Source organism: Bradyrhizobium sp. (assembly GCF_035652035.1).
Classification (GTDB): Bacteria; Pseudomonadota; Alphaproteobacteria; order Rhizobiales; family Xanthobacteraceae; genus Bradyrhizobium.
Map to the genome: position 1 here is coordinate 1 of NZ_DASREO010000057.1, position 42690 is coordinate 42690.

Genomic DNA, 42690 nt, shown 5'->3' on the forward strand with positions numbered 1-42690 from the left:
CACGGTGCGGCCGGCATTATGGGTCAGCGTGACGCTGTCGCGCCTGGCGCGCGGCGAAAAGCCGCCGGCGATCGCGACCGCGCTCTCGACGCTCATGTTCGGCACGTAAGGATATTGGCCGGGCGCTGCGACCTCGCCGAGGATGAAGAACGGCCGGTAGGTTTCGACTTCGACAGCCACGGAAGGCTCGCGGATATAGCCATTGCGAAGCCGGGCGGCGATGTCGGCGGCAAGGCCCGCCGGCGTCTTGCCGCGCGCGGCGACGGCGCCAATCAAAGGCATGGTGATCGCGCCCCCTGCATCGATCGCATACGTATTGGTGAGACCTTCCTGACCGTAGACGACGACGCGCAGCTTGTCGCCGGCGTCGAGGTGATAGGGTGCATCATGCGCGGGTGCGGCCGGTGCGGCCGCATAGGCGGCGTAAGTGGCAGGCGGTGCCTCGGCATAGGTGGTGTGCGGCGAGTTCGCGAGGCTCGTGCGAAGCGCCGCGATGGCGCCGCCGCCGGAATCGGCCGACGCTGTTTGATAAGACGACGCCGGATAGGACGAATAAGCCGGCGAGGGCTGGCCGTAGGCCATGGCGTCGAGGTCGCTGCGCGGCGCTGACGCCACCGGATAGGAGGTCGTCTGGCACCCCGCGAGGGCAAGCGCGGCCATGGCAGCCGTGACCGGCAATAAAAGCGCGCGCGTGACCCGCAACTGAGCCGTCCTACATAAGAGACAGTCTCAGTCTTGCACCAGTTATGGTTAACAAATCGTTTTTTCTTCTGATCAGGCGGTGACGCCGGTCGGAAGCGGGCACGACACGCCGGTCCCACCCAGTCCGCAATAGCCGGCCGGATTCTTGGCGAGATATTGCTGGTGATAGTCCTCGGCAAAATAAAACGGACCTGCGGGAGCGACCTCGGTCGTGATGGTACCGAGGCCTTTGGCGGCCAGCGCCTTCTGGTAGTTGGCTTTCGAAGCGGCCGCCGCCGCGGCTTGCGCATCGTTCGACGTGTAGATCGCCGAGCGATATTGCGTGCCGACGTCGTTGCCCTGACGCATGCCCTGTGTCGGGTTGTGGCTTTCCCAGAACGTCTTGAGCAGCCGCTCATAGGAGATCTTCGCCGGATCAAACACGACAAGCACCACTTCGGTGTGACCGGTGCGACCCGAGCAGACCTCTTCATAGGTCGGGTTTTCAGTGTGGCCCCCGGCATAGCCCGCGGCGGTGACATAGATGCCATCGCCGAGTTCCCAGAACTTGCGCTCTGCGCCCCAGAAACAGCCGAGCCCGAACACGGCCTGCTCGAGGCCTGCGGGATAAGGCGGCTTCAGCGGATTGCCGTTGACGAAGTGCCGCGTCGCGGTCGGGATTGGCTCGGCCCGGCCGGGCAGCGCCTCGGTGGCGTTCGGCAATGTGGTGGTCTTGCGCATGAAGAGCATGGGTCAGCCTCCTCGACCGTGGTGACAGTCCGTCACTCTATATAGGGCGTTACGCAAAATCCGGCAGCCCTGTTACGCCGCCGCCGCTGCGCCCGTCTTTAATCCCGGGAGTAGCCGATCAGCGGCTTCCTCGGCCGGAACAGCAGCATCAGCAGGATGCCGAGCACGGCCATCACGGCAAAAACCGGCTGGTCGAGAATGACGCGCACCACGTTGTTCCATAGCCAGGGTGAGAGTTTTTCGACCCAGGCGTGGAAGGCCTGCTGGCTCGATTGATTGACGTCGTTCCAGAACTGGCCGAACCGGGTGAAGCGCAGGGTATTGTCGGCGACATACCTCGCTCCGTCATAGACCATGAAGACAAATCCGCCGGCGAGCAGCAGTAATCCTATCAGACGGAAAAAGCCGCGGATCATGCTTCACCCACTCTCTTCTCTGGACCCGATCCTCGTCAGGGATTAACGGCGGGGCGCAGGAAATTCAACCACTTCAGCGCCTTATAAGGCGATCCGGCCCACTTTGGGCAGGGATCGGTCCCCCCTAAGGCGTTGACGCTGCACCGGGCGGCCTCTATAAGACGCCTCAATTGGCGGCGGGCGCAATCCTGCCGCCGCTGTTCTTTTGAGCGTTGCTGCCGGAGCCAGGGTTTCCGGTGTGGCACTCTCGATGGGGCACCCGAAACCAATCAGCGTTCGATCAGGCAAACCGTGGGCAATTGTTCGCCCAGGTCGCGATCGGTCACTGCCGAAGGACATTTGAGAACATGGCCAATACGACTTCCGCCAAGAAGGCGACGCGTAAGATTGCCCGCCGCACCGTCATCAACAAATCGCGCCGGACCGAGATGCGCACGTCGGTGCGCTCGGTCGAAGAGGCGATCAAGCGCGGCGACCGCGCCGCGGCGCTCAAGGCAATGGCGACCGCCGAGCCGGAACTGATGCGGGCAGCGCAGCGCAACATCATTCACAAGAACAACGCGAGCCGGAAAGTCTCGCGGCTTGCGCACCAGATCGCCAAGCTGGCCAAGTAAGGCCTAGTGGTCCAATTCTAACATTCGCATCCCTTCTCAGCGGCGGCTCTTGCGAATGTTAGAATTAGAAGGACCACTAGCAAATATCAGTTTCTAGTGGAGTTTTGGATTTGACATTCGCTTGACGAACTCGCGGCTAGGTGGGGAGCGAATGTCAAATCCACTCCACTGCCGACAGCACGACCAAAGAAAGCCCGGCACTGCCGGGCTTTTGTTTTTTGCGCGACACTTTCTTCCGGGCGAAAATTCTGCCGGACGAAAACGCCGTTCGTGCATTTTCAGATTGTGACAGTTGCGAAGCCAGTGAATTTACGGAGAATGAAAGCGCCGCTTGCAGGTTGCAGATGCACTTTCAAAAAGATTGCGGCGTCATCACCGCGGAGCGGCCTCGAAGGTTACCCTTCTCGGACGAGCACAAAAAAACGCGTTTGCGTAGTCACTTATCGGCATAGTGACAGCGGGTTGTTTGAAAATTCGTTTCCGCTCCGATCAAAGATGACCAACTTATGAATTAATTTTGCGGTGTGGCCGGAATTGTGACAGCGCCAGAGCATTTCGAATCTGTGCACAGATTCAAAATCTTGCGGCTTTGCACGAAATCGCGTGCGGTTTGAGCGAACGGCCAAGTGGTTTTTGTGCGCCATCGAGCTGAATCATTTTCGTTGCGGGAAACGAAGCTTGATGTACAAAAAAGAACGTTCGCAGCGCCCATGACCTTGAGACCAGCGCGGATTAAGGATTAGGGGCGGACGTGCAAATCGGCGGCGGTGTGCGCGTTAGCGACGCTCTCCAAGCGATCGTTAGGTTCAAACCCATAGCAATATGGGGACGGGAGATCTGTGTCGAAACTTCTCAAGGCGCTCTTTTCGCCATCTGAAAAAAGAGAGAAGTACGGGACAATCGACCACTTGACGGCAACGGAAAGTGGAGTGCGCGAGCGGGGGTTAGAGGCGGGCGGAACGAGCGGCGTAGCTGGACAGTTTGAGTTTCAGGTTCGCCGGTCGGTTTGAAATGATTTGGAGTGCACTTGCTGCGCCTGTTTGCGGCGAGAGGGGGAGGTAGCATGACCTACAAATTCATTGGAATTCTTGATCTCAATTTGGATTTGAACGACAGCGTCACGGCCGCATCGAGCAATGACGCAAAGCGGGCCTCTACACGGCCCCTCGCGCGAGCTCCGGACACCCCGTCGAGTACGCGCTAGCCTCGCGAAGCTTTCCTTAGAGCCAAAACGTGCCGAACGGCATTTCGCCGAACGGCGAAGCTTTGGCCGAAACAGGCTTCGTGCGAGGCGGCCCCGTGCGGCGCACGGCGGACCAACCATCGAAAGAATTCCACCAAGGCTAAGAGAAGTTATTCGGCAATGACAAATATCCAACCAGCTACGACAAATATCGAACAGGATCGTTGGTCACGTGTGAAGGGAAGGTTGCGTACGAGTGTAGGCGAAGACGTCTATACGAGCTGGTTTGCGCGCATGGATCTGGAGAGCGTGCACGACGAAGCCGTCCATCTCTCGGTGCCGACGCGCTTCCTCAAGAGCTGGATCCAGGCGCATTACGCCGAGCGGGTTCTGTCCTGCTGGCAGGCCGAGTTGCCCCAGGTGCATCGGATCGATCTTTCGGTGCGCACGGCGATGCGTAACGCTGCGCCGGTGAAGGATGCGTCAGTCCCGCAGATCGACACGCGGCGTCTCGAGCGCACCGATAGCCGCCCAGTGGCCGAGTTGCGTGCGGTCGCAACCGCGCCGGTCTCGGCCAGTCACGATGCACTCGGCGGTTCTCCGCTCGATCCGCGCCTGACCTTTGCGAGCTTTGTCATTGGCCGTTCGAATACGCTGGCGCACGCGGCTGCGCGTCAGGTGGCCGAAGGCCGCCGCGGCGATCCCGTGATGTTCAACCCGCTCTATATCCATGCCGGCGTTGGCCTCGGCAAAACCCATCTGTTGCAGGCCGTGACCTGGGCAGGCAATTCCGGCAGCGAACGCAAGGTGCTGTATCTGACGGCGGAAAAATTCATGTACGGCTTCGTCGCGGCGCTGAAGACGCAGACGGCGCTTGCCTTCAAGGAAGCCTTGCGCGGCATCGATGTGCTTGTGATCGACGACCTGCAATTCCTGCAAGGCAAGTCCACCCAGGCCGAGTTCTGCCACACGCTGAATGCGCTGATCGATGCCGGCCGTCAGGTCGTGATCGCGGCCGACCGTCCGCCGTCCGACCTGGAAAGCCTCGACGATCGCGTGCGCTCGCGGCTTGCCGGCGGCCTCGTCGTCGAAATGGGATCGCTCGGCGAAGAGTTGCGGCTTGGCATTCTCAAGTCGCGCGTGGCGGCGGCGCGGGCGCATCATGCGAGCTTCGACGTGCCCGAGCAGGTGCTGGAATATCTCTCCCGCACCATCACGCATAACGGCCGGGATCTCGAAGGCGCCGTCAATCGGTTGCTCGCGCACTCCAAGCTGAACAACCAGCCGGTGACGCTGGAGATGGCCGAGCGCGAGGTGCGCGATTTGATCCGTCCGCAGGAACCGAAGCGGATCAAGATCGAGGACATCCAGCGCGTGGTGGCGCGGCAATACAATGTGAGCCGGTCCGACCTGCTGTCGTCGCGGCGCACCGCCAACGTGGTTCGTCCGCGGCAGGTGGCGATGTATCTGGCCAAGACGCTTACTTTGCGGTCTTTGCCTGAAATTGGCCGCCGGTTCGGCGGGCGCGATCACACGACCGTGCTGCATGCCGTGCGCAAGATCGAGGCACTGGTGGCCAAGGATGTGTCGCTGTCGGAAGAGGTCGAGTCCCTCAAGCGGCAATTGCAGAGCGAGCCTTAAGAAGATGCCCTGAAGCCCTCCCCGAGCGGGGAGGGTTTCACCCCCTGTGCAATCACCGCGGCGGGCCGAAAAAACCCCAAAAGTGGTGGGGAACGGCGGCGCGCCTCCCTTGCGCTAGAGCGCCATCCGCGCCACTTTACGGCCCCCCGAGCGGGCCGGTCGAATCCAGCTTTGATCGCGCTCCTTTGATCGCTCCTCGGGTTCAAGCGCCGCGGCGCGCGCATCGCGTGTCGTCTGGCTTTCATCTTCGATCAGGCGGGTTAAGGCAATGAAGGTTACCGTCGAACGCGCGCAACTCCTGAAATCGCTGGGCCACGTCCATCGCGTGGTCGAGCGCCGCAACACCATTCCCATTCTCGGCAACGTGCTGGTCCGGGCCGAGAACGCGCAATTGTCGCTGAAGGCCACCGACCTCGATCTCGAAGTCACCGAAACGTTGCCGGCCGAAACGGCGACCTCCGGTTCCACCACCGTTCCGGCGCATATGTTCTACGATATCGTGCGCAAGCTGCCCGACGGCGCGCAGATCGTGCTGGAAGGCGACGGCGATCGCTCGGTGCTGGCGATCCGAGCCGGCCGTTCGCGCTTCACGCTGCAAACGCTGCCCGAGAACGATTTCCCGGATCTCGCCGCCGGCGAGATGACCCATTCGTTCACGCTTGCCGCCTCCGACGTCAAGCGGCTGATCGATCGCACGCAGTTTGCGATCTCGACCGAAGAGACTCGCTATTATCTCAACGGCATCTATCTGCACTCGGCAGGCACGCCCAAGGCCGCGACGTTGCGCGCGGTCGCAACCGACGGCCATCGTCTGGCGCAGATCGATCTGGTGCAGCCGAAGGGCGCTGCCGGCATGCCGGGCGTGATCGTGCCGCGCAAGACGGTCGGAGAAGTCCAGCGCCTGATCGAGGACAACGAGGCCGAAGTCAAGATCGAGCTGTCGCAGGGCAAGATCCGCTTCACCATCAACAACGTAGTTCTCACCTCGAAGCTGATCGACGGAACTTTTCCGGACTACGGCCGCGTCATTCCGCAGAACAACGACAAGGAACTCGTCGTCGACAAGAAGGATTTCGAGGCCGCGGTCGATCGCGTCTCGACGATCTCGAGCGAACGTGGCCGCGCCGTGAAGCTGGCATTGTCGGCAGGACGGCTGGTGCTGTCAGTCACCAATCCCGACTCCGGCAGTGCGACGGAAGAACTCGAGGTCGAATACGCTTCCGACCCGCTCGATATCGGCTTCAACTCGCGCTACCTGCTCGATATCGCCGCCCAGATCGAGGGCGAAGTCGCAGTGCTCAGACTGGCCGATCCCGGTTCGCCGACGCTGGTGCAGGACAAGGATTCCAAGGGCGCGCTCTATGTGCTGATGCCGATGCGGGTGTAGCTCGGTGTAGTCCGACATGGACCGCGGCTGCCTTCTTCCTTCTCCCCTTGTGGGAGAGGGTGGCGCCGCAGGCGCCGGGTGAGGGGTTTGATGCCGCAAACGCCGCACCATCGACCAACTGCAAAGCGCGTGCGCAATTTTGCGAGGAGAATGCGGCCTTTTCAAAGTTTTATTCTCGATCTTGTGTGTTTCGATAAGCGTTTGGTGATCGAAATCGATGGCAGCCAGCATCTATCGTCAGAGCGCGACGCAGCCGGAGATGCTGCTCTAAAGGCCGAAGAATTCCGTGTCGCTCGCTACTGGAACAACGACGTCTTGCGACGACCTGCTGCGGTGCTGGAGGATATCGTCGCCAAGCTTGCGGAGCCGTGACAACCCCTCACCCGTCGCCTCACTTCGTGAGGCGCCACCCTCTCCCACAAGGGGAGAGGGTAAAGAAGATGCGCTCAGTTTTGCATGACCCCATCCCGCATTCATCGCCTCACGCTGACGCATTTCCGCAACTACCGCGCGGCGAGCCTCAGGACACAGCGCGACATGGTCGTGCTGGCGGGGCCGAATGGCGCCGGCAAGACCAATTGCATCGAGGCGATTTCGTTTCTGTCGCCAGGTCGCGGTCTGCGCCGTGCCAATCTTGAAGACGTTGCCGACAATCAGGGCGATGGCTCGTGGGCGGTCTCCGCCGAAGTCGAGGGCGCGCTGGGGCTCGCGACGCTCGGCACCGGCATCGATCCGCCGATGCCGGATGCCTCTGTCAGCCGGCGCGCCCGCATCGACCGTGAGCCGGTGGCCTCAGCCACCGCGTTCGGCGATCACCTGCGCATGGTGTGGCTGACGCCAACGATGGATGGACTGTTTCTCGGGCCGGCGTCGGAGCGGCGACGCTTCTTCGACCGCCTCGTGCTTGCGATCGACAGCGAGCATTCGGCGCGGGTCTCCGCGCTTGATCGTTCGCTACGTTCGCGCAACCGCCTGCTCGAGGTGCGCAACTACGACGACCATTGGTGCGACGCGATCGAGCGCGAAACGGCGGAGCTTGCCGTCGCGGTTGCCGCGATGCGCGGACAGACCGCCGCGAGGCTGGCTGCGATGTTGCGCGTACGCGGTCAAGCCTCGGCTTTTCCATCTGCCGAGATCGCGCTCGATGGCTGGATGGAAAATGCGCTGATGTCGGAATCGGCCACTGCCGTGGAGGACCGCTACCGGCAGATCCTGCGCGACAATCGCCCGCGCGATGCCATCGCCGGTCGCACGCTGGATGGTCCTCACCTCACGGACCTCGGGGTGGTCTACGCGCCGAAGAACATGCCGGCGCGCGATGCTTCGACCGGAGAGCAGAAGGCGCTGTTGATCGGCCTCGTGCTGGCGCATGCAGAGCTCGTCGCGGAAATGACCGGCATCACGCCGCTGCTTCTGCTCGATGAGGTGGTGGCGCATCTCGATCCGGCTCGTCGTGTCGCGCTATTTGATGAACTTTCAAAACTCGGCGCACAGGTCTGGATGACCGGCGCCGATCCTGCCGCGTTCGCCGACATCGGCGCGTCCGGCGAAATTTTTGGCGTCGATTCCGGCGAGATTTCGCGCCGCGGTTGACGTCCGCGCCGCCGGCCGGCATGCGATCGACCGGCCCGAAAAGCGGGGTAAAACCCTTAGCTTTTGACTTGCGGAACAGGCCTTCGAATCGCGCTTTTTCAGGGTCCCGGAAGGGGCCCCTGGCGGACTTGAAAAATCCTTAAAAATTCCTATCTTTTCAGCACGTTGCAACCCAAGACTTTGGGCTAGGCGCAGCCCCCCTTTCATGGCAGAAATAGCGTCAAATCAGCGCCCCTTGCACAGCTGATTCGTGGAGTAGATCTGACCTTCGCTACGCCTCTGTCCGCGAGTCCGTAAGGCGCCACCTAAAGACATTCCAAAGGCCCCACATGACAGAACCTGCGCGGCAGCCGATTGCCGACAATGAGCCCCCCGTGACTGCTGAATACGATGCGGAGTCGATCCGGGTTCTCAAAGGACTAGACGCCGTTCGCAAGCGGCCGGGCATGTATATCGGCGACACTGACGATGGCAGCGGCCTGCACCACATGGTGTACGAGGTCGTCGACAATGCGATCGACGAGGCACTGGCTGGCCACGCGACCGTGGTCCAGGTCACGCTTAATGCCGATGGCTCTGTGACCGTGTATGACGACGGCCGCGGCATTCCCGTCGACATCCACAAGGGCGAAGGCATTTCTGCTGCTGAAGTCATCATGACGCAGCTGCATGCGGGCGGAAAATTCGACCAGAATTCCTACAAGGTGTCGGGCGGCCTGCACGGTGTCGGCGTGTCGGTCGTCAACGCGCTGTCGAGCAAGCTGCAACTCAGAATCTGGCGCGACGACAAGGAACACTACATCGAGTTCGCCAATGGCGATGCCGTTGCGCCCTTGAAAGTGGTGGGCGACGCGCCGGGCAAGCGCGGCACCGAGGTGACGTTCTTTGCCTCGACCGAAACCTTCAAGAACATCGACTACGATTTTGCGACGCTCGAGCATCGCCTGCGCGAGCTCGCCTTCCTCAATTCCGGCGTCAACATTGTGCTGTCGGATGCGCGCCACGCCGTCGAGAAGCGCGAGGAGATGCACTACCAGGGCGGTGTCGAGGCTTTCGTCAAGTTTCTCGACCGCAACAAGAAGGCGATGGTACCCACCCCGATCATGGTCAATTCGGAGGCGAACGGCATCACCGTCGAGGCCGCGTTGTGGTGGAACGACAGCTACCATGAGAACGTGCTCTGCTTCACCAACAACATACCGCAGCGTGACGGCGGCACGCACTTGGCCGGTTTCCGCGGCGCGCTGACGCGCCAGGTCAATGGCTATGCGGAAGCCAACGCCAAAAAGGAAAAGATCCAGCTCACCGGTGACGATTGCCGCGAGGGCCTCACCGCCGTGCTGTCTGTGAAGGTGCCGGATCCGAAGTTTTCGTCGCAAACCAAGGACAAGCTGGTGTCCTCGGAAGTGCGTCCTGTTGTCGAGAACGTCATCAACGAGGCCTTGCAGGCCTGGTTCGAGGAGCACCCGTCCGAGGCCAAGGCCATCGTCGGCAAGGTGATCCAGGCGGCGGCGGCGCGCGAGGCCGCGCGCAAGGCACGCGAGCTGACGCGGAAAAATCCCTTGAGCGTTTCCTCGCTGCCGGGAAAACTCGCCGACTGCCAGGAGAAAGATCCCGCCAAGTCCGAACTCTTCATCGTCGAGGGCGACTCGGCCGGCGGCAGCGCCAAGCAGGGCCGCAATCGCGAATTTCAGGCCGTGCTGCCGCTTCGCGGCAAGATTCTCAATGTCGAGCGCGTCCGCACCGACAAGATGCTGTCCAGCGAGCAGATCGGCACGCTGATCACGGCGCTCGGCACCGGCATCAGCGATGACTTCTCCATCGAGAAGCTGCGCTATCACAAGATCATCGTGATGACCGACGCCGACGTCGACGGCGCCCATATCCGCACGCTGCTGCTCACCTTCTTCTACCGGCAGATGCGCGACATCATCGACAACGGCTATCTCTATATCGCGCAGCCGCCGCTCTACAAGGTCACGCGCGGCAAGTCCGAGCAATACCTGAAGGACGAGCGGGCGCTGGAAGATTACCTGATCGAGGCCGGTCTCGACGAATGCGTGTACAAGCCGGCGTCCGGCGAAGACCGCTCGGGCCGCGACCTGCGCAGCCTCGTCGAGGAAGCTCGCGTCATTCGCTCGACGCTCAATCACCTGCACAGCCGCTACAATCGCAAGGTGGTCGAGCAGGCGGCAATCGCCGGCGTGCTGCGCCATCAGGTTTTCGGCGATCTGCCGAAGGCGATGGCGGCCGCGGAATACATCGCAAAGCGTCTCGATGCGCTTGCTGACGAGGTCGAGCGCGGCTGGGTCGGCCGCTTTGCCGAAGGTGAAGGCTTCACCTTCGAGCGCACCGTGCGCGGCGTCAAGGATGTCGCAATCATCGACGACGCGTTGCTCCGCTCGGCGGATGCGCGCAAGCTCGACGAGTATGCCGCGAGATTGCAGGATGCCTATCCGCGGACCGGAACGTTGCGGCGAAAGGACAGCGAGACGGCGATCCACGGCCCCGTCAGCCTGTTCGAGGCGGTGACCGACGCCGGCCGCAAGGGCCTCAACCTGCAGCGCTACAAAGGTCTCGGCGAGATGAATCCCGGACAGCTCTGGGAAACCACACTGGACACCGAGGCGCGTTCGCTGTTGCAGGTGAAGGTCAAGGAGGTCGACGAGGCCGACGACATCTTCACCAAGCTGATGGGCGATCTGGTCGAGCCGCGCCGCGAGTTCATCCAGGATAACTCACTTAGCGCGAACGTCGACGTGTGATGCCCCCCTCATCGAGCGAATCGTCGTTCGAGTCGCTCGATGACATAGCTCGCCACGAAGGTAACGACAGCGCAGCCGCAAGCGCCCCATCATTCAAGGCAGGCGCCCGCGAACGCAATGGCGGCATCGACGCGCTTCGCGCGGCCGTCACCTTGCTTGTCGTCTTTCACCACACTGCGCTCACCTACGGCGCGATCGGCGGCTGGTACTACCGCGAGATTGCACCGTCGAATTCGCCATCCAGCCTGCTGCTGATCCTTTTCACCGCTTTCAACCAGGCCTGGTTCATGGGCCTGTTCTTCCTGCTTGCCGGTTATTACACGCCGCCGGCGCATCGCCGCCACGGCACGGCGGGCTTTGTCAAAGAGAGGCTGCTGCGGCTCGGCGTTCCACTTCTCTTCTATGTCCTGATCCTCAGCCCTCTCACCATTGCGTTGGCGCAGACGGCCAAGGGCCATCCATTCCTCGGCGTCTTCACTTACGTTTGGATCCACGGCAGGCTCGAGCCGGGCCCGCTGTGGTTTGCCGAGGCGCTATTGATCTTCACGGCGGTCTGGTTGCTGTGGCGCGCAATGCGCAAGGGCGATGCGACGGTCAAGGCGCCGTTTCCGTCCAACATGGTTCTGTTCGCCGCCGCTGTTGTCACCGGCATCGCCGCCTTTCTTCTGCGGCTTGTCTGGCCGGTCGGGGTGAACGTCGCGTTCCTGCAACTCGGCTATTTCGCGTCCTACATCGTGTTGTTCGCGGCAGGCTGTGCTGCCGCCGAGCAAAAATGGCTTGAGCGGATTCCCGAAAGCCAAAAAAAGCGATGGCTGCGGATCGCGTGGCTGGCTTTCGCCGTCCTTCCCATTGCTGTCGTGCTCGCGCGCCGGGTGCCATGGCTTCACGGCCGGGCCGAGGGCGGCCTCAATCTTCAGGCGCTCACTTACGCGTTCTGGGAGCCCTTCGTCGCCTGGGGCGTCATTCTCGGACTGCTGACGCTTTTTCAGCGAAGATTCGCCAGCCTGACCGGCGTCTGGGCGAGACTCGCCCGCCGCGCTTATCCGATCTACATCATCCACCCGCCGGTTCTTGTCGGCGTGGCGCTGGTCTGGCGTGACGTGGCCGCGCCCGCGCTTCTCAAATTTCTGGTCACGGGATCGCTCGCCTGCGCGCTGTGTTATGTCATCGCAGGACTTGCCTTGCGCATTCCGGTCGTGGCGCGGATCGTTTGACGGCTGGATTGATTGCCGCAAATTGTCCGTGAACGGCCCTTAACACGCGTCCAACTGACTGGGGGATGCCCGATGCAGCAAATGCATATCAATCTTTTCATCCAGAGCCGCGGGCATCATGAGGCGGCCTGGCGGCATCCGAAATCCTCGCCCCTGCCGCTGACCGATATCCGCTACACGGTCGAGCTGGCGCAAAAGGCGGAAGCGGGATGTTTCGACTCGATCTTCCTCGCCGACGTCCTTGGGCTCTGGAACGACGTCGAGAGCACGCCCTTCAACTGGCTGGAGCCGATCACCTCGCTTGCTGCGGTCGCGATGGCGACGAAGCGCATCGGATTGATCGCGACCTGCTCGACCACCTATACCGAGGCCTACAATCTCGCCCGCCAGTTTGCCTCGCTCGACCACATCAGCCGCGGCCGCGCGGCCTGGAACATCGTCACGACCTGGTCGCCGCAGGCCGGTGCCAATTTCGGTCACATCGGACAAATCGGTCACGCCGATCGCTACGAGCGCGCCGAGGAGTTCATGTCCGTCGTCAAAGGTCTCTGGGACAGCTGGGCCGATGACGCCGTGCTCGACGATCGCGCCGGCGGGCGATATGCCGACCGAACACGCGTCAGGACGATCGATCACAAGGGGCCGCATTATCCGGTGGTCGGTCCCCTGAACATGCCGCGCTCCCCGCAGGGCCGTCCGGTCTTCGTCCAGGCGGGCTCGTCGGATACCGGCAAGAAATTTGCCGCGCGCCATGCGGAGGCGGTGTTCACTGCGCATCTCGAGAAGGGAGCCGCGCAGGCGTTCTACGCCGACCTCAAGCAACTCGTTGCAGCCGAGGGCCGCGATCCCAGCCATGTTGTGATCCTGCCGGGAATCAACCCGGTCATCGGCGCGACGGAAGCCGAGGCCGAACGCTACGCGGCCGAGCTCGATGCGCTGTCCGATCCAGAGGTCGGACGCCATCGCCTGTCGCAGCGCTTTGGCGGCCATGATTTTTCGCATCTCGCGCTGGATGAACCTCTGTCGGTGGAAGATTTTCCCGACCCCAGCAAAAACGAGGCATCCCGCAGCCGGATGGAAGGCGTCGTGGCGCTGGTCAGGAAAGAGCGGCCGACGCTGCGGCAGCTTCTCGCCAAGCTTGCCGGCGCGCGCGGGCATTTCACCGTCGCCGGGCCGCCGGAAAAGATCGCCGATGTCATGCAGGACTGGTTCGAAACCAAGGCCGCCGACGGCTTCAACCTGATGCCGCCGGTGCTGCCGCATCAGCTCGATCTCTTCATCGCCGAGGTGGTCCCACTCCTGCGCAAGCGCGGCCTGTTTCGCGAAGCTTACGAGGGCGAAACCCTGCGCTCGCATTTCGGCCTGTCGCGGCCAGATGTGCGGTTTGGTTAGAACATATCGAGATTAAGTTCGAATGGTGCGGCGACGGCGGTGTGCTCCCTCTCCCTGAGGGAGAGGGTTGGGGTGAGGGGTTACGGTTTCTCCGTAGTCCAAACCCCTCACCCGGCGCTTCGCGCCGACCTCTCCCCATGGCAGAGGTGAACCGCTTTGTGGCCGCATCTATTATTCAACCAAGCTTCGCGCTTTAGACGTGATCCGTTGATTTTCCCGCTGAAAACGGAGTAGCTGGAGCCAGCCGATTTCGTGGAGGACGCCAGTGCCGCCGATCCAGTACATCGTCGAGGGAGGCCATAGGCTCTCCGGCACGATCGAGCCATCCGGCAACAAGAACGCCGCGCTTCCGATCATTGCCGCGGCGCTTCTGACCGACCAGCCGGTCACGCTCACAAATGTGCCGCGCATCCGCGACACCGAAACGCTGGTCGAATTGATCCGCTCGGTCGGCGCGTCGGCCGAATGGCAGAAGCCCAACACGCTTCTCATTCACGCCAAGACGATCCGCGCCGCCGATCTCGATCCTGAGTTGTGCGCGCGCATTCGCGCCTCGATCCTGCTCGCGGGTCCGCTCTTAGCGCGCTGCGGCGAAGTGGTCTTGCCGCCGCCCGGCGGCGACGTGATCGGCCGTCGCCGGTTAGACACGCATTTCCTCGCCTTCGAGCAGTTAGGGGCGACCGTCACGGCTTCCGCGCGGCTGGAGTTGCGCTGCCCGCGCCTGAAGGGCGCGGACGTCTTTCTCGACGAACCGAGCGTCACCGCGACCGAGAACGCGCTGATCGCGGCGGTCGCGGCGCACGGCACCACCTATTTGCGGAACGCGGCGTCCGAGCCGCATGTGCAGGACCTCGCGCATTTCCTGGTCGCGCTCGGCGCGCGCATCGAAGGCATCGGCACCAACACCATGATCGTGCATGGACCGGCGACACTCGGCTCGGTCGCTTATGCCATCGGTCCAGATCATATCGAGGTCGGCTCTCTCATCGGGCTTGCCGCGGTGACGCGCTCAAAACTTCGCATCGCGCGTGCCGGCGTCGACCATCTGCGCTCGATCCGCATGGGCTTTGAGCGGCTCGGCATTTCCTGCCAGATCGAGGGCGACGACCTCATCGTGTCGGATTTCCAGACGCTGAAGATCCAGGACGATTTCGGCGGTCATGTGCCGAAACTGGAGGACCAACCCTGGCCGGCCTTTCCCGCCGACCTGATGTCGATTGCGATCGTGACCGCGACGCAATGCGCCGGCGTCATCCTGATGTTCGAGAAGATGTTCGAATCCCGGATGTTCTTTGTCGACAAGCTGATCGCGATGGGCGGTCGCATCGTGCTGTGCGACCCGCACCGCGCCATCGTTGCAGGTCCCTGCCGCCTGAAAGGCGCGCTGATGACCTCGCCCGACATTCGCGCCGGGATGGCGATGCTGTTGGCTTCGGCCTGCGCCGAAGGCGTCTCCACCATCAACAACGCCGATCAGATCGAGCGCGGCTATGAGCGGATCGACCAGCGGCTCAATGCGTTAGGCGCCAAAATCACCCGCGTGCCGGCGCGCGATGGTTAGAAGTGGAGTTGACTTTCGCCGCCCATATCTAGCCGCGAGGAGCGGTCGTCTCGTCACCAGTCTTGCGGCCGACGGCGTGACCGCGTTCGAGAGCTGGTTGGTGAACCCTGATAGAAACTTGCCTTGAAACGTGATCTAAGGAGGTGCGCGGGGCCGAATGTTCAGATGGAGGAACGCCGCATGAAAGCGCTCAGCCTTGGATTGCTATTCGTCGTCGCCACGCTATCAAGCGCCCACGCGCAACGTTCGCCTGAAACGCTTCCGCTCGTGACGGTCGATTGCTACCAATCGTTTGCCGCAAAGGTGCCACTGCCGGAAAAGTCCTCGAAGGAAATTGCAATCGATGGCGGCAATCTCGATACGCCGATGATCCGCTACAGGCTTCAAGTCGCCGATAAACGAACTCTGAAAATAATCAGAGACCCTGACCGGCCTGCCTTTCGGACAGAGCACGGCAAGAGTGTTTGGGAGATCAAGCGCGACTTCACCAGCGCGCATCAGGTCGTGGGTTGGCGAGAGGAGTTACCGGGCGGAATAGTCCGGCTTTTCACATTCGACTTCGAAGACCTCTTGCTGAGTACGGTTGACATCTCGCCGGCGTCGGCGATTGGTGCCGGGGTAGAACTTCACACGATGAGATGCAACAAGCCGATCCAATCTTCGGCGGATAGTCGTCAGTAGACATTTGACGGCCCCAAGGCGCGCTGGCGGACCATCGGCGGCGCGCCAGTTTATTCCCGCAAATCCGACATTTTATCCGCGCACATGTCTCTTGCGTTCTTGCCGCGGCGTGCAAGACTTCGCGTGCCATGATGATCCGAGAAATCAGACCCGACGTCGATCGTGACAGCCTGCTGGCCGGCGCGCAATTCGCGGACGCCTTTCGGGTTACGGTCTCTGATGCGAGGCTCGATGCGCGAGCCGCTGCGATGCGGATGTTTTCCGAGAGCCCGCGCTGGGTTCAGGCGCTGCTCGATCTGCGCAACAGGATCGTCGCGCCGTTTGGCCTGAAAACCTCCGGCGAGCGCGAAGCGACGTCCAGGGGCATGATCGGGTTGTTTCCGGTTCTCAGCGAGACGCCGCAGCGGCTGGTCGCTGGCTTCAACGATCACCACCTGGATTTTCGCGTCATCGTGGATGTAGTGCCCTCAGGCGGGGCTAAGGACGTGACAGCTACTACGCTCGTTCTCACCCATAACTGGTTCGGCCGCGCCTACCTCACCGCGATTATGCCGTTCCATCGCATGATTGCCAAAACCCTGCTCAAGCAGGTCTCGGTCCCGGCCTCGCAATAGCGATGCCGCCACGCGGCCATGCGATGGCGGCCATTGAAGAAGCCGCACGAGGGACTTAGGCTCAAGGCAAATCGCCAAGCCAAAGGACCAACAATGGCCGAGGAAACCGCCAAACTTGCCGCCTATGTCGCGGGGCTGAAATTCGACGATATCCCGCCGGAGGTGCGCGAGCGTGCCAAGGCCTTGACGCTCGATTTCCTCGGCAGCGCCATCCGGGCGCGGCGCGATGCGGAATCAACGCCGACGCTATTCAAGACCCTCGAGGCGCTGGCGCTCGACACGAAGGGCTATTCCACGGTGTTCGGCGACAACAGAACCTGGACGCCGGCGATGGCGGCGCTGCTCAATGGCGCGCTCGGCCATTCGCTTGATTTCGACGATACGCATGCCGATTCCTCGCTGCATCCGAGCGCACCGGTGGTGCCGGCCGCATTTGCCGTCGGCGAACTCGTAGGCAGCTCGGGCCGCGAGGTGCTGACCGCCATCGTCGCCGGTTACGAAGTCTGCTGCCGGCTCGGCAATGCACTCGATCCGACCTCGCATTACGCGCGCGGCTTCCACCCCACAGCGACGGCCGGCACATATGGCGCGGCTGCCGCAGCGGCAAAGCTCTTCGGATTGTCGAAGCAGCAGATCATCGCGGCGTTCGGCGTTGCCGGCAGCCAGGCGGCGGGCTCGCTGCAATTCCTGGTCAATGGCGGCTGGAACAAACGCTATCAGGTCGGCGCGTCCGCAATGAACGGCGTGATTGCGGCAACGCTCGCGCGCAACGATTTCGTCGGCGCGACCGAGTCGGTCGAGGGCAAGCACGGGCTGCTTGTCGGCTACAGCGACAACGCGCATCCGGAAAAAGCGGTGGCCGATCTCGGCAAGGTCTATGAGACCATGAAGATCGGCGTGAAGCCCTATCCGAGCTGCCGCTACACCCATGCCGCGCTCGATGCGTTGATCGCGATGCGCCGGGAGCACAATCTGACGCCGGAACAGATCAAGCGCGTCGAGATCGGGCTGCATCGCAATGGCATCACGCTCACGGGCGATGAGGCCACCAAGCGGCATCCGACCTCCATCGTCGGCGGACAGTTCTCGATGTTCTTTACCGGCGCGGTGGCGCTCGACCAGGGCAGCTTCGGCTGGGACGACTACCACCGGCTTGGCGATGCGGCGGTCGATGCACTGGCCGACAAGTTCGACGTCGTGCGGGACGATCGTCTCGAGATCGGCCGCAAGCATCCGTTCGGCGCCCGCGTTTCCATCACCACGGATGACGGTGTGCACGAGCGAATCTACGCCGATCCGTCCGGTGAGCCGGACTCGTTTCCGGATGCGCAGGCCATGGCGCAGAAATTCCTCACTTTGGCGCGCCCCGTGCTCAACGGCCGCGCCGATCAGCTGGCGGATGCGATCCTGTCGCTGGAGCGATTCGACCGCATCGAGCAGGCGACCCATCTGGGACGGCAGTAAAGATCTTTTGAGACTTGTGGCGTCTCCGGCGGAGCCGTCAACTTAAGGTTCCATCGCAACCACCGGCCGTGTCAGGCGTTATATCGCCGCCGAACGGAGCTCGAAGATGGATCAAGAAACCAGACACGAAATTGTGGTGCTGTCGCTGAGTACGCTCGCAGCCCTTCCGGTTGTAACGGCCCTTGGCCTTGCGGTGGTGACCGGGATCATGACCTGGTAGGGCGCTTCATTGCATTTGATCAGAACGGCCCGCATGGTTCGCCCAGCGGGCCTGTTGCTGTTCTCACGGCAAGTCGTCGCGAAACTCCCGGTTCGCAAGGCTTGCTTCTTCCAGATCGAGATCGCGTTCGATGTGCCGCCGCGCTTCGTCGGTGATTTTCCCGTCGCGCAGCAGGATGTGAATGAATTTCCGTTCGGACGCGATCAGCTCCCGTGTCAGATCGGTTCCAGCCGCCGAGACCAACCGTCCATCCGGATCAAGCGATGTCGGCAACTGACTGGTGCGAGTCTCGTGCCGCGCGCGCAGCAGCCGGACCACGCCCTCCGACAGGTCACGATCCTCGGTGATGGCCTCGAGCGATTTGAGCGCGGCGTCGAGCGCCTCGCGCCGTGCGGCTATCTCGGATTCGAGCTCGGCTGCTCGCTCGCTGCGGCCGGCCTGCGCGATACCGAGCCAGCGCACCACCGGCGCGAGACTCAATCCAAATCCGACCAGCGTGATGAAGATGACGCCGAAGGTGACGAACAGGATCAGGTCGCGGTCGGGGAAAGGTCTGCCATCCGGCAGCGCCAGGGGCAGTGCCAGTGCGGCGGCCAGAGACACCGCGCCGCGGACACCGGTGAACGAAAGCACGAACGGCCACTGCCATGGCGGCGCCGGATCGCGCTGCCGCACGCGCTTGATCATCCGCGGCAGGTAGGTCGCAGGAAACGTCCAAGCGAAGCGTGCGACGACGATCATCACCGTGACGAGCGCGGTTGCGATCAGGATATCGTCGAGCGGAAATGTCTTCGAGCGTTCATACAACAGATGCATCTGGAATCCCGTCAGCAAGAACAGCGTCCCTTCGATCAGGTAGATGACCAAATTCCAGAAGAAGATGCCCTGCAGCCGTGTCGCCGCCGAAATCAACAGCGGTCCGTTCCAGCTCATATAAAGGCCGCAGGCGATGGTCGCGATCACGCCGGAGCCGCCGAGATGTTCCGGCAGCCAATAGGCCACGTAGGGCGTGATCAACGACAGTGTGATCTCGATCTGCGGATCGCGCGCCCAATGCCGCGCCCGCAACGAGAGCCATCCAACCGCGATGCCGAACAGTGTCTCGCCGGCGACGATGGCGGAAAATTCGCCGATCGCCATCGGCAACGAGAACAGGCCGGTCGAGATGGCCATCACCGCGAAACGATAGAGGATCAGTGCGGTGGCGTCGTTCGCGAGCCCCTCGCCCTCGAGCACGACCATGATACGGCGTGGAATGCAGAGTTTGCTGGCCACCGCCAAGGGAGCCACGACATCCGGCGGCGCGACGATCGCGCCGAGCAGGAAGCCGACACTCCAGGGCAGGCCGATCAGGTAATGCGTGGCGGCAGCGACCGCGAAGGCGGTAAAGATCACGCACCCGACCGCCAGCAAAATGATCGGGCGCAGATTGAATTTGAATTCGCGCCAGCTCATGGCGACCGCCGCCGAATAGATCAGCGGCGGAAGCACCACCAAGAGGACCAGTTCGGGCGGCAATTCCACCGCGGGCATGCCCGGCACGAAGGCGAGCGCGATGCCGGCGACGAGCAGCAGGATCGCGGGCGCGACCTCGATCCGCCGCGCCAGCAGCGCGGTTCCAGCGAGCAGCGCGAGCAGGATCAGAAATAGCTGAAAATTCGCTTCCACGGTCGCCTCGCTCGCTCACCTCTCCCCGGCGGGGAGAGGTCGGATCGCTCCTGGCGATGCGTCAGCGTCGTCCAGTGCGATCCGGGTGAGGGGGCGCTGCTCTAACGTGAGACCGTAACCCCTCACCCCAGCCCTCTCCCAAAGGGAGAGGGGGCAGATCTTCAATGCGGCGCTAGTCGAAACCCATCCCATCAGGCAAAGCTGCGCCGGCTGCGCCGCTCATTCCCTCATGTCGTAGCGATACGACTTGGAGACGATCTGCCAGCCGTCGGGCAGTTTCATCGCCACCAGATAGTCGGTGAAATAGCGCGGCGGCCACTGGCAGCGTACCTTGACGAAAGCTGTGTTCTCGTCGGAACGGTCGATCGTGACGATGAAATCCTCACGCGCCTTGCCTTCGGACTTGGCGGACGGAAGCTTCTTGAGACGCTCCAGCCAATGGGGAACGCTGATCACCTTGAGCTCGCCTTTTTCCAGCCAGCGCAGATCGGCGGAGGGATGAAACATCGCTCCTAACTTTTCGGTGTCGCATTCATACAGGCCGTCGAAATAGTTCTGTACGACCGCCTCGACGCTGGAACGATCATGGCTCATGGTCTTGCTCCCTGATGGTTTGTCATTTTGCGCATGATCTAGTCGGAAAACCGCTGCACACTTTTCCGGATCATGCGCTATATCGCGCTGGCGGCGATGTTGACCATCAGCGCCAGCAGCGCAGTATTGAACACGAAAGAGACGATTCCATGTACCGTCGCGATCCGGCGGATCGTCTTGTCGGTAATGCCGACGTCGGAGACCTGCGCGGTCATGCCGATCACGAACGAGAAATAGACGAAGTCCCAGTAGTCGGCGTGATCGTCCTTGTCGCCGCTCGGAAACTGAAGGCCGCCCGGCGTGCGGCCGCGGTAATATTCGTGAGCGTAGTGCAAGGCGAAGGCGGTATGCACCGCCGCCCAGGACAGCGCGACTGTTGACGTCGCAAAGATCAGCTCGGCCGGCTTGTGCTGCCCCTGACCGAGCTCGAATACGATCGCGGCGAGGCTTGCGAAGGCGCCGAGCGCCGTCAGCAGCGGGATCAGGAAGCGGCCGTCGTCCTGCAGCGCCGCCATGCGCCGGATGGTTGCGAGCGAGCTTCGCAGCATCATGGCGTAGACGAGCACGATATACATCGCCACGAACGTATCCCAGCCGATCAACAGCCGTGTGACCAGCCGATGCGATGTCGGCAGCAGGAAGAACACGACGATCCCGCACACGATTGAGAAAGTTGTGCGTGGGCGCGCATAGACGAGGCGAACGGCCTTCGGCAGCTTCCGGAAGCGAAGAAGGCGTTCCTCGAACTCCTCGCCGCTCATGGGACCTTTGGCTTTCTCTAGTTCTTCCGTTCGGCAACAAAGCGCGCCGCGGCGCGCAAAACGTCGCCGCGCGGGCCGAAGATCGACAGCGCCTGATCGGCTCGCGCCAAAAGGTCGCGAACGCGCTGCTTGGCGCCGTCGATGCCGAGCTGGGTGACGAAGGTGGTCTTGCCGAGCGCGGCGTCAGCACCCGCGGGCTTGCCCAGCGCGGCCGCATCGCCCTCGACGTCGAGCAGGTCGTCGGCAATCTGGAAGGCTTCCCCAAGCGCGCGCCCGTAATCGTCGAGCGCCTGATATTCCTTTTGCGAGGCCTGCCCGAGGATGGCGCCGGCGATGCAACCGAAGCGCAGCAGCGCGCCGGTCTTCATCTGCTGCAACCGGGCGACGTCGACCGGTTCCCGGTCGCCGAAGCGGCCTTCGCCGGCGAGATCCAGCATTTGCCCGCCGACCATGCCGCCGATGCCGGAGCAGCGCGCCAGCGCGCGCGTCAGCAGAAGCCGCACGGTCGCGTCCTTGTGGATCTCATCGCGGGTGACGATGTCGAAGGCGAGCGTCAAGAGGCCGTCGCCGGCCAGGATCGCGGTCGCGTCGTCGGTCTTCTTGTGCAGGGTGGGGCGGCCGCGGCGGAGGTCGCTGTTGTCCATCGCCGGCAGATCGTCGTGGATCAGCGAATAGCAGTGAATGCACTCCAGCGCCGCGCCGGCGAGCAAAGCGGCTTCGCGGGAGACGCCAAAGATCGCGGAACTCTCCACCACCAGGAACGGGCGCAGCCGCTTGCCGCCGCCGAGCGTCGAATAGCGCATGGCGTCCATCAGCCGCTTCGGCCGCGCGATCTCGTCCGCGAGCAGCGTGTCGGCGAGAAGCTTTGCGAGCAACGCTTCGGTGTCCTCGGCTGTCTGGTCCAACCGCTTCGCAAAGTCCTGATGTGACGTCGTCATTAACCAAAAGCTCCCAATCGAATTGGGCCGGACAATCGTTGATGAGAGCGCCCGCGTCAATTGCGCCCAGACCATAGCGGGGCGCCTTAAAACCGTTGAAAAAATAATGGATTATCAGCCAGATATCGGCCGAGCCGACATTCAAGTCTGCCTATTCAGCCAGAAACCGTCAATTTTGCGCATTGCCCGAATCCTGTTCCTGATCCTTTTGGCCGTGCTTTTGCTGCCCTATCTGGTGGCGCCGCTTTATCGCAGCGGCCACCCGGCCTCCGCTCTGATGGCGTGGCGCTACGTGACCGGCGCGCCCGTCACGCGGCAGTGGGTCGACCTTTCCGCCATGGCGGCGCCGCTGCCGCGCTCGGTGATCGCCTCCGAAGACGCGAAATTCTGCAGCCATCGCGGCGTCGATTGGGGCGCGCTCCGCGAGGCGATCGACGATGCCGAGGATGGCGAGCCTTCGCGGGGCGGCTCGACCATCACCCAGCAGGTGGCGAAAAACTTGTTCCTGTGGCCGGGCCGCAGCGTGGTCCGCAAGGCGCTGGAACTGCCGCTGGCGCTGTGGATCGATTTTGTGCTGCCGAAACCGAGAATTCTGGAAATCTATCTCAATATCGCCGAGCTCGGTCCGGCCGGTCAGTTCGGCGTCCAGACCGGCAGCCTTTATGCTTTCGGCCACGGCGCCTCGAATGTGACGCCGCGGGAGGCGGCGTTGCTGGCCGCCATCCTGCCCAATCCGCATACCCGCAGCGCCCGCAATCCGGGTCCTGGTCTGCGGCGTCTCGCCGGGATTTACGTGGTGCGGGCGCAGGCTGCGGAACTGGCGCGCTGCTGGGGTGAAAATCGCGCCTTTTGAGCGGTTTTTACCTATTTTGCAGCTAGCGTAAGCGGGCTCCATCCTCTATAAGCGCGGCCTCATCGGCATTTCCAGCTTGCGCCTTTGGCGCTTTAGCCGCCCGTTTCGGGACGATGCCACTTTCGGAATCAGGATTTTAAAAGGACACCGATATGGCTGTTCCCAGAAGGAAAACCTCGCCGTCGCGCCGTGGCATGCGCCGCTCGGCTGACGCCTTGAAGAAGCCGACCTATGCCGAGGACAAGGATTCCGGCGAACTGCGCCGTCCGCACCACCTCGATCTGAAGACCGGCATGTACAAGGGCCGGCAGGTGCTGAAGAAGAAAGAATCCTGATCCGGTTTTGTTGACCGGATGCGGCCTACAGGCGGGTAGGAACGGCCGGATGTGGCGAAGCGTTGGAGCGCTTTGCCCTTAGGATGATTTAGAAGGCCTTGCCGATGTCGATGGTCGGTTTCCCGCTGCTTCTGATCCCACTCGCGATCTACAACATCATCGTCTTCATGATGCCCAGCGTCTCGCTCACCGAGGCGCTGGTGAGCGTGCCGCTGCCGTCGGGGGCCGAGTGGTCCGTGACGCTGAGCGATATCCTGGTTGCGATTGGCATCCTGATGGTGCTGCTCGAGGTGATCAAAGGCGCGCGGCCCGGCGCGAAATTCCTGACCGATCACCTGCTGTCGCTGATCGTCTTCGGCGCGGCCCTGGCCGAATTTTTGCTGTGGCCGCGCTTTGCCAACTCGACCTATCTCCTGCTCGTGCTTTTGGCGCTGACGGATTTTCTCACCAGCGTGGCGCTCCGCGTCAGGCGGACGCCGGCCCCAGCAGGCGTTGCGCGCCGCGTGCGGCGTGACCCCGTCGAGGACAGGCGCGAGCCCGCTCATGCCGATGAGGGCGCCTGGTCGCCGCGGCACGAGCCGGCAAGCCACACGCCGGTCGAGCCGAAATTTACCCATGCTGAGCCGTCCGCTGCTGAGACGCCGGCGCCCGCGCCCGCGCCAGAACATGACGCGGCATCAAGGCCCGCCAGCGGCGAATCACAGCCGCCCGAGACGGCTCACTAATTTCCGTTAAACCACCCGCCGCGTCCGGCTGGCGATGTCCTCTGTCGGGGACGGGTGCGGCCGGTAGGCCGCCTGTGCGTCCGCCATGCTCGTCCGCCGAATGCGGCGAGCCTGCGGGACGTACTGGGCCTCCGCAATCAGATGCGTCACGAAGATCGGGTCGGCCGACCAGCGGTACCAGCGCCGGCGCGCACGCCGTTCAATGAAGGTGGCCAGCGGCACCAAAGCGCGGCTCGCGGGTTTTCCGTCAGAAGGCGCGGCCTGGTCAGTCGAATCTGTGGGCATCGGGAGTACAGTTTCCCTGCTGGACTGTCACATTTTGGGACAGTCGAGTCCTCTGTTACAGTCGCCCTCGCAAAGACCATGCCGATCCGCGCCGCTTGTTCCTATTTCGCCAAAGCGGCCGCGATTTTCGGAATATTTATGAACTTTGCATAAGTTCGGCGTCGAACTGGCCCAGGTTTTTCGTGCCAGAGAGTCAGCCGGCCGCAAAACAAAAATCGAATCCTGTCCTGAAACGAGGCGACCTTGACCGACAGTCTCCCCCCAGCCGACCAGATTCTCGCCTCCCTCGGCCAGGCCGCCTTTGTCTGGGATATTGCGACCGACAAACTGGTCTGGAGCGCGCACGTCGCCGCGGTCTTTCCCGACATCCCGCTCGAGCGGCTGGCAACGGCCACGGAATTCTCCAACCTGATCGAGCCCAAGCGCTCGGTTCGCTCCGAAGCGCTGGTCGCTTCGCCTGCCGCCTCGAGCGGCGAGGGCGCGCCCTACCGGATCGAATATGGCGTGCGGGCCACGACCTCGGCGCAAGTGCAATGGATCGAGGAAACCGGCTGCTGGTTTGCTGGAAGCGACGGCAAGCCGGTGCGCGCCCAAGGCATTGTCCGGGTCAACAACGAACTTCACGCCCGCGACGAACAACTCGTGCGGCTGTCGCGCAACGATCCCCTGACCGGCGAGCTCAATCGTACGCATCTGATCGCCTCGCTGGCCGAGATCATCGAGGAGGCCGTCCGCTTCCGCACCAACTGCGCCTTCATGCTGATCGGCATCGACCATCTGGCGCGCATCAACGACGCCTTCGGCTTTGATGTGGCGGACGCCGTGATCTCGGAAGTGGCAGCTCGCATTCGCCCCAAGCTGCGCGGCGGCGACGTGCTCGGCCGTTTTTCCGGCAACAAGTTCGGCCTGGTGCTGAAGAACTGCACCGTTGACGACATGAGCATCGCGGCCGAGCGGTTTCTTGCCGCCATCCGCGACGAGGTGGTGCCGACCAAATCAGGTCCGGTCTCGGTGACGGCCTCGATCGGCGGCGTCGCGGTGCCGCGCTATGCGCGCAGCGCCGATGAGGCGATCAACCGCGCCCAGGAAACGCTCGAATCCTGCAAGAGCCGCCGCGCCGGCTCGTTCGCGCTGTGGCGCCCGAATGTCGAGCGCGACGCCCAGCGCCGGGTGAACATTCGCGTCACCGACGAAATCGTCACCGCGCTCAACGACCGCCGCATCACCATGGCCTTCGAGCCGGTGGTGGACGCCCGCGCGCGCGATGCGGCTTTCTACGAATGCCTGGTCCGCATGGAACAGCACGACGGGCAGGTGCTGCTCGCCCCCGACATCGTGCCGGTGGCCGAACGGCTCGGCCTCATTCGTCTGGTCGATCACCGCGTGCTTGAGCTCGTGGTCGCCGAACTCGCGGCTTCGCCCGCAATAGAGCTCAGCCTCAACATCTCGCCGGACACGACCATGGATCCGGACTGGTGGACCTCGATCGAATCGCTGATGCGCGCCCATCCCACCGTCGGCGAACGGCTGATCGTCGAGATCACCGAGACGGTCGCGATCCAGGATGTCGACGATGTCCGCGGTTTCGTCACGCGCTTGAAGAATTTCGGCAGCCGCATCGCCATCGACGATTTCGGCGCCGGCTACACCTCGTTCCGCAACCTGCGCAAGCTTGGCGTGGACATCGTCAAGATCGACGGCGCCTTCGTGCAGAACATCGCGCGCTCGGCGGATGACCGCGCCTTCGTGCAGACGCTGATCGATCTGGCGCGTCGGCTCGACATCAAGACCGTCGCCGAATGGGTGCAGGACGAAGAGGCTGCCTTGATGCTGCGCGACTGGGGCTGCGATTATATCCAGGGCCGGCTGATCGGGCTCGCGTCCTCGCAACGGCCCTGGCAGCAGCCGGCCGATGCGGTTTTGCCGGCGGCGAGCTGAACGACCCGCGCCTTGCTATGATTTGCCGGGACGCAGGTCGACGCGCAGGCGCTGCTCCAGGCGCCGCACGAGGAGGCTCGTTCCGTAGCACAGCACCAGGAAGGTCGCCGCAAGCAGCGCATAATAATGGACCGGCGCCTGCTCGCGCGCGTTGATGATGGTTGCTTCTTGCAGCATCTCAGGCACCCCGATGATGCTAGAGATGGTGGAATCCTGAAAAGCGATCAACGATTGCGTCAGCAGCGCCGGCAGCATGCGTCGCAAGGCCTGTGGGATCACGACGTAACGCGCCGCCTGAAATCGCGACAATCCTGTCGCGACCGCAGCGGCATACTGATTGGACGGGATGGACTGCACGCCGGCGCGCACGATCTCGGTGAAGTAAGCGACTTCGAAGCAAGTCAAGGCGATCAAGGCCGACCAATAAGCGGAGAGCGAGCGGCCGCCGATCATCGGGACGATCATGTAGATCCAGAACATGACCATCACCAGCGGCATGCTCCGCAGCGTGTTGACATAGATACGCATGGCAAGCGCGATCCAGCCGATGCGCGAGAGCCTTGCAAAGGCGCCGGCACAGGCGATCGGCAGCGCAAGCGCGACTGCGAGCAGTGTCAGCGTCACGTTGTAGCGGAGCAGGGCCGAGAGCATCGACAGGTATTCGTGCATTTCCTACCCGCCGATCCGTCCGGGAACAGCGATGCGCTTCTCGACCAGCAGCATTGCGGCGGCGATGATCCATGCGCAGAGCAGGTAGACGGCACTTGCGTAGACATTAACCGGCAACCACTGAAAGGTCTCCGTCCCGAGTTGTCGCGTCACATAAGTGGTCTCGGCGACGCCGACCGCCATCGCCAACGAAGAACCCTTGAAGATCGTGACGAATTCAGATGCGAGCCCCGGCGTGATGGTCCGCAACAGCAGGTTCAGGAAAATATGGCGCTGCGATTGCCACCAGGTGAGGCCGCTGGAGGCCGCCGCCATGTGCAGGCCTGGGCCGATGGTGTTGAAACCGGATTTGACGAGTTCGGCGATTTTGGCTGAAGAATACAGCGACAGCGTGATGATCGAGGCGGCAACCTCCCAGCCGTAATTGAACAACACCTGCCTTGCGAAGACAGGCAGGATGCGCGGGAAAATGAAATAGACGAAGAAGAGCTGCACCAGCAGCGGGATGTTGCGGAATATCTCGACATAGACCGTGCCGATGAAGCGCAGCACCGCGATGGGTGCAGCTCTCATCAGGCCGATACCGATGCCGAGCGCCATCGACATGACCCAGGAGATGGCGGCTATCTGAAAGGTCAGAAGCAGCGCTTCAAGCAAATTCCTGCCATTCGGCGGTTGCCATAGAACGGACCAGTCAATCATTGCCGATACGCATCTCTCGTCAGCATTTTCGATCCGGCGCGAACGTGCCGAACACGGCGGTCAGGCGGGCCAGGAATTCATCTGCACCAGAAATTTTCCGGCTTCCGGCAGCGGCATCTTGAAACCACCCTCGCCGAAATAGCGCTGATAAAGCTTTTCCCATTCGCCGGAGCTGCAGAGTTGCGCAATTGTCTGATCCGCGATGCGCTTGAATTTCGAGCTTCCGGGGCGGATCAGCAGCGTCTGGGTCGCGGCGTTCATCTTCATCGGCACGACGCGGAATTGCGACCGGTCACGGCCGATGTCGTAAAGGATCGGTTCGTCCGAACTGTAGACGTCGACCGTGCCGGTCTGCAGCGCGGTGATGCCCTGGCTATGGTCCGGAAAGCCGATCGTCTTCACCGCAGTGGCGAAGGTGCCGGATTCGTTCGCGGATCGAAACAGGGCGGCCTCGAGCCCGCCTTGCGGAATGCCGATGCGCTTGCCCGCAAGATCGGCAACGTCCTTGATCGGGCTAGCGGCGAGGACAAGCGCGCTCGTGCTGGTGACGAAATGCGGAATGCTGAAATCGACGACCTTGGAGCGGCCAATGGTCATGACGGTCGCGCCCGCCTCGAGATCGATGGCGCCGTTTTGCAAAAGTGGAATGCGGGTCTGGCTCGTCACGGCGACGTAATTCAACTTGATCGCGCCGCCCAGTTCCTTGTTGACCGCATCATGGATCGCTTTGCCGATGTCGGTGGCGAAGCCGAGATATTGTCCATTGGCGTCCTTGAAGCCGTAAGGCGGAGCCGCTTCGCGTATGCCGAGATTGAACACGCCGCTGCTCTTGATCCTGTCGAGCGTGTCTTCGGATGTATCTGCCCTCGCCGCCGACGCCGCAAGAAGCGTGGCGAGGCTTGCGGCGCCCGCGGATAAAAAGCCGCGACGATCGGCGGAGTGGGTCTCGCTGGTCGCTTCTCTCATGCCCGTTTCCTTCTCTCTAATGCGTCAGGATGCGATTGAGGAATCGCGCCGCCCGTTCGCTCGTGGGCTTGGCGAAGAACTGCGCGGTCGGCGTATCCTCGACGATCGCGCCGTCCTCCATGAAGACGATCCGATCGGCGACGTTGCGCGCAAAACCCATTTCGTGGGTGACGATGATCAGTGTCATGTTCGACTGCGCCAGCAACCTGATCACGTCGAGGACCTCGTTGATCATTTCCGGATCGAGCGCCGATGTCGGTTCGTCGAACAGGACGACAAGGGGGTCTGTCGCCAGCGCCCGCGCGATAGCCACGCGCTGCTGCTGTCCGCCGGAAAGGCTCGCGGGCCAGCGCTCGGCGTAGGCGGCCATGCCGACTTGCGCGAGCAGCGCGTTTGCCTTTTCGATGGCTTTGGCCTTGTCGTGCCGCAGCGCCACCACCGGCGCGAGCGTGATGTTGTCGATCACCTTCATGTGCGGATAGAGCTCGAAGCTCTGAAAGACCATCGAGACCTTGCGGCGAAGGCGCAGCAGCGCCGCGGACGACTGGACCACCTTCTCGCCGTCGACATGGATGGAGCCGCCTTGAATCGGCTCCAGCCCGTTGATGCACTTGATGAGCGTGCTTTTTCCCGATCCGGACGGGCCGCAGATGACGACCGTCTCGCCGCTTTCGATCGTGAGGGTGCAGTTGCGAAGAACCTGGTGGTCCCCGAACCATTTACTGACCGACTCGACGGAAATCATCGGCCGTCCTTCTTCCTGAAGACGTGGCCACCTTTACGAGGAATGATATGACAGCATATCAGGTCGGATAATCCAACCCTTTATAACGGATGCTTGCGCGGCCATCCCTGGGGTAGAAGACAAGCGTGCCGCGGCTCTCGCCTTTCGAAGTTCAGGAGAACATCAAGTGACTTTCCCATCCCGTGAAAATCTGGTGGTCTGTTTCGGGCATCCCGCGTATCGGGTGAAAGCGGCGTTCGACCAGCTCGACACAGGCGTCAAAGGTTTCGAGGTCAAGACGTTCGAGGAGTTCGAGCGCCGGATCGCGGACGCGGACGTCGTGGTGGTGTCAGGCTTCTGGAAAAATCATCTGCTTGAGAAGGCGCCGCGCCTGAAGTTCATTCAATCGATCAGCGCGGGCATCAATCAATACGATCTGAACGTGCTGAAGGCCGGCGGCGTGCGACTGGCGAGCGCGCAAGGCGTCAACATGAACGCGGTATCGGATCACGCGATGAGCCTGATCCTCGCAATGTCGCGGCGACTGCCGGAAGCGCGGGACAACCAGGCGAAAAAATTCTATCGCCCGATGCAAAGCGATCACGCCCTTCGCGAGGACGAACTGGCGGGCAAGACGCTCGCAATCTTCGGCATGGGGCGCATCGGCGGCCGCCTCGCCAAACTGGCAAGGGCCTTCGACATGAACGTCATCGGCTTTCGCCGCAGCAATCTGTCCGACAAGGGTTATGCCGACGAGGTTCATGCCTCATCGCAGTTTCACGAATTCCTGCCGCGCGCCGACTTCGTCGCGCTCACCTGCGCGCTCACCGATGAGACGCGCAACATCATTGGCGAGGCGGCATTGTCGCGGTTCAAGGCCACCTCCTATCTGATCAACCTGGCGCGCGGCGCTTGCGTCGACGAAGGCGCGCTCGTCAAGGCGCTGCGAAACGGAGCGATCAAGGGCGCAGCGCTGGATTGTACGGTCGAGGAGCCGCTTCCTGAAGCATCGCCGCTATGGACGATGCCGAATGTCTTCATCACCCCGCATACCGGAGGCGAGACCTGCTCTTACGAAGCGGGCATCGCGAAGCTGTTGCAGGCTAACCTGAACAAGATCTGGGCCGGTGACGACGATCTCGTCAACAAGGTGGTTTGAGCAGGCGGCGCCGTGGCGATGAAAAGGAAACAAGTGGCCGTTATCGGAGCCGGCATGGTCGGCGCCTGCGTCGCGCGCTATCTGCAGCGCGACGGCCACGACGTCGTGATGATCGATCCGCTCGATCCCGGAGAGGGGGCGTCTTTCGGCAATGCCGGATGTTTCAATCCGTCGTCGCTGGTGCCGATCGCAGGACCCGATACCTTCCGGCAGGTCCCGAAATATCTGATGGACCCGCTCGGGCCGCTGTCGATCCGCTGGTCCTATCTGCCGCAGCTTGCCCCATGGCTGATCCGCTACGGGCTGGCCGGCACGCCGGAGAAAATCAAGCTTCAGGCGACGGCCCTTAAAGCTTTGATCGCTCCCTGCTTCGACGTGCTCATGCCGCTCGTCGATGACGCCGGCGCGCAGGATCTGGTCAAGCGCGAGGGCATCCTGATCGTATACCGCTCGGCCGAAAGCGTGGCGGCGGATGCGCGCGGCTGGGCGTTGCGGCGCGAGAACGGCATCGTCTGGGAAGAGTTCGACCAGGCGCAGCTGCGCGCCTTCGATCCGAATCTCACGCCGGATGCAAAATTCGGCAAATACGTTCCGAACAACGGCCACACGGTCAACCCGAGCGAACTGGTCAAGACGATCGTCGACAACGTCGTCAAGTCGGGAGGTCGTCTGGTCAAGGCGGAAGCCAGGGGTTTCGCGTTCGATGGCGACCGGCTCGTTGCGATCGAGACGTCGGCCGGCCGGATCGAGACCGATACGGCCGTGCTGGCTGCCGGCGCGCACTCGAAGGTGCTTGCGGCGCAAGCCGGCGACAAGGTCCCGCTGGAAACCGAGCGCGGCTACCACGTGATGATCCGCACCCCCGCGATCAAGCCGCGCGTGCCGACGACGGATTCGGAGAACAAGTTCGTCGCCACGCCGATGCAGCTCGGCGTTCGCCTCGCAGGCACGGTTGAACTCGCGGGCTTGCGGGCCGCGCCGAACTGGAAGCGGGCCGAGATCCTGCTCAAGCGGATCGGTTCGCTTTATCCGGCGCTGGGCAAGGACTATTCGCCGAACGAGATCACCTGCTGGATGGGGCATCGCCCGAGCTTGCCGGATTCTCTGCCCGTGCTGGGCCGCTCGAAACGCTCGGCCGGTGTCGTCTACGCATTCGGACACCAGCATGTCGGCATGACCGCCGCGCCCTATACCGGCGTCGTGATCTCCGATCTTGTTTCCGGCCGGCCGTCGCCGATCGATCTCACCCCGTTTCGCGCTGATCGCTTCTGACGCTCCATCTGACCATTCGCTCCAGTCTTTGCCTCCGCTTGCTGTTGGAAATGTGCAAATGAAGAGAGCTATCGCCATCGTGACGCTATTTGCCTGCTGGGCCGTCGCTTTTGCGCAAGAACGCACGATTACCGTTGCGTCGACCACGTCCACCGAGCAGTCCGGCCTTTTCGGCTACCTGCTGCCTGCGTTTTCGAAATACTCGGGCATTACCGTCAAGGTCGTCGCGGTCGGGACCGGTCAGGCTCTGGATATCGGGCGCCGGGGCGACGCGGATGTCGTCTTCGTCCATGACCGTCCGGCGGAGGACAAATTCATGGCCGAAGGTCAGGGCGTCAAGCGCTTTGACGTCATGTACAACGACTTCGTCATCGTCGGGCCGAAGACCGATCCCGCGCACATTGCCGGTAGCAAGGACGTCGCCGATGCGCTGCGCAAGATCGCCGCAACGAAAGCGACTTTCATCTCGCGCGGCGACCGGTCCGGCACATATGAAGCAGAACTGCGGTTGTGGAAGATCGCCGGCATCGACATCGCCGCAGCCAGGGGTGATTGGTACCGCGAAATTGGCCAAGGCATGGGGCCAGCGCTCAACATGGCCTCGTCGTCGAACGCCTATTTGTTGTCAGACCGCGGAACCTGGCTGTCATTCAAGAACAGGGGCGACCTGACGATACTCACCGAAGGAGACAAGCGCCTGTTCAACCAGTATGGCGTGATGCTGGTGAATCCGGCCAAGCATCCAAACGTGAAAGCCAGTGAGGGCCAGGCTTTCGTTGACTGGCTCATCTCGCCCATGGGTCAGAAGACCATCGCCGACTACAAGGTTGGCGGAGAGCAGCTATTTTTCCCCAACGCGCCCCACTAGGAGAAACGCTACGGTCGAGACGGCGACGCTCAGCGTCAACAGGATCAGTCCGAGCCCCAGCGCCAGTGACAGCTCTCCCTTGCTGGTTTCCAGCGCAATCGCCGTCGTCATCGTCCGCGTAAAGCCGCGGATGTTTCCGCCAACAATAATAATGGCGCCGACCTCGGCGATGGCCCGGCCGAAGGCCGCGAGAAATGCCGTCAGCAGCGACGCGCGGCCAAGGGCGAACAGCAAGGCGATGCTTCGGACCGCCGACAGGCCATCGGTGCGCGCGAGGTCACCGTACTCGGCCCACAATAAAGTGGATGGGCGGTGCACCAGCGCGACCACGATCGGCGCGGCGAGCAGCGTTTGCGCGATGATCATGGCTGTCGGAGTGAAAAGCAGACCGGCGGACCCGAGTGGCCCCGACCTGGATAGCAGGAGGTAAAGCGCCAGCCCCACGACGACCGGCGGAAGCCCGAGGAGCGCGTTAGTCAGTACGATGATCGCCTGCCGTCCGGGAACGCGGGTCATGGCGAGCCAGGCCCCGATGGGAGCGCCGACGAGCAGCGCAACGATGCTGGCCGTGAGGCTCACGCGCAACGACAGGCTGACGATGGCGACCAGTTCATGATCGAGGCTGGCCATCAGAGAGAACGCCGCAGCCAGGGATTCCGCAAAATCGTTCATTCGACGCTCAGAAGAAAATCAATTGAACACCGGCAGCAAGAAGGATGCCTGCCAATATGAACTTCGTAGTCGTTTGTCCCAGCCACCTTAGACCAACCAGTGTCCCCAAAACGGAGCCCGCCAAGGCGGCCATCGCGTAGAGACCAGTGTAGGAGTTCGGGAGCTGTCCGGCGAACAGGGCTCCAATCAGGCCAACGCCGGAGTTAGCCAATATAAAAGGGGACGATAGCGCAGCTGCCTGCCGCGGCGATGCCCAACCCAAGCCGATGAGCGTTGGCGCCAGGAAAACGCCGCCTCCAACGCCGGTAAGGCCGGATACCAGTCCTACGGTCGCGCCAACGGCGACCGCTCCCGAAAGCGGCGTATCGCTGTCCGAGAGGGGACCACGATGAAGGCTGATGGACATCGCCATTCCAGCGACAAGGAGCACAATCCCGGTCGAGGTCTTATACACGCGCTCGTCGAGTACGATGAATCCGCCGATCAACGCTGTTGGCAGTGAGGGCAGCAAAAATGATCGTAGTTTTTGCCAATCAAGCACTTTGTGACGATTGAAGACCCAGGTCGAATAAGCCGCGGCGACGACGTTGAGCGTGAGCGCTGTTGGGCGCATCTGCGACGGCGGGAATGCGGCGAACGCCATAAGCGCGAGAAACGCCGTCCCTCCCGCCTGGCCTACGGTCGCATAGAGCAATGAAATGAGGCCGAAGAAGATAGCCAGCAAAGACGAGTCATTTCCAGTTGTGAGAGAAGCCGTGGCTGTCACGATAATCTAGCCCAGGCCGGAGCCAAAATCACCGGCAAGAGGGTTGTCAATCAGAGGACGATGATGGGACACCCGTCGTGCGGGTGCACTGGCCGCGCGCAGGGTTCGTCCCGGCGCGTACCAACCAACCGCGGCTCGTTTGAAGGTTCGGTTTATCTCGTCATCATTCCCTTCATGGGCGCGCCGCTCTTTTCGCCGTCATGGGGCTGATGCTGCCGAGCCGGTTCGGACGTTGGCGTTTCGACCTCGTGGGCGACGGTTCCCTCGGGGTGCCGGTAAGGACCGGGATCGCGATAATCGTCGCGCGCCATGCCTTCGCGGATCTTCATCACCGTGAACATGCCGCCCATTTCGATGGGTCCGAACTGGCCGCTGCCTGTCATCATCGGCAGCGTGTTGTCCGGTGCGGGCATCTCCATATTGCCCATCGCCATTCCCGTATTGCCCATCACCATCGCATCCGGTGCAAGCTTTCTGACTGCATTTGCCAGCTCCTTCTTCGAGACGCCGATGAAATTGCGCATCTGATGTCCCATCGCGTTCATGGTGTGGTGCGCCTTGTGGCAGTGAAAGGCCCAGTCGCCGGGATTGTCGGCGACAACGTCGAACGCTCTGATAGCGCCGACGGGAACGTCGATCGTGACCTCCGGCCATTGCGCGCTCTCCGCCACCCATCCGCCGTCGGTGCAACTCACCGCGAAGCTGTGGCCGTGCAGATGGATCGGATGGTTGGTCATGGTGAGATTGCCCATGCGGACGCGGACCTTGTCGCCGAGGCGCACCGGTAGCGGATCGATGCCCGGAAACACCCGTGCATTCCACGTCCACATGTTGAACTCGGTCATCTCGTTGATGTTCGGCAACGAAGTGCCGGGATCGATGCGATAGGTGCTCATGATAAAAACGAAGTCGCGGTCGACGGGGCGGAACGAGGCGTCGCGCGGATGCACGATGAACATGCCCATCATTCCCATTGCCATCTGCACCATCTCGTCGGAATGCGGGTGATACATGAACGTTCCGCTCTTCCTCAGCTCGAACTCGTAGACGAACGTCTTGCCGGGCTCGATGTGCGGCTGGTTGAGGCCGCCAACGCCGTCCATACCGTTCGGCACCAGCATGCCGTGCCAATGCACGGTGGTGTATTCGGGAAGTTTGTTGGTGACGAAGATACGCACTCTGTCGCCTTCGACCGCCTCCAGGGTCGGTCCCGGCGTTTGGCCGTTATAGCCCCAGAGATTGACCTTCATGCCCGGCGCGAATTCCCGCACCACCGGCTCGGCGACGAGATGGAATTCCTTCCAGTCGCCGTTCATGCGCCACGGCAGCGACCATCCGTTCAAGGTGACGACGGGACGGTAGTCCGGCCCGCTGCTCGGATGGAGCGGCGGCTGCATCACCGCATTATCCTTGACCGGCGCCTCCGGAATGGCGGCAGCCTGGACGCGACCGCTAACCGCGTTGGCACTGATCAGAGCGGCGGTTCCCAAAAGTCCTCGACGAGAAAACATGACGTTTCTCCTTAGTGATTGGCGTTCGGCACTTGTGCCATCGAGACCGCCTGACCGTCTCCGCCTGCGGCTGGTCCGCCGCCATTGATCGCAGTCACCAGGTCAGACTGCGCGATCCAAAATGCGCGGCTGGCATCGATGGCGGCGCGCGACGATGCCACGCGCTGGCGCGCCTCGGTCACCAGCGCGAAGACATCGACCTGCATGCTCGACAGCCGCAATTGCATCTCCTCGGTGATGGTCTGCCGCAGCGGCAGCACTTTGCGCTGATATTGGCTTGCGATGTCGTAAGCCGATCGGTAGGTCCGATAGGCTTCCCTGGCTTCGGAGCGGACGTTGATGGCTTTCTCGGTCAGACGATTATAAGCCCGACGATAGGTCTCTGTGGCCTGCCGGACGCGGACTTCGCCGCCGTCGAAAATCGGAATTTGAATCGCGATGTCGAAACCGCGCTCGCGAAACGCAGGCACGCCAGGCTCCGTGGTTCGCTTGTCGATTCCCGCGATGTCCACCAGTGTCACGAACCGTGTCGCCTCGGTCAGGTCGAGCGATTTGGCGAGCGCAACAAGGTCAAGCCGCGCGATCTGTAGGTCGATGCGGTGACCGACTGCGTCGGCTTCAATGGCGGTGGATGTCCGCAGGCGGACGGGCAGCGGGGGAAGATGCTCCGGCAGACGAAGCGCGGGCGAGATCTCGGAGAGGCCCAACAGCCGCGCCAGTTGCTCACGCGACCGCGACATCTCCTGGCGCGCGCTCGCGAGTTCAGCTGCGGTCTCGGCGTCGAAGACCTGCTCACGGGCCTGGTCGAGCTTGCTGATCGACCCGGTCTGCCCAAGTTTGTCCGCGAGCTGTGCCGCTGCTTCCGCGGTTGCCTTGGCGTCGGACAAAAGCGCAGTCAGCTCGCTTGCGGCTATCGCTCTGTAGTAGGCGCGCCGGACCTCAGCGGCGAGCCGAAGCGTTTCCAGCGAGGCCTTGAGCTGGGCCTGGTGGAACCGGTCACGTGCAATGTCGGAGCGAAACGGGAGCGTTGCGAGTGCCAGGATGTTGCCGGCGACCTGCCGCTCGGCCTCGCTCGCCGCATCGCCCGAGATACGCGAGATGGAAAGGACAGGATTTGGCGGCAGGCTTTCGCTGACGAGATCGGTCTCCGCCAGCGCCAATTCGTTGTAGGCCGCTTGCAAGCCCTTGTTGTTGAGCAGTGCGACCTGCACCGCCGCATCGGCCGTCAGCGAGCGTGACAGCAGGCGCCGGACAGCGCCATCGGCGTGGGCCGCGTCCTCAGCCGAGCGAACAAAGGCGACATCCTTGCCGATCGCAGATCCGGCGATGTCAGACACGACGGACATGCCGGCGTCGGGAGAAAACGGCGCGCAGCCGGACAGGCCGAGCGCTGCGACGATGATGGTCGCGGAAGTAAAACGCCTCGATCCGAAATACGCGTCGTGCGCCGTCCGAATGGCGGCGAGGCTCGCTGATAGTCGCGCAAACATGGGTTCTCCCCGATCCGATCAATGACAGGCGCGCGCAAAAATCCTGCGCGACGCCGGCTTTTCCAGTCGGGATCAGGCGATGGGGGGCCGGTAGAGCAGGGGAGGTGCTTCGCCCCTCAAAGGGCGAAAGATCGCTGAGACAAGCGCGGCCATCGGTCGCGAGGGCGTCGCGATGGCCGGCAGATCGGCCGGAACGGCCGACAGGCAGAGCATCGCGCAACACGGTCCCGGTGATGCTTTCCCATGATGGTGATGAGCGTGATTGTTGTCACCGTGCAACGCGCCGTGGTCGTGCGTTCCCGCGTTGGGAATGTGATGAGCCGTGGCGGAATCGGCGTCTGGTTGCATCAACGTTGCCATGCCGGTCTCGGCTTCCAGACAAGGCGGGGGATTGCCGACGGCAAGGGCTGCGGCCGGTGCGAGGACGCATAGCAAATAGACCAGAGCGAGCAAGCGTCCGGCACGAATGCGGATCGGATTTGTCAGCCGTGCAAGCATGGGATCCGTGGTCGACAGGCGGTGGCAGTGTAACTGCGGTTACACGTTAAGACAATCGAGCGCGGAAGTCAGCTCTTGCTAGCGCGGCGAATTTGAAGTTCCTACAGCTTCGCTGCGAGTTCGTCATAGGAACTTCAAATTCAAAAGCCGCCCTAGAAACAATAATTTGCTAGAGCTCCTTTGATTCCGAAGTTCGCATCAGAGGTTGCCGCGATGGCTTGCGAACTTCGAAATCGGAGCTCTGGTATTCAACTCGTCAATGATCGGACATTCCGGCCGGTCGTTGCCGTTGCAGCGCCGGGCGAGTTCCGCGATGGTGTTGCGGATCGCCGTCAGCTCTTTGAGCTTCCGATCCAGCTCCGCGACGTGCTTCAGCGCCAGGCGCTTGACATCGCGGCTGGCGCGGCCGTCGTTGCTGTAGAGTTTGAGCAGGCTCGCAACGTCCTTCAGTGAAAAGCCGAGCGCCCGCGCGCGTCTCACGAAGCTCAGTGTTTGCACGTCGGATTCGGAGTACCCGCGATAGCGGTTGCTGCTGCGCGCGGCGGGTTTGATGATTCCGGCCTCTTCGTAGAAGCGGATGGTCTTCGCAGGCACGCCGGCGCGAAGCGCGGCCTCGCCGATGGTCACCATGCCGAAATTCTTCATGACCACTCCTTCCCGGAACCGCTCGCCTGCGATGGCGGCTGGTACGCAAGGTCTCACCTTACAGTCAACTGGATAGTAAGGGTTCCGGTAACTGGAAGGTCAAGGACCAATCCCGCGGCGCTTCCCACCGACTGTCATTCCGGGATGGTCCGAAGGACCAGATCCGGAATCTCGAGATTCCGGGTTCACGCTTCGCGCGCCCCGGAATGACGCGGCCGCCCTATCTGGCCGACCGGATCTCGGTAACTGTTTTGGCGCCGTTGATCTCTTCAGCCTCGAAACGGACCTTGTCGCCGGCTTTCAGACCATTCAGCATTGCGCCATCACGCACCGCAAACACCATCGTCATCGCTTCCATGTGCAAGTTTGGAATTTCGCCGTGCTTGAGCGTGATCTTGGCCAGGGACGGATCGATCTTGACGACCACGCCGCTGACACTCGACGTCCTGGTCTGTGCGTGGGCCGCCGGGATGGCAATCAGCAGCGCCAGTCCAGCGGCAATCATCTCTCGTCTTTGCATTTCCACCTCATCTCAATCTGCGTTTGACGCAAGCTGTGTCATCGCAATCTGACGCAGGTTTGACCTTCCGCTTGCTGGAAGGTCAAGCCGTTTCGTCGTCATGCTGATGGCACTTGCAAATGATGCAGATCATGAAAAGTCCACGCCGCTTGCGGGCTTGACTCTCCAGTTGGCGGAACGTGCAGGCTCTCATCGTGGCTCTGACGGTCATCCGATCGCTAGTGGTCCGATTCTAACATTCGCTTCACTTCTCGGCCGCCACTTTTGCGAATGTTAGAATCAAAGGACCACTAGCAAATATATGTTTCTAGTGGAGTTTGGGATTTGACATTCGCTTTGCGAACTCGCGGCCAGGTGGGTAGCGAATGTCAAATCCACTCCACTAGCGCCGCCGAAATATTGCCGGGCAACTCACAGCGGGAAATCAGAACGTGCCAAGTCGAAGAAGCTTCATGTCGCTCGCAGCAGGAACGGTTGCGATGGGATCGTTCGTGAGGACTGCCGCTGCGGCCGGCGAATCGGCATCTCCCGTGCTCCTCGGCTACTCGCAGGAACAGCTCGACCGCGTGTTCGATCAGGCGCGTTGGGCGCCGCGGATGAAGGAACTGGAAGAGCAGATCGCCTCTGAGAGCGCGGCGGTGCGGCAACAGATGCCGCCGCAGACCGTGCGATATGGAAAAAGCGACGATGAAGTCCTCGATATCTTCGCCCCACCGGGCGCTCGCGATGCCCCGGTGATGATCTTCATTCACGGCGGCGCCTGGATTCGTTCGACCAAGGACGACGCATCGTTCGCCGCGCCGGTGTTCGCGCGACGCGGCGTAGTCTACGTCGCGGTGAACTATTCAAGTCTCGCCACCGTCCGCATGCCGGAAATTGCCGAGCAGTGCGCTCGCGCGATTGAGTGGGTCGTTCGCAACGTGTCGGGCCACGGTGGATCGCCTGAGCGGATCTTCGTCTGCGGTCATTCGGCCGGCGCGCATTTGAGCGGTTGCATGCTGGCGACGGACTGGCGGGCCCGCGGCCTTGCCGCGAAGGTGATCCGCGGCGCGCTCTTGCTCTCAGGGTTGTACGAACTGCGGCCGGTGGTGCTTTCGTCCCGACGCTCGTATGTCCATCTCGATGACGCCGAGGTGGACGCGCTTAGTCCGATGCGGCACCTCAGCCGCATCTCGTCGCCCGTGACCATCGTGAGCGCAGATCAGGACACGCCGGAATTCAAACGCCAATCAAGGGTTTTCGCCGACGCGCTCGACGCCATGGGTCTGCTCACGGCCCATCATGTGCTGTTTAACGCAAACCATTTTGAGGAAGCCCTGCAGCTTGGTCGGGAGGACAGCGAGGTCGTTCGCTCTGCCCGGCGAATGATGAGTCTCTGAGGCTGCCCGATGCCCCCGCTGAACGAAAAATACACGCTCGAAATCCGCGTGCTGCACTGGCTGATGGCGATCGCTTTCGTCGGGATGCTGATCGTCGGATTCATCGTGTCCGGTATCCCGAAGAACGAGCCGGCCCGCCATCTCTATTTGGGACTGCACAAATCATTCGGCATTACGCTTTTTGCGCTTGCCGCCTTGCGCCTGATGCTGAGGTTGTTCACCGCAGCGCCATCGCTCCCGGACGCTATCCCGTCAAGGCAGCGTGCAGTCGCGCAAGTCGCGCATGTCGCTTTCTACGGCCTGATGTTCCTGATGCCCGTCTCCGGATACGTCAGGAGCATCTCGATGGGCCAGCCGGTCAGATGGTTCGGTCTTGAGATGCCGCGCCTTCTCACCGAGGACCACCCGCGCGGCCTGATCGCGGGAAACGTTCACGCGGTTGCCGCCTACGCGCTCGTGGTGGTGCTCGTGCTCCATGTCGGCGCGGTGGCCTGGCACTATGTCTTCGATCGAATGAATCTGCTGCGACGGATTGTTTGAGATCAGCCGTCCGACTTGACCTGCCGGAGAAAACCCACTCTCCCGTGCCAAGAACTTTCCCCTTGCCCCGTCGGGCAAATCATTTGTACGCCTCGCGTCATCCTGTCCCATCCAAGAGGGGCGGCTCGCGATCGCCACGAACGCGGGGCAGGAGGCGGTGGCCGCTTGTTTCCTCGCAAGGCGTGCGCAGAGACAGCGGACGGCGAAGCCGTGTGGTCCTGACGTCTCGACGCTGACGTCAACTCGCGACAATGCTGACGCATTGCGCGGGGACGGTGACAACAAAGCCCGATCACCGGGGAGAGCGCGGAGTAAGCCGTAAAACCATTCGCGCAGGGAATGCCGGTGTTGTCCGGTGAACCTGTGGTGACTAACTCGTGTGCTTTTTTCACTGCACGCGAGGCTGCGGGTGCATTGGTGCCCGGCATTCCCTGCGCCCTCTGATGTGAGGGGCGGAAGAAATTTAAAAAGCTCGGGCGCGGAATGCGTCGCGAGGAGGTGAGGGCGTGTCTCAAATAGACCGTCGTCATTCCGGGGCGCGAGCGAAGCAAGCGAACCCGGAATCCATCGTGCCGCAAGAGCGAGTAGAGGAATGGATTCCGGGTTCGCACCTGGCGGTGCGCCCCGGAATGACGGCTGAATATGATAAGCGTGGCTGCGCAGCGTCCGGGGAACGAAACCTACTCGCCCTTGCCTTCCTTCGACATGCGGTCGAGGCGTTCCTGCATGTCCTTCATCTGCTTGCGCAGATCGTCGATGTGGCCGTTGTCGTCCGGCGCCGGCTCGGGGGCCTTGTCGGTTTCGCCGGGGCGCTGCGGCACGAACGGTTTGAACATCGAGAACGTCTGCTGAAACAATTCCATGTTGCGGCGGACGTGTTCTTCCAGCGGCGCAAACGGTGTGCCGCTGAACGTGTCGGCAATCTGCTTGCGGAATTTTTCCTGCTCGCGCGTCAGCGTGTCGATCGATTGCTCGAGATATTTCGGCACCACCATCTGCATGCTGTCGCCGTAGAAGCGGATCAACTGCCGCAGGAACGTGGTCGGCAACAGATTTTGCCCGGCTTTATTCTCCTGCTCGAAGATGATCTGCGCGAGCACCGATCGCGTGATGTCGTCACCGGTCTTGGCGTCGTAGACGAGGAAGTCCTCGCCCTCCTTGACCATCGCGGCGAGGTCCTCGAGCGTCACGTAGGTGCTCGTGCCGGTATTATAGAGCCGCCGGTTTGCGTATTTCTTGATCGTGGTGGGTTGGTCTGATTTCGCCATGGAGCTCACACAGAAAGAGCGAAAATGGGAACCCTACGGGCCGCCGAAGGGTGGAAGGCAACGCATCGCAGCAAAGGTAAGCATTTTCAATGCGGTTCGGCTACCGTTTTGTGCAGCACGGTTAATCCCAAAGCACGGAGGCCGCTTGAGGAAAAGGCAGGGATCACCATTTTGAGTGCAGTGCCGTTGACATGCCTCAACGACGTTAACAGGATGCGGGACGAGACTGGCCCATCAATTGGCGCCCGCCCGGCCTCATAAAAAGAACCCCAAGCTCAGGAGAAAAACCATGTCAGACGATGTCGTCATCGTCAGCGCCGCCCGCACCCCGGTCGGAAGCTTCAACGGTGCATTTGCCACGCTCCCCGCCCACGATCTCGGCGCCATCGCCATCAAGGCCGCGCTGGAGCGGGCCGGCGTCGAGCCGGGGCGTGTTTCCGAAGTCATCATGGGTCAGATCCTGACCGCGGCCCAGGGCCAGAACCCGGCCCGTCAGGCCTCGATCGCGGCTGGCATTCCGGTGGAGAGCCCGGCCTGGGGCGTCAATCAGCTCTGCGGTTCCGGCCTGCGCACGGTGGCCTTGGGCTATCAGGCGCTCCTCAACGGCGATTCGGACATCGTCGTTGCCGGCGGCCAGGAATCGATGAGCATGGCCCCGCATGCGCAGTATCTGCGCGGTGGCGTCAAGATGGGTAACGTCGAGTTCGTCGATACCATGATCAAGGACGGGCTCTGGGATGCCTTCAACGGCTACCACATGGGCAACAC

General features: G+C 62.2%; 41 protein-coding genes and 1 pseudogene. 23 read left to right on the top strand and 19 right to left on the bottom strand.

The genetic code is table 11. From position 1 onward, the window contains the following. The 3 genes from VFB05_RS15545 to VFB05_RS15555 form a co-directional block, all read right to left on the bottom strand. Positions 1 to 660 (bottom strand): polysaccharide biosynthesis/export family protein (locus tag VFB05_RS15545; RefSeq protein WP_325013620.1); only part of this gene is annotated, 660 nt, incomplete at its 3' end. 114 nt (positions 661 to 774) lie between these two features. Beyond that, complete coding sequence (gene msrA / locus VFB05_RS15550) at positions 775 to 1431, bottom strand: peptide-methionine (S)-S-oxide reductase MsrA (protein ID WP_325013621.1); 657 nt, start codon at positions 1429 to 1431, stop codon at positions 775 to 777. Positions 1432 to 1529: 98 nt separating this feature from the next. Beyond that, positions 1530 to 1847: a hypothetical protein gene (locus VFB05_RS15555; protein WP_325013622.1), complete on the bottom strand. Its 318-nt coding sequence runs from the start codon at positions 1845 to 1847 to the stop codon at positions 1530 to 1532. Between the two features lie 347 nt (positions 1848 to 2194). Here VFB05_RS15555 and rpsT point away from each other — a divergent pair, with 347 nt between their 5' ends. The 12 genes from rpsT (at position 2195) to VFB05_RS15615 (ending at position 17956) form a co-directional block, all read left to right on the top strand. Beyond that, positions 2195 to 2461, top strand: a complete 267-nt coding sequence (rpsT, locus tag VFB05_RS15560; protein WP_325013623.1) for a 30S ribosomal protein S20 — start codon at positions 2195 to 2197, stop codon at positions 2459 to 2461. 1363 nt (positions 2462 to 3824) lie between these two features. Further along, the gene (gene dnaA / locus VFB05_RS15565; RefSeq protein WP_325013624.1) at positions 3825 to 5285 is read left to right on the top strand and encodes a chromosomal replication initiator protein DnaA; all 1461 of its coding nucleotides are present in this window, start codon (positions 3825 to 3827) and stop codon (positions 5283 to 5285) included. A gap of 268 nt (positions 5286 to 5553) precedes the next feature. Continuing rightward, entirely contained in the window at positions 5554 to 6672 is a 1119-nt protein-coding gene (dnaN, locus tag VFB05_RS15570; RefSeq protein WP_325013625.1) for a DNA polymerase III subunit beta, read from the top strand. 90 nt (positions 6673 to 6762) lie between these two features. Continuing rightward, positions 6763 to 7044, top strand: coding sequence for an endonuclease domain-containing protein (locus tag VFB05_RS15575; protein WP_325013626.1), 282 nt, complete (start codon positions 6763 to 6765; stop codon positions 7042 to 7044). An 84-nt stretch (positions 7045 to 7128) separates the two neighbouring features. Beyond that, on the top strand, positions 7129 to 8265 hold the full coding sequence (recF, locus tag VFB05_RS15580; protein ID WP_325013627.1) for a DNA replication/repair protein RecF: 1137 nt from the start codon (positions 7129 to 7131) through the stop codon (positions 8263 to 8265). Between the two features lie 329 nt (positions 8266 to 8594). After that, positions 8595 to 11030, top strand: a complete 2436-nt coding sequence (gene gyrB / locus VFB05_RS15585; protein WP_325013628.1) for a DNA topoisomerase (ATP-hydrolyzing) subunit B — start codon at positions 8595 to 8597, stop codon at positions 11028 to 11030. Then, positions 11030 to 12244: an acyltransferase gene (locus VFB05_RS15590; protein WP_325013629.1), complete on the top strand. Its 1215-nt coding sequence runs from the start codon at positions 11030 to 11032 to the stop codon at positions 12242 to 12244. Before gyrB ends, VFB05_RS15590 begins: the two co-directional genes overlap by 1 nt. 81 nt (positions 12245 to 12325) lie before the next feature. Next, positions 12326 to 13636, top strand: a complete 1311-nt coding sequence (locus VFB05_RS15595) for an LLM class flavin-dependent oxidoreductase (RefSeq protein WP_325013630.1) — start codon at positions 12326 to 12328, stop codon at positions 13634 to 13636. A 265-nt stretch (positions 13637 to 13901) separates the two neighbouring features. After that, on the top strand, positions 13902 to 15197 hold the full coding sequence (gene murA / locus VFB05_RS15600) for a UDP-N-acetylglucosamine 1-carboxyvinyltransferase (protein WP_325013631.1): 1296 nt from the start codon (positions 13902 to 13904) through the stop codon (positions 15195 to 15197). A 180-nt stretch (positions 15198 to 15377) separates the two neighbouring features. Further along, positions 15378 to 15878, top strand: a complete 501-nt coding sequence (locus VFB05_RS15605; protein ID WP_325013632.1) for a hypothetical protein — start codon at positions 15378 to 15380, stop codon at positions 15876 to 15878. Positions 15879 to 16006: 128 nt separating this feature from the next. After that, on the top strand, positions 16007 to 16492 hold the full coding sequence (locus tag VFB05_RS15610) for a DUF2867 domain-containing protein (protein WP_325013633.1): 486 nt from the start codon (positions 16007 to 16009) through the stop codon (positions 16490 to 16492). Between the two features lie 93 nt (positions 16493 to 16585). Then, positions 16586 to 17956, top strand: a complete 1371-nt coding sequence (locus VFB05_RS15615) for an MmgE/PrpD family protein (protein WP_325013634.1) — start codon at positions 16586 to 16588, stop codon at positions 17954 to 17956. 283 nt (positions 17957 to 18239) lie between these two features. Here the strand turns inward: VFB05_RS15615 and VFB05_RS15620 are convergent, their stop codons facing one another. The 4 genes from VFB05_RS15620 to VFB05_RS15635 all read right to left on the bottom strand — a co-directional run bounded on the left by VFB05_RS15620 (position 18240) and on the right by VFB05_RS15635 (position 22137). Beyond that, complete coding sequence (locus tag VFB05_RS15620) at positions 18240 to 19844, bottom strand: Na+/H+ antiporter (protein ID WP_325013635.1); 1605 nt, start codon at positions 19842 to 19844, stop codon at positions 18240 to 18242. Positions 19845 to 20063: 219 nt separating this feature from the next. Continuing rightward, a complete protein-coding gene (locus VFB05_RS15625; protein ID WP_325013636.1) occupies positions 20064 to 20438 on the bottom strand; it encodes a nuclear transport factor 2 family protein in 375 nt (124 codons plus the stop codon). Positions 20439 to 20515: 77 nt separating this feature from the next. After that, positions 20516 to 21199 (bottom strand): DUF1345 domain-containing protein, encoded by a 684-nt coding sequence (locus tag VFB05_RS15630; RefSeq protein WP_325013637.1) that lies wholly within the window; start codon positions 21197 to 21199, stop codon positions 20516 to 20518. Between the two features lie 17 nt (positions 21200 to 21216). Next, on the bottom strand, positions 21217 to 22137 hold the full coding sequence (locus VFB05_RS15635; protein ID WP_325013638.1) for a farnesyl diphosphate synthase: 921 nt from the start codon (positions 22135 to 22137) through the stop codon (positions 21217 to 21219). A gap of 175 nt (positions 22138 to 22312) precedes the next feature. Here VFB05_RS15635 and VFB05_RS15640 point away from each other — a divergent pair, with 175 nt between their 5' ends. The 3 genes from VFB05_RS15640 to VFB05_RS15650 all read left to right on the top strand — a co-directional run bounded on the left by VFB05_RS15640 (position 22313) and on the right by VFB05_RS15650 (position 24050). Next, complete coding sequence (locus tag VFB05_RS15640; protein WP_325013639.1) at positions 22313 to 22990, top strand: transglycosylase domain-containing protein; 678 nt, start codon at positions 22313 to 22315, stop codon at positions 22988 to 22990. 152 nt (positions 22991 to 23142) lie between these two features. Further along, positions 23143 to 23325, top strand: coding sequence for a 50S ribosomal protein L32 (gene rpmF / locus VFB05_RS15645; RefSeq protein ID WP_028347701.1), 183 nt, complete (start codon positions 23143 to 23145; stop codon positions 23323 to 23325). A gap of 104 nt (positions 23326 to 23429) precedes the next feature. After that, positions 23430 to 24050 (top strand): hypothetical protein, encoded by a 621-nt coding sequence (locus tag VFB05_RS15650; protein ID WP_414643205.1) that lies wholly within the window; start codon positions 23430 to 23432, stop codon positions 24048 to 24050. Positions 24051 to 24056: 6 nt separating this feature from the next. Here VFB05_RS15650 and VFB05_RS15655 read toward each other — a convergent pair whose 3' ends face one another. Further along, entirely contained in the window at positions 24057 to 24335 is a 279-nt protein-coding gene (locus VFB05_RS15655) for a hypothetical protein (RefSeq protein ID WP_325013640.1), read from the bottom strand. Positions 24336 to 24578: 243 nt separating this feature from the next. Here VFB05_RS15655 and VFB05_RS15660 point away from each other — a divergent pair, with 243 nt between their 5' ends. Next, positions 24579 to 26273: a bifunctional diguanylate cyclase/phosphodiesterase gene (locus tag VFB05_RS15660; RefSeq protein ID WP_325013641.1), complete on the top strand. Its 1695-nt coding sequence runs from the start codon at positions 24579 to 24581 to the stop codon at positions 26271 to 26273. A 15-nt stretch (positions 26274 to 26288) separates the two neighbouring features. Here VFB05_RS15660 and VFB05_RS15665 read toward each other — a convergent pair whose 3' ends face one another. The 4 genes from VFB05_RS15665 to VFB05_RS15680 are packed head-to-tail and all read right to left on the bottom strand — an operon-like array spanning position 26289 to position 29355. Beyond that, a complete protein-coding gene (locus tag VFB05_RS15665; protein WP_325013642.1) occupies positions 26289 to 26942 on the bottom strand; it encodes an amino acid ABC transporter permease in 654 nt (217 codons plus the stop codon). A gap of 3 nt (positions 26943 to 26945) precedes the next feature. Beyond that, the gene (locus VFB05_RS15670; RefSeq protein WP_325013643.1) at positions 26946 to 27644 is read right to left on the bottom strand and encodes an amino acid ABC transporter permease; all 699 of its coding nucleotides are present in this window, start codon (positions 27642 to 27644) and stop codon (positions 26946 to 26948) included. Between the two features lie 60 nt (positions 27645 to 27704). Beyond that, entirely contained in the window at positions 27705 to 28610 is a 906-nt protein-coding gene (locus VFB05_RS15675) for an amino acid ABC transporter substrate-binding protein (RefSeq protein WP_325013644.1), read from the bottom strand. A 16-nt stretch (positions 28611 to 28626) separates the two neighbouring features. Further along, the gene (locus VFB05_RS15680) at positions 28627 to 29355 is read right to left on the bottom strand and encodes an amino acid ABC transporter ATP-binding protein (protein ID WP_325013645.1); all 729 of its coding nucleotides are present in this window, start codon (positions 29353 to 29355) and stop codon (positions 28627 to 28629) included. A gap of 166 nt (positions 29356 to 29521) precedes the next feature. Here VFB05_RS15680 and VFB05_RS15685 point away from each other — a divergent pair, with 166 nt between their 5' ends. From VFB05_RS15685 to VFB05_RS15695, 3 genes are read left to right on the top strand one after another with little or no spacing between them, the layout of a single operon-like run. Then, entirely contained in the window at positions 29522 to 30493 is a 972-nt protein-coding gene (locus VFB05_RS15685) for a D-2-hydroxyacid dehydrogenase (protein ID WP_325013646.1), read from the top strand. 33 nt (positions 30494 to 30526) lie between these two features. Next, complete coding sequence (locus VFB05_RS15690; protein WP_325013647.1) at positions 30527 to 31765, top strand: FAD-binding oxidoreductase; 1239 nt, start codon at positions 30527 to 30529, stop codon at positions 31763 to 31765. A gap of 58 nt (positions 31766 to 31823) precedes the next feature. Further along, positions 31824 to 32633 (top strand): extracellular solute-binding protein, encoded by an 810-nt coding sequence (locus tag VFB05_RS15695; RefSeq protein WP_325013659.1) that lies wholly within the window; start codon positions 31824 to 31826, stop codon positions 32631 to 32633. On the opposite strand, the gene VFB05_RS15700 is transcribed toward VFB05_RS15695, so the two are convergent. The 4 genes from VFB05_RS15700 to VFB05_RS15715 form a co-directional block, all read right to left on the bottom strand. Then, on the bottom strand, positions 32607 to 33305 hold the full coding sequence (locus VFB05_RS15700) for an ABC transporter permease (protein WP_325013648.1): 699 nt from the start codon (positions 33303 to 33305) through the stop codon (positions 32607 to 32609). The genes VFB05_RS15695 and VFB05_RS15700 overlap by 27 nt on opposite strands. 7 nt (positions 33306 to 33312) lie before the next feature. Continuing rightward, on the bottom strand, positions 33313 to 34071 hold the full coding sequence (locus VFB05_RS15705; protein ID WP_325013649.1) for a sulfite exporter TauE/SafE family protein: 759 nt from the start codon (positions 34069 to 34071) through the stop codon (positions 33313 to 33315). 152 nt (positions 34072 to 34223) lie between these two features. Then, positions 34224 to 35582: a copper oxidase gene (locus VFB05_RS15710; protein ID WP_325013650.1), complete on the bottom strand. Its 1359-nt coding sequence runs from the start codon at positions 35580 to 35582 to the stop codon at positions 34224 to 34226. A gap of 11 nt (positions 35583 to 35593) precedes the next feature. Next, a complete protein-coding gene (locus VFB05_RS15715; RefSeq protein WP_325013651.1) occupies positions 35594 to 37072 on the bottom strand; it encodes a TolC family protein in 1479 nt (492 codons plus the stop codon). Between the two features lie 243 nt (positions 37073 to 37315). On the opposite strand from VFB05_RS15715, the gene VFB05_RS15720 reads away from it, so the two are divergent. After that, on the top strand, positions 37316 to 37504 hold the full coding sequence (locus VFB05_RS15720) for a hypothetical protein (protein ID WP_325013652.1): 189 nt from the start codon (positions 37316 to 37318) through the stop codon (positions 37502 to 37504). Between the two features lie 264 nt (positions 37505 to 37768). Here the strand turns inward: VFB05_RS15720 and cueR are convergent, their stop codons facing one another. Both cueR and VFB05_RS15730 read right to left on the bottom strand, forming a co-directional pair. Further along, entirely contained in the window at positions 37769 to 38215 is a 447-nt protein-coding gene (gene cueR, locus VFB05_RS15725) for a Cu(I)-responsive transcriptional regulator (protein ID WP_325013653.1), read from the bottom strand. 220 nt (positions 38216 to 38435) lie between these two features. Beyond that, a complete protein-coding gene (locus VFB05_RS15730) occupies positions 38436 to 38735 on the bottom strand; it encodes a copper-binding protein (RefSeq protein ID WP_325013654.1) in 300 nt (99 codons plus the stop codon). Between the two features lie 566 nt (positions 38736 to 39301). Here VFB05_RS15730 and VFB05_RS15735 point away from each other — a divergent pair. Together VFB05_RS15735 and VFB05_RS15740 are read left to right on the top strand one after the other, a co-directional pair. Further along, positions 39302 to 40114, top strand: coding sequence for an alpha/beta hydrolase (locus VFB05_RS15735; RefSeq protein ID WP_325013655.1), 813 nt, complete (start codon positions 39302 to 39304; stop codon positions 40112 to 40114). Positions 40115 to 40123: 9 nt separating this feature from the next. After that, positions 40124 to 40654: a cytochrome b gene (locus tag VFB05_RS15740; protein ID WP_325013656.1), complete on the top strand. Its 531-nt coding sequence runs from the start codon at positions 40124 to 40126 to the stop codon at positions 40652 to 40654. 680 nt (positions 40655 to 41334) lie between these two features. Here the strand turns inward: VFB05_RS15740 and phaR are convergent. Next, the gene (gene phaR / locus VFB05_RS15745) at positions 41335 to 41922 is read right to left on the bottom strand and encodes a polyhydroxyalkanoate synthesis repressor PhaR (RefSeq protein WP_325013657.1); all 588 of its coding nucleotides are present in this window, start codon (positions 41920 to 41922) and stop codon (positions 41335 to 41337) included. A 289-nt stretch (positions 41923 to 42211) separates the two neighbouring features. Here phaR and VFB05_RS15750 point away from each other — a divergent pair. Further along, positions 42212 to 42690 (top strand): annotated as a pseudogene (locus VFB05_RS15750) (acetyl-CoA C-acetyltransferase); the annotation flags it as partial.

What these genes read in the sequence shown, in the direction of transcription:
- VFB05_RS15715 (WP_325013651.1), bottom strand. Translation starts at nt 37,072, where the DNA reads ATGTTTGCGCGACTATCAGCGAGCCTCGCCGCCATTCGGACGGCGCAC.
- VFB05_RS15720 (WP_325013652.1), top strand. Translation starts at nt 37,316, where the DNA reads ATGATGGTGATGAGCGTGATTGTTGTCACCGTGCAACGCGCCGTGGTC.
- VFB05_RS15700 (WP_325013648.1), bottom strand. Translation starts at nt 33,305, where the DNA reads ATGAACGATTTTGCGGAATCCCTGGCTGCGGCGTTCTCTCTGATGGCC.
- VFB05_RS15655 (WP_325013640.1), bottom strand. Translation starts at nt 24,335, where the DNA reads ATGCCCACAGATTCGACTGACCAGGCCGCGCCTTCTGACGGAAAACCC.
- rpsT (WP_325013623.1), top strand. Translation starts at nt 2,195, where the DNA reads ATGGCCAATACGACTTCCGCCAAGAAGGCGACGCGTAAGATTGCCCGC.
- phaR (WP_325013657.1), bottom strand. Translation starts at nt 41,922, where the DNA reads ATGGCGAAATCAGACCAACCCACCACGATCAAGAAATACGCAAACCGG.
- VFB05_RS15675 (WP_325013644.1), bottom strand. Translation starts at nt 28,610, where the DNA reads ATGAGAGAAGCGACCAGCGAGACCCACTCCGCCGATCGTCGCGGCTTT.
- VFB05_RS15625 (WP_325013636.1), bottom strand. Translation starts at nt 20,438, where the DNA reads ATGAGCCATGATCGTTCCAGCGTCGAGGCGGTCGTACAGAACTATTTC.
- VFB05_RS15575 (WP_325013626.1), top strand. Translation starts at nt 6,763, where the DNA reads ATGCCGCAAACGCCGCACCATCGACCAACTGCAAAGCGCGTGCGCAAT.
- VFB05_RS15610 (WP_325013633.1), top strand. Translation starts at nt 16,007, where the DNA reads ATGATGATCCGAGAAATCAGACCCGACGTCGATCGTGACAGCCTGCTG.
- VFB05_RS15740 (WP_325013656.1), top strand. Translation starts at nt 40,124, where the DNA reads ATGCCCCCGCTGAACGAAAAATACACGCTCGAAATCCGCGTGCTGCAC.
- VFB05_RS15635 (WP_325013638.1), bottom strand. Translation starts at nt 22,137, where the DNA reads ATGACGACGTCACATCAGGACTTTGCGAAGCGGTTGGACCAGACAGCC.
- VFB05_RS15615 (WP_325013634.1), top strand. Translation starts at nt 16,586, where the DNA reads ATGGCCGAGGAAACCGCCAAACTTGCCGCCTATGTCGCGGGGCTGAAA.
- gyrB (WP_325013628.1), top strand. Translation starts at nt 8,595, where the DNA reads ATGACAGAACCTGCGCGGCAGCCGATTGCCGACAATGAGCCCCCCGTG.
- VFB05_RS15695 (WP_325013659.1), top strand. Translation starts at nt 31,824, where the DNA reads ATGAAGAGAGCTATCGCCATCGTGACGCTATTTGCCTGCTGGGCCGTC.
- VFB05_RS15650 (WP_414643205.1), top strand. Translation starts at nt 23,430, where the DNA reads ATGTCGATGGTCGGTTTCCCGCTGCTTCTGATCCCACTCGCGATCTAC.
- VFB05_RS15670 (WP_325013643.1), bottom strand. Translation starts at nt 27,644, where the DNA reads ATGATTGACTGGTCCGTTCTATGGCAACCGCCGAATGGCAGGAATTTG.
- VFB05_RS15630 (WP_325013637.1), bottom strand. Translation starts at nt 21,199, where the DNA reads ATGAGCGGCGAGGAGTTCGAGGAACGCCTTCTTCGCTTCCGGAAGCTG.
- VFB05_RS15555 (WP_325013622.1), bottom strand. Translation starts at nt 1,847, where the DNA reads ATGATCCGCGGCTTTTTCCGTCTGATAGGATTACTGCTGCTCGCCGGC.
- VFB05_RS15665 (WP_325013642.1), bottom strand. Translation starts at nt 26,942, where the DNA reads ATGCACGAATACCTGTCGATGCTCTCGGCCCTGCTCCGCTACAACGTG.
- VFB05_RS15590 (WP_325013629.1), top strand. Translation starts at nt 11,030, where the DNA reads ATGCCCCCCTCATCGAGCGAATCGTCGTTCGAGTCGCTCGATGACATA.
- dnaA (WP_325013624.1), top strand. Translation starts at nt 3,825, where the DNA reads ATGACAAATATCCAACCAGCTACGACAAATATCGAACAGGATCGTTGG.
- VFB05_RS15605 (WP_325013632.1), top strand. Translation starts at nt 15,378, where the DNA reads ATGAAAGCGCTCAGCCTTGGATTGCTATTCGTCGTCGCCACGCTATCA.
- recF (WP_325013627.1), top strand. Translation starts at nt 7,129, where the DNA reads ATGACCCCATCCCGCATTCATCGCCTCACGCTGACGCATTTCCGCAAC.
- msrA (WP_325013621.1), bottom strand. Translation starts at nt 1,431, where the DNA reads ATGCTCTTCATGCGCAAGACCACCACATTGCCGAACGCCACCGAGGCG.
- cueR (WP_325013653.1), bottom strand. Translation starts at nt 38,215, where the DNA reads ATGAAGAATTTCGGCATGGTGACCATCGGCGAGGCCGCGCTTCGCGCC.
- VFB05_RS15730 (WP_325013654.1), bottom strand. Translation starts at nt 38,735, where the DNA reads ATGCAAAGACGAGAGATGATTGCCGCTGGACTGGCGCTGCTGATTGCC.
- VFB05_RS15680 (WP_325013645.1), bottom strand. Translation starts at nt 29,355, where the DNA reads ATGATTTCCGTCGAGTCGGTCAGTAAATGGTTCGGGGACCACCAGGTT.
- VFB05_RS15595 (WP_325013630.1), top strand. Translation starts at nt 12,326, where the DNA reads ATGCATATCAATCTTTTCATCCAGAGCCGCGGGCATCATGAGGCGGCC.
- VFB05_RS15710 (WP_325013650.1), bottom strand. Translation starts at nt 35,582, where the DNA reads ATGTTTTCTCGTCGAGGACTTTTGGGAACCGCCGCTCTGATCAGTGCC.
- rpmF (WP_028347701.1), top strand. Translation starts at nt 23,143, where the DNA reads ATGGCTGTTCCCAGAAGGAAAACCTCGCCGTCGCGCCGTGGCATGCGC.
- dnaN (WP_325013625.1), top strand. Translation starts at nt 5,554, where the DNA reads ATGAAGGTTACCGTCGAACGCGCGCAACTCCTGAAATCGCTGGGCCAC.